This window comes from Ralstonia sp. 22086 (genome assembly GCF_052045975.1).
GTDB classification, from domain to species: Bacteria; Pseudomonadota; Gammaproteobacteria; order Burkholderiales; family Burkholderiaceae; genus Ralstonia; species Ralstonia wenshanensis.
Genome location: NZ_JBQEPZ010000007.1, coordinates 55,415 through 109,811 on the forward strand (window position 1 = coordinate 55,415; position 54,397 = coordinate 109,811).

Annotated in this window: 50 protein-coding genes (1 of these 50 only partly in view); 19 read left to right on the plus strand and 31 right to left on the minus strand. The window is 63.3% G+C overall.

The features are described from left to right. On the plus strand, positions 1-1,367 hold the 3' portion of the coding sequence (locus ACTJK6_RS23965) for an ankyrin repeat domain-containing protein (protein WP_440840349.1). It extends 466 nt beyond the left edge of the window; 1,367 of the gene's 1,833 nt are visible here — the last part of the coding sequence; the start codon falls outside the window, past its left edge; it ends in the stop codon at positions 1,365-1,367. Between the two features lie 54 nt (positions 1,368-1,421). Here ACTJK6_RS23965 and ACTJK6_RS23970 read toward each other — a convergent pair whose 3' ends face one another. The 5 genes from ACTJK6_RS23970 to yddG all read right to left on the minus strand — a co-directional run bounded on the left by ACTJK6_RS23970 (position 1,422) and on the right by yddG (position 8,614). Next, the gene (locus ACTJK6_RS23970; RefSeq protein ID WP_440840325.1) at positions 1,422-4,517 is read right to left on the minus strand and encodes an efflux RND transporter permease subunit; all 3,096 of its coding nucleotides are present in this window, start codon (positions 4,515-4,517) and stop codon (positions 1,422-1,424) included. Then, on the minus strand, positions 4,514-5,662 hold the full coding sequence (locus ACTJK6_RS23975; protein WP_260804192.1) for an efflux RND transporter periplasmic adaptor subunit: 1,149 nt from the start codon (positions 5,660-5,662) through the stop codon (positions 4,514-4,516). The genes ACTJK6_RS23970 and ACTJK6_RS23975 overlap by 4 nt, the downstream gene beginning before the upstream one ends. Then, a complete protein-coding gene (locus tag ACTJK6_RS23980) occupies positions 5,659-7,218 on the minus strand; it encodes an efflux transporter outer membrane subunit (RefSeq protein ID WP_440840326.1) in 1,560 nt (519 codons plus the stop codon). Before ACTJK6_RS23980 ends, ACTJK6_RS23975 begins: the two co-directional genes overlap by 4 nt. A 145-nt stretch (positions 7,219-7,363) precedes the next feature. Continuing rightward, positions 7,364-7,519 (minus strand): DUF3309 family protein, encoded by a 156-nt coding sequence (locus tag ACTJK6_RS23985; RefSeq protein WP_004634893.1) that lies wholly within the window; start codon positions 7,517-7,519, stop codon positions 7,364-7,366. Positions 7,520-7,693: 174 nt separating this feature from the next. Continuing rightward, entirely contained in the window at positions 7,694-8,614 is a 921-nt protein-coding gene (gene yddG / locus ACTJK6_RS23990) for an aromatic amino acid DMT transporter YddG (protein ID WP_440840327.1), read from the minus strand. 179 nt (positions 8,615-8,793) lie between these two features. Between yddG and ACTJK6_RS23995 the strand changes: the two genes are divergently transcribed. Both ACTJK6_RS23995 and ACTJK6_RS24000 read left to right on the plus strand, forming a co-directional pair. Continuing rightward, on the plus strand, positions 8,794-9,675 hold the full coding sequence (locus tag ACTJK6_RS23995; protein WP_316881814.1) for a Rossmann-like and DUF2520 domain-containing protein: 882 nt from the start codon (positions 8,794-8,796) through the stop codon (positions 9,673-9,675). Positions 9,676-9,766: 91 nt separating this feature from the next. Continuing rightward, positions 9,767-10,993 (plus strand): CynX/NimT family MFS transporter, encoded by a 1,227-nt coding sequence (locus ACTJK6_RS24000; protein ID WP_440078027.1) that lies wholly within the window; start codon positions 9,767-9,769, stop codon positions 10,991-10,993. 22 nt (positions 10,994-11,015) lie between these two features. Here ACTJK6_RS24000 and ACTJK6_RS24005 read toward each other — a convergent pair whose 3' ends face one another. The 17 genes from ACTJK6_RS24005 to ACTJK6_RS24085 all read right to left on the minus strand — a co-directional run bounded on the left by ACTJK6_RS24005 (position 11,016) and on the right by ACTJK6_RS24085 (position 26,951). Next, positions 11,016-11,561 (minus strand): NADPH-dependent FMN reductase, encoded by a 546-nt coding sequence (locus tag ACTJK6_RS24005; RefSeq protein ID WP_232039270.1) that lies wholly within the window; start codon positions 11,559-11,561, stop codon positions 11,016-11,018. Between the two features lie 54 nt (positions 11,562-11,615). Next, positions 11,616-13,013: an amino acid permease gene (locus tag ACTJK6_RS24010; RefSeq protein WP_260800038.1), complete on the minus strand. Its 1,398-nt coding sequence runs from the start codon at positions 13,011-13,013 to the stop codon at positions 11,616-11,618. 84 nt (positions 13,014-13,097) lie between these two features. After that, the gene (kynU, locus tag ACTJK6_RS24015) at positions 13,098-14,336 is read right to left on the minus strand and encodes a kynureninase (protein WP_440840328.1); all 1,239 of its coding nucleotides are present in this window, start codon (positions 14,334-14,336) and stop codon (positions 13,098-13,100) included. Between the two features lie 46 nt (positions 14,337-14,382). Then, the gene (locus tag ACTJK6_RS24020) at positions 14,383-15,393 is read right to left on the minus strand and encodes an amidohydrolase family protein (protein ID WP_440840329.1); all 1,011 of its coding nucleotides are present in this window, start codon (positions 15,391-15,393) and stop codon (positions 14,383-14,385) included. 45 nt (positions 15,394-15,438) lie between these two features. Next, positions 15,439-15,963 carry a 3-hydroxyanthranilate 3,4-dioxygenase gene (locus tag ACTJK6_RS24025; RefSeq protein ID WP_260782154.1) on the minus strand — a complete coding sequence of 175 codons (525 nt, stop codon included), beginning with the start codon at positions 15,961-15,963 and terminating at the stop codon, positions 15,439-15,441. A 56-nt stretch (positions 15,964-16,019) separates the two neighbouring features. Then, positions 16,020-16,451, minus strand: coding sequence for a RidA family protein (locus ACTJK6_RS24030; RefSeq protein WP_440840330.1), 432 nt, complete (start codon positions 16,449-16,451; stop codon positions 16,020-16,022). A 39-nt stretch (positions 16,452-16,490) separates the two neighbouring features. Then, positions 16,491-17,255: a 2-keto-4-pentenoate hydratase gene (locus ACTJK6_RS24035; protein ID WP_440840331.1), complete on the minus strand. Its 765-nt coding sequence runs from the start codon at positions 17,253-17,255 to the stop codon at positions 16,491-16,493. Next, positions 17,252-18,319 carry a 4-hydroxy-2-oxovalerate aldolase gene (gene dmpG / locus ACTJK6_RS24040; protein WP_440477264.1) on the minus strand — a complete coding sequence of 356 codons (1,068 nt, stop codon included), beginning with the start codon at positions 18,317-18,319 and terminating at the stop codon, positions 17,252-17,254. Before dmpG ends, ACTJK6_RS24035 begins: the two co-directional genes overlap by 4 nt. Before the next feature lie 13 nt (positions 18,320-18,332). Beyond that, entirely contained in the window at positions 18,333-19,274 is a 942-nt protein-coding gene (locus ACTJK6_RS24045) for an acetaldehyde dehydrogenase (acetylating) (protein ID WP_414562484.1), read from the minus strand. Continuing rightward, a complete protein-coding gene (gene mhpD / locus ACTJK6_RS24050; RefSeq protein ID WP_414562486.1) occupies positions 19,271-20,092 on the minus strand; it encodes a 2-keto-4-pentenoate hydratase in 822 nt (273 codons plus the stop codon). The genes ACTJK6_RS24045 and mhpD overlap by 4 nt, the downstream gene beginning before the upstream one ends. Next, entirely contained in the window at positions 20,089-21,579 is a 1,491-nt protein-coding gene (locus ACTJK6_RS24055) for a 2-hydroxymuconic semialdehyde dehydrogenase (RefSeq protein ID WP_440840332.1), read from the minus strand. Before ACTJK6_RS24055 ends, mhpD begins: the two co-directional genes overlap by 4 nt. A 127-nt stretch (positions 21,580-21,706) precedes the next feature. Then, complete coding sequence (locus tag ACTJK6_RS24060; protein ID WP_260804205.1) at positions 21,707-22,684, minus strand: LysR family transcriptional regulator; 978 nt, start codon at positions 22,682-22,684, stop codon at positions 21,707-21,709. Between the two features lie 72 nt (positions 22,685-22,756). Next, positions 22,757-23,608 carry an ABC transporter ATP-binding protein gene (locus ACTJK6_RS24065; protein ID WP_260804206.1) on the minus strand — a complete coding sequence of 284 codons (852 nt, stop codon included), beginning with the start codon at positions 23,606-23,608 and terminating at the stop codon, positions 22,757-22,759. Beyond that, positions 23,608-24,351: an ABC transporter permease gene (locus ACTJK6_RS24070; RefSeq protein WP_440840333.1), complete on the minus strand. Its 744-nt coding sequence runs from the start codon at positions 24,349-24,351 to the stop codon at positions 23,608-23,610. The genes ACTJK6_RS24065 and ACTJK6_RS24070 overlap by 1 nt, the downstream gene beginning before the upstream one ends. Further along, on the minus strand, positions 24,348-24,938 hold the full coding sequence (locus ACTJK6_RS24075) for a VOC family protein (protein WP_260804208.1): 591 nt from the start codon (positions 24,936-24,938) through the stop codon (positions 24,348-24,350). Before ACTJK6_RS24075 ends, ACTJK6_RS24070 begins: the two co-directional genes overlap by 4 nt. Positions 24,939-25,005: 67 nt before the next feature. Continuing rightward, a complete protein-coding gene (locus ACTJK6_RS24080; RefSeq protein WP_440840334.1) occupies positions 25,006-26,007 on the minus strand; it encodes an ABC transporter substrate-binding protein in 1,002 nt (333 codons plus the stop codon). Positions 26,008-26,060: 53 nt separating this feature from the next. Continuing rightward, on the minus strand, positions 26,061-26,951 hold the full coding sequence (locus tag ACTJK6_RS24085) for a fumarylacetoacetate hydrolase family protein (protein ID WP_440477257.1): 891 nt from the start codon (positions 26,949-26,951) through the stop codon (positions 26,061-26,063). A 278-nt stretch (positions 26,952-27,229) separates the two neighbouring features. Between ACTJK6_RS24085 and ACTJK6_RS24090 the strand changes: the two genes are divergently transcribed. Beyond that, positions 27,230-27,889, plus strand: a complete 660-nt coding sequence (locus tag ACTJK6_RS24090; RefSeq protein ID WP_260804211.1) for a GntR family transcriptional regulator — start codon at positions 27,230-27,232, stop codon at positions 27,887-27,889. Between the two features lie 17 nt (positions 27,890-27,906). Here ACTJK6_RS24090 and ACTJK6_RS24095 read toward each other — a convergent pair whose 3' ends face one another. Next, positions 27,907-28,830 (minus strand): dihydrodipicolinate synthase family protein, encoded by a 924-nt coding sequence (locus tag ACTJK6_RS24095; RefSeq protein WP_440840335.1) that lies wholly within the window; start codon positions 28,828-28,830, stop codon positions 27,907-27,909. A gap of 41 nt (positions 28,831-28,871) precedes the next feature. Further along, on the minus strand, positions 28,872-29,819 hold the full coding sequence (locus ACTJK6_RS24100; RefSeq protein ID WP_440840336.1) for an alpha/beta hydrolase: 948 nt from the start codon (positions 29,817-29,819) through the stop codon (positions 28,872-28,874). A 217-nt stretch (positions 29,820-30,036) separates the two neighbouring features. On the opposite strand from ACTJK6_RS24100, the gene ACTJK6_RS24105 reads away from it, so the two are divergent. The 6 genes from ACTJK6_RS24105 (at position 30,037) to ACTJK6_RS24130 (ending at position 35,999) form a co-directional block, all read left to right on the plus strand. After that, on the plus strand, positions 30,037-30,447 hold the full coding sequence (locus ACTJK6_RS24105; RefSeq protein ID WP_092971247.1) for a VOC family protein: 411 nt from the start codon (positions 30,037-30,039) through the stop codon (positions 30,445-30,447). Continuing rightward, positions 30,444-31,388: a 2-hydroxyacid dehydrogenase gene (locus ACTJK6_RS24110; protein ID WP_440840337.1), complete on the plus strand. Its 945-nt coding sequence runs from the start codon at positions 30,444-30,446 to the stop codon at positions 31,386-31,388. The genes ACTJK6_RS24105 and ACTJK6_RS24110 overlap by 4 nt, the downstream gene beginning before the upstream one ends. Before the next feature lie 68 nt (positions 31,389-31,456). Next, positions 31,457-32,476, plus strand: a complete 1,020-nt coding sequence (locus tag ACTJK6_RS24115) for a porin (RefSeq protein ID WP_260804215.1) — start codon at positions 31,457-31,459, stop codon at positions 32,474-32,476. Between the two features lie 239 nt (positions 32,477-32,715). Next, positions 32,716-33,756, plus strand: coding sequence for a porin (locus ACTJK6_RS24120; protein ID WP_253542424.1), 1,041 nt, complete (start codon positions 32,716-32,718; stop codon positions 33,754-33,756). Between the two features lie 27 nt (positions 33,757-33,783). Next, positions 33,784-35,598, plus strand: coding sequence for a hypothetical protein (locus tag ACTJK6_RS24125; protein ID WP_440840338.1), 1,815 nt, complete (start codon positions 33,784-33,786; stop codon positions 35,596-35,598). Positions 35,599-35,669: 71 nt separating this feature from the next. Then, positions 35,670-35,999 carry a c-type cytochrome gene (locus ACTJK6_RS24130; protein ID WP_414562503.1) on the plus strand — a complete coding sequence of 110 codons (330 nt, stop codon included), beginning with the start codon at positions 35,670-35,672 and terminating at the stop codon, positions 35,997-35,999. A 7-nt stretch (positions 36,000-36,006) separates the two neighbouring features. On the opposite strand, the gene ACTJK6_RS24135 is transcribed toward ACTJK6_RS24130, so the two are convergent. The 5 genes from ACTJK6_RS24135 to ACTJK6_RS24155 form a co-directional block, all read right to left on the minus strand. After that, the gene (locus tag ACTJK6_RS24135; protein ID WP_440840339.1) at positions 36,007-36,564 is read right to left on the minus strand and encodes a DNA-3-methyladenine glycosylase I; all 558 of its coding nucleotides are present in this window, start codon (positions 36,562-36,564) and stop codon (positions 36,007-36,009) included. A 10-nt stretch (positions 36,565-36,574) separates the two neighbouring features. Beyond that, positions 36,575-37,546, minus strand: a complete 972-nt coding sequence (locus ACTJK6_RS24140) for a magnesium and cobalt transport protein CorA (protein WP_232039268.1) — start codon at positions 37,544-37,546, stop codon at positions 36,575-36,577. Between the two features lie 29 nt (positions 37,547-37,575). Continuing rightward, on the minus strand, positions 37,576-38,073 hold the full coding sequence (locus ACTJK6_RS24145; protein ID WP_232039267.1) for a MarR family winged helix-turn-helix transcriptional regulator: 498 nt from the start codon (positions 38,071-38,073) through the stop codon (positions 37,576-37,578). A 58-nt stretch (positions 38,074-38,131) separates the two neighbouring features. After that, entirely contained in the window at positions 38,132-39,724 is a 1,593-nt protein-coding gene (locus ACTJK6_RS24150) for an MFS transporter (RefSeq protein ID WP_440840340.1), read from the minus strand. 187 nt (positions 39,725-39,911) lie between these two features. Beyond that, positions 39,912-40,826, minus strand: coding sequence for a LysR family transcriptional regulator (locus ACTJK6_RS24155; RefSeq protein ID WP_260804220.1), 915 nt, complete (start codon positions 40,824-40,826; stop codon positions 39,912-39,914). Between the two features lie 204 nt (positions 40,827-41,030). On the opposite strand from ACTJK6_RS24155, the gene ACTJK6_RS24160 reads away from it, so the two are divergent. The 3 genes from ACTJK6_RS24160 to ACTJK6_RS24170 all read left to right on the plus strand — a co-directional run bounded on the left by ACTJK6_RS24160 (position 41,031) and on the right by ACTJK6_RS24170 (position 44,884). Next, positions 41,031-41,987, plus strand: coding sequence for a dihydrodipicolinate synthase family protein (locus ACTJK6_RS24160; protein WP_440840341.1), 957 nt, complete (start codon positions 41,031-41,033; stop codon positions 41,985-41,987). Between the two features lie 195 nt (positions 41,988-42,182). Beyond that, positions 42,183-43,625 (plus strand): MFS transporter, encoded by a 1,443-nt coding sequence (locus ACTJK6_RS24165; protein WP_440840342.1) that lies wholly within the window; start codon positions 42,183-42,185, stop codon positions 43,623-43,625. A gap of 155 nt (positions 43,626-43,780) precedes the next feature. Further along, positions 43,781-44,884 (plus strand): porin, encoded by a 1,104-nt coding sequence (locus ACTJK6_RS24170; protein WP_440840343.1) that lies wholly within the window; start codon positions 43,781-43,783, stop codon positions 44,882-44,884. Positions 44,885-45,472: 588 nt separating this feature from the next. On the opposite strand, the gene ACTJK6_RS24175 is transcribed toward ACTJK6_RS24170, so the two are convergent. Both ACTJK6_RS24175 and ACTJK6_RS24180 read right to left on the minus strand, forming a co-directional pair. Next, positions 45,473-46,156: a YitT family protein gene (locus tag ACTJK6_RS24175; protein ID WP_440840344.1), complete on the minus strand. Its 684-nt coding sequence runs from the start codon at positions 46,154-46,156 to the stop codon at positions 45,473-45,475. Between the two features lie 244 nt (positions 46,157-46,400). Then, positions 46,401-47,285, minus strand: coding sequence for a LysR family transcriptional regulator (locus ACTJK6_RS24180; RefSeq protein WP_232040248.1), 885 nt, complete (start codon positions 47,283-47,285; stop codon positions 46,401-46,403). 99 nt (positions 47,286-47,384) lie between these two features. On the opposite strand from ACTJK6_RS24180, the gene ACTJK6_RS24185 reads away from it, so the two are divergent. From ACTJK6_RS24185 to ACTJK6_RS24210, 6 genes are all read left to right on the plus strand, one after another. Continuing rightward, the gene (locus ACTJK6_RS24185; protein ID WP_440840345.1) at positions 47,385-48,977 is read left to right on the plus strand and encodes an NADH-quinone oxidoreductase subunit L; all 1,593 of its coding nucleotides are present in this window, start codon (positions 47,385-47,387) and stop codon (positions 48,975-48,977) included. Positions 48,978-49,109: 132 nt separating this feature from the next. Beyond that, on the plus strand, positions 49,110-51,560 hold the full coding sequence (locus ACTJK6_RS24190; protein ID WP_440840350.1) for a YbcC family protein: 2,451 nt from the start codon (positions 49,110-49,112) through the stop codon (positions 51,558-51,560). Between the two features lie 298 nt (positions 51,561-51,858). Next, positions 51,859-52,824, plus strand: coding sequence for a MerR family transcriptional regulator (locus ACTJK6_RS24195; RefSeq protein WP_440840346.1), 966 nt, complete (start codon positions 51,859-51,861; stop codon positions 52,822-52,824). 113 nt (positions 52,825-52,937) lie between these two features. Beyond that, positions 52,938-53,690, plus strand: a complete 753-nt coding sequence (locus ACTJK6_RS24200) for an SDR family NAD(P)-dependent oxidoreductase (protein ID WP_440840347.1) — start codon at positions 52,938-52,940, stop codon at positions 53,688-53,690. Further along, positions 53,687-54,142: a DUF3429 domain-containing protein gene (locus ACTJK6_RS24205; protein WP_440840348.1), complete on the plus strand. Its 456-nt coding sequence runs from the start codon at positions 53,687-53,689 to the stop codon at positions 54,140-54,142. Before ACTJK6_RS24200 ends, ACTJK6_RS24205 begins: the two co-directional genes overlap by 4 nt. An 87-nt stretch (positions 54,143-54,229) precedes the next feature. Continuing rightward, positions 54,230-54,397, plus strand: a 168-nt coding sequence (locus ACTJK6_RS24210; RefSeq protein ID WP_440840351.1) for a succinate dehydrogenase, cytochrome b556 subunit, incomplete at its 3' end; no start/stop codon positions are given.

Genomic DNA, 54,397 nt, shown 5'->3' on the forward strand with positions numbered 1-54,397 from the left:
GAGCAGGCCGCACGTTCGCGCGCGTGTTGACGATGCGATTTGGCGGATCGCCGGACACCATCCCCAAGACGGGCGTGGCGGCAAAGGCGTTTCTGGAACTTGCCAAACGCGAGACGTGGATCGGCAACCTTCGTGACCGAAAGTCACTGCCCTCCGACGCAGCAACGGCCAATACGCGACGCTCAGGGCTGCCCGCGAATCCGTTGGCTGAGTTGCGGGTGGCGCCCGACGTCCAGGTGCCGCCAGCGACAGCGCGCGCGGCCAAGCCAGCAATCAACAATCTGAAATCGGGGCACAAGATCAACCTCGTCCACGACGCGCTACGCACGTTCGACGAATTGCCAGACCGGGACGCCAGTGCGCTTTCTGAGGCATTGGGATTCGGTGCCCTGTCGTCGGAAGACGCGAACGTGCGCGGACAGCAGCGGGACGCCATACGCGAAACGTTTTCGAAATTTGCCAAGGAAATCGGCGGCGACTTCCGCAACTACGGTCTTTCAGCGATAGAACATCCCGCCTTATCCGGCGCCCTGACGGAGGCTGAACACGCTGAACTAGTCAGCGCCATGCGAGTCGCTCACATCAGCCTCGCACTGGAACCTGCGCGTGCCGATGGAGCCGACGGGCCGCAGCGTGTGCGCATGTTCTTCGGCGGCACACAGAACTTCCGGGATGTGCGCCAGGACATCAGCAGCGCCTTCGGCCGGATTGGCGATGTCGACCGCGCGACCAAGCGGGCCGGTGAATTGTTCGCGAAGATTCTGTCCCGGCCCAACCATGTCGAACTGGATTTCATTTCTGGCGCTTCTATGGGCGGAGCCATGGCGCAGAGCTTTCGCGCGACGGTTGAGAGCCGTATTCTGCTGCCAAGGCAGCCGTCCATGATCTTGCTGGACCCGCAACTCCTGAACAATAACCAGGGCCGCCGCGCCACCCGGGGCGGCCCGCTCGATGTCGATTACGGCAAGCCCCGCGGCGTTGCGGTCACCCTCGACTATGCCCGCGCGCCACATCGCGGGCTGATGGGGATCATGAAGGGCCCGGGCGGTTACCGGTACCCGGGGCTTGTACAGCTCAAGCTCGGCTTGACCGACACCGACGGGTACAACGGCAAACGCCCGCAAACCAGCGGCCCGCCCGGACTGGGCTATCACGCCGACGCACATCAGTTTGCGGCCGCACTCTCACGCTTTTCGGTTGACCACGAGGATGCGGTCATGGACAACCCCGCATTTGACGCAGTGCGCGCGCCGCGTTGGGCGCGACAACAAGGCCCAGTGCTGACTTCCTCGACGCTGCCCGCCGTCGCGCGTCGGGGCCGCCACCCCATGGAATCGATTGCCGAAGACGGAGACGCTTCCCTGTAGCGGCCCAGTGGCCGTCGCTTCGGCCGCCTCCGTGAAACATGGGCGGCGCTGCCGTTACCGCTGCTCCTGCTGCGGTACAGGCTCAGCGCTGCGCCCGTGATGGCGCACGCCACGGAACTTACGCAGCGCCCACTCCCTGAAGTCATCCACCTTCTCGAACACCACAGGCACCACCAGCAGGCTCAGCAGCGTAGAAGTCAGCAGACCGCCGATCACCGCCACCGCCATCGGCGCGCGGAAGCCGGCATCGCCCTCCAGGCCAAGCGCCATCGGCACCATGCCGGCTGTCATGGCCACCGTGGTCATGACGATGGGGCGGGCACGCTTGTGGCAGGCGTCGATGATCGCCTCGGTGCGCGACATGCCGAGATCACGCCGCGCAACGATGGCGTATTCGACCAGCAGGATCGAGTTCTTGGTCACGATGCCCATCAGCATCAGCAAGCCGATCAACGCCGGCAGCGACAAGCTGAAGCCGAACAGCGCCAACAGCCCGAACGCACCGCCCACCGACAGCGGCAGCGCCGCCAGGATCGTCACCGGCTGGGTGAAGTCGTGGAAGAGCAGCACCAGCACCGCATACACGCACAGCACACCCGCAAACATGGCGAGGAAGAAGCTGCTGAACAGCTCCTGCATGCCCTCCACATCGCCCGAGGCAATGCGGCGCACGCCCGGCGGCAGGTTCTTGATGGACGGCAGCGCCTCCACTGCCATGTTGGTATCGCCCAGCGCGCGCCCCTCCAGCCCGACGCTGATGGTGACGTTGCGGCTGCGGTCATACCGGTCGATCTGCGCGGGGCCGCTGCCGATGGAAATATCGGCGATGTTCTCCAGCGGCACCGCGCCGTTGCGGCCCGGCACGCGCAACTGGCGGATCGTGTCGATCTGATTGCGCGCCTTCGGGTCGAGTTCAACGCGGATGTACACCTGCCGCTCGGGCAGGTTCAGCTTCGGCAGGTTGACGTCGTAGTCACCGGCGGTGGCCACACGCACGGCCTGGCCGATGGCGGCGGCTGTCACCCCTTGCTGCGCCGCGCGCGCAAAGTCCGGGCGGATGACGATTTCGGGCCGCAGCAGACTCGCGGACGAGGTCACCGCACCGAGCCCCGGCACGGTCCGCAGATCGCGCATCACATCGCGTGCGGCCTGCTGGAGCGTGGCGGGGTCGTCGCCGGTCAGCACCACCTGGAGTTGCTCGCCGGAGCCCACCGCGCCGAACGAGATGCGTACGCCCGGCACGCCTTCCAGCATTTCGCGCAACTGGCGTTGGACATCCTGCTGCTTGATGTGCCGATCATGCCGGTCGGTGAGTGAAATCGTGAGTGTGCCTGTGCGCACCTCGCCGCCGCTGGAGCCCGGCACACCGGCCATCACGCCCGAGCCGATGGCCGTATAGACGTGACGGACTTCCTTGTGCTGCATCACGATCTTGCGCACGCGCTCGGTGTTGTCGCGCGTCTGGGCGATCGTGCTGCCCGGCGGGCTTTCCACCGTCATCTGGAGTTGCGCCCAGTCTTCGGGCGGCAGGAACGTTGCCGGAATCAGGCCGATGATGGCGACCGACACGACGAAGAACGCCGCCGCCATGCCCCCCGTCTTCCACGGATGCACAAGACACCAGCGTGCGGCCTGCAGGTAGCGCGTCATGATCCAGCCGTCGCAGTTGGGCTCGTCCTGCGGCTTGAGCATGTAGGCCGCCATCATTGGCGTGAGCAGCCGCGCCACCAGCAGCGAGGCCAGCACCGCCAGCGAAGCCGTCCACCCGAACTGCTTGAAGAACTTGCCCGAGATACCTCCCATGAAGGCCGTCGGCAGAAACACCGCCACCAGCGTGAGCGATGTCGCCACCACAGCCAGGCCAATCTCCTGCGCCGCCTCCATGGCAGCCTCCAGCGGCTTCTTGCCGTTGCGCAGGTGGCGCACGATGTTCTCCACCTCCACGATGGCATCGTCGACCAGAATCCCGACCACCAGCGTGAGCGCCAGCAGCGTGATGCCGTTGAGCGTGAAGTCCAGCAACTGCATCGCCGCGAAGGTCGGGATGATCGACAGCGGCAACGCCACGGCCGACACGAACGTGGCCCGCCAATCGCGCAGGAACAGCCACACCACGATCACCGCCAGGATGGCGCCTTCGTACAGCGCGTGCATCGACGCGGTGTACGCATCCGACACCGGCTTGACCATGTTGTAGACCTCGGTCACATGCACGTTGGGCCGTTCGGCCTGCAACGCGGCCAGTGCTTCGCGCACGCCCTTGGCCACCGAGATTTCGCTTGCACCGCGCGAGCGGAACACCTGGAAGCTCACGACAGCTTTGCCGTCGAACAGCGCCATCTGGCGTGGTTCAGCCGCGGTATCGCGCACGTCGGCCACATCCGACAGGCGGATGCGCCGGCCGTCGGACAATGGGATGTCCATCTGCGCCAGTTCGCGCGCGCTCTTCACGGTGCCGAGCGTGCGCACCGCCTGCTCCTGCCCGCCGATGTTGCCGCGCCCACCCGGCGCTTCCTGCTGCATGCCCCGCACTTGCGCGCTGATATCCGCCGCCGAGACGTTCAATGCCTGCAGACGCACGGGGTCAAGCTGCACGCGCACTTCGCGGTCCACACCGCCCTGGCGCGTCACCTTGGCCACGCCATGCACCGACAGCAGCCGCTTGTTGACCGTGTTGTCGACGAACCAGGACAGATCCTCCGCATCCATGTCAGACGCTTCCACGGCGTACGTCAGCACCGGCATGCTCGCGAACGTCACGCGGGAGATGACCGGCTCCTGCACGTCGGACGGCAATTGCGCGCGGATACGGCTGACCGCATCGCGCACGTCGTTTACGGCTTCCTGCACATCCTTCTCAAGCTGGAACTCGACCATCGTGGTCGAGCTGCCGTCGTTGATGGTGGACGTGATGTGCTTGATCGCGCCGATGCTGGCAATGCTGTCTTCGATCTTGCGCGTGACCTCGGTTTCCATCTGCGTGGGCGTGGCGCCCGGCAGGCTGGCCGTCACAGAAACTGCAGGAAAGTCGATGTCCGGAAAGTTCTGGATCGACAGCATCTTGAACGACACCAACCCCGCCACCGTGATCAGGATGAACAGCAGGATCGACGGAATCGGCTTGCGGATCGCCCAGGCGGAAAAGTTCATGGCTTGGCTCCGGCTGCGGGCGACGATGCGGCGGGCGCGGCGGCTGCACCGGCGGCGGCCACACGCACCACATCGCCATCGCTCAGGAATGCTGCCCCTGCGGCGACCACGCCGTCATTCGCGCCGATGCCTTGCACGATTTCAACTTTCCCGTCCTGGCGGCGGCCAACCGTCACCTTGGTCTGACGCACGCGGCCTTGCTGGCCGATCACCATCACGTAGTCGTAGCCATCGCGCGAGAACACGGCGGTCTCCGGCAATGTCGCGGCGGGCGCATCGCCCAGCAGCACATCGCCCGAGAGATACATGCCCGCTTTTACGCCCGAGGCTGCCGCTTCCGGCGGCAGATCGACATAGACGAGACCATTGCGCGTGTTGGCGTCGACCGTGGGGGCGATCTGGCGCACGCGGCCGTTCACCACGCCGCCATCCATGCGGCGCACGCGCGCGGCCTGGCCTGGCTGGATGCGCGGCAGGATGTCGCCATGCATTTCGGCGCGCCATTCCAGGCGGTTCTTCCGGATGAGCTTGAAGAGTTCGGTGCCGGACGACACCACAGCGCCCACGGTAGCGGTGCGTGCGCTGATCACACCGTCATCCGGCGCGACCACACGCGTGTAGCGCAAGCGCAATTGCTGGCTCTCGAACTGCGCGCGTGCTGCGGCCAGCTTGGCAGCCGCCGTCTTGGCCTGCGTGTCGTACTGGATCAGATCCTGTTGGCTGATCGCACCGCTCTTGTCGAGTTCATGCGCGCGGTGGGCCTCGCCGGCCGCCTGCGCGGCCGAGGCCTCGGCTTCGGCCAGGCTGGCGCGTTGGGCGGCCACATCGGCGCGCACGGTCTCATCCGACAGTCGTGCAAGCAGTTGGCCTTGCTTGACCACATCGCCCACATTGACGAGCACTTCCGCCAGCTTCAACCCGTTCACCTCGGCGCCAATGCTGGCTTCCTGCCACGGCTGCACGGCACCGCTGGCCGTCGCAGCGCGGGGCCACAGGTGCTGTGCCAGATGCGCAACGTTGACGGCAAGCGCCGGCTTGGCAGGCGGCTGTTCCTTGTTCTTGCTCTCCGCAGATTTGCCGCACGCCGCCAGCGCGCCGGCCAGCACCACCGCCAGCGCGGCCATCCAAACTCGTTGTCCTGTCATGAAGCGCTTCCGGTATGCGCGCGGCCCTGTGCGGTCGGCGCAGTGGTCTTGTTATCGGGATGAGGATTGGGCGCATCGTCGCGCCAGCCGCCGCCGACGGCCTTGTACAGCGCCACCCAGGCCTGCGCGCGTTCGAGCTTGACGGCCGCCAGCGACTGCGACGCCTGCAACGCCGTGCGCCGCACGTCTTCCAACTGCAGCAGGCTGCCAGCCCCCAGACGATAGCGGGCGTTGGACGCTTCCAGCACCTTGGCATATTGGGCGTCGGCCATCGTGGCTGCGTCGACACGACGGTCCGACGCGTCCAGGCGCACCAGCGCGTCTTCCACTTCCTGCACCGCTTGGCGCACCTTGCTGCGATAGCTGGCCAGCGCCTGGTCATAACGGGCGCGCGCTGTTTCCACGCGCGCCGCACCCGAGCCGCCGTCAAAGATCGGCAGCGACACCGACGGCCCGAACGACCAGGACTTGGTCGTCAAAGATTGCCCGCCAAGGCGGTACGAATTGATGCCGATGGAACCCGCCAGCGTGATCGACGGCAACCGGCTCGCCACCGCCACACCGATATCGGCGCTTGCCCCCGCCACCGCGCGCTCGGCCGACGACACGTCCGGCCGTTGCGACAGCACCTGCGCCGGCACGTCGGGCACGCCGGCATCGGGCGGTGCCGGAATCTGCGCACTGGCCTTGGACAGCAGGCCGTTCAGCGCATCGTGGTCAATGCCGGTGAGCGTGACGAGCTTGTCGATGCCCTGCGCACATTGCACACGCTGGCCTTCCAGCGCATTGACGGCATCCCCCACCGTGGCTTGCGCTTGCGCAAAATCAGCCGGTGCGACGAAGCCCGCGCGGAATTTACGTTCGGTCAGTTGCAGCGTTTCCTGCCGGGATGACAGGGTTGCCGCGCCGATGTTGACCAGCGCCTCGCACTCGCGTTGCTGCAAGTACGCGTTGGCAACCTCGGCGGCGAGCGACACGCGCGCGTCATGCCAATCGGCTTCGCTGGCGGTCAGGCGCGCATCGGCACCTTCCAGGCTGCGGCGTTTGCCGCCAAAGAGATCGATCTCCCACGACGCGTCGGCCTGTGCCGCCAAGGTGGTGATCGTACCCAGGCCCAGCGTGGGGCTCAGCGCCCCGGCAGACAGCCCACCTGCACCGCCGGCAAACTGGCTGCCGCCAAACCCGCCCTGCCGAATGGCGGAGCCTGAGCCTTTCAGCTGCGGCAACAGCGCCGCCTGGCTTGTGGAAACGCTCGCACGCGCTTCGCGCACGCGGCCGACCGCCTGCGCGATCGTCGGGCTGCTCGCGTCTGCCTGCTCCACCAGTTGTGTCAGCACGGGGTCGTGAAACTGCTCCCACCAGTGCGCCAGCGCCATGCGGCTGCCGTGGTGCGGCAGCGTGGCGTGCCAGGCTTGCGGGGCTTCAGTGCCGCTCAGGGGCGGCATGTGGTAATCGGGCCCGACCGCGCAGCCGGCCAGCACCAGCGCCAGCATCAGCGAAGCGAATCGGGCGCGACCGCCGGGCGCGCGGCTAACGGCGTGTCGACCTGTCTTCATGGGAAGTGTCCTTCGGGAACGCAGCTGGGATTATGCCCAGTCAAGCGCCTGCAAGACACTCGCCCCGCTATGGTGCTCAGCCAACCCTCGGCAAGCGGTCAGGCGATGCTCAGAAGCATGCGCGCATCGGCATCGACGCGTGGCGTCAGATATAGCCCAGTAGCACAAGAATGACGACGATCACCACGATCAGCCCGAGCCCGCCCGTCGGCCCGTAGCCCCAACCTCGGCTGTACGGCCACGACGGCAGCGCGCCGATCAGCAGCAAGATGAGAACGATGATGAGGATGGTGCTCAACATGATGCCTCCTGTTTCTGTGTTGGTATGCCGCCGTTCCGTCTTGGCGCAGCGGCTTACCCGGCATCTAGCACGCCCCGTTCCCGTGCTGGCTCTATGTACGGTTTTCTCGAATTCCTGGCGGTTAATTGCGAATTTGCGGAAACGGCGGAGGTCCCCGTGTGCCCCGTTCTTACGTCAGGCGGAAGACTTGGACGAAGACAACGTCTTTGCGCGACCGCCGCGCGTAGCCAGCCAGCACAGGATCGACCCTGCAACCACCATCGATGCGCCCTTCCAGAATGCAAACGACAGCGGGGCATGCAACAGGGCCGCCGCCAGGGCAGCAGAAAACACGGGGATGAAATACGACGCGCCGGCCAGCACCGTGACATTGCCGTGCAGGATGCCGACGTTCCAGGCGGCGTAGCCGAAGCCCATTGCTGACGCGGCCAACGCAAGGTAGACCAGCGCCGACACGCTGAAGTGCATCGGCCCGCCGCCGGTGGCAAGAAACTTGATCCACAGGGCCAGCGCCGTCAGGATGAAAAACAGCGTTGCGCCGTTCTTGCCCTCGGCGATGCGGCTGGTGACCGTGCAATACGCCGCCCAGATCACCGCGCCCGTGAACGCCAATCCGTAACTGAGCGGGTTGTCCTTGACGTTCTCGGCCATGCCGGCGATATCGAGGCCTTGATCACCGCCAAGCACGAAGCAAATCCCGAGGATGGAAATCAGGACACCCGGCACGATCAGCGCATTCGCCCGCTGTTTGTTGAAGGCAATGGCCGACAGCATCGTGAACGTCGGCCACAGGTAATTGACCATTCCGACCTCGATCGCCTGCCGCCCGCTGTTGGCATAGCCGATCGATAGCGAGAGGCACAGCTCGTACGACACGAACAAGAGGCTGCCCCACAGCAGATACCGCCGCGGAAACGTCTTCAAGTTATTGAAGCCAACGGTCAATACCAACAGCACCGACGCGACGGTATAGATCATGGCAGCGCCACCTACGGCCCCCAGATGCTGGCTCACGCCCCGGATCAACCCGACGATCGAACTCCATAACAGCACCGCAATAAGCCCGATGAGGGTTGCCCGACTTTTGCTTTGCATAACGCCTGCCTGCACTGACATGTCCGCCTGAAGAAAACCGATTGTTCACGCCCGGCCCAACGCTGCCGGCAAAGGCGTGCAGTTTACCGGCCGTACCGCCCAACCGCCTGATTGGCGCAACGCGGATTACAGAAGTGGCTTCGCTATAAGATGCGGACCATGAAAAATCGAGGTTTGCCATGACGTCTTTTGCAATCGAAACGCCAGTCTCCGTGGGCTGGATCGGCGCAGGGCGGCTGGCGCGGGCATTGGCCACTCGGGCGCACAGGGCAGGTGTACGCACCGTGGCGGTTGCCAACCGCTCAAGCTCACCCGCCGCGTGGCTCGCGCAAGCCACCGGGGCCAAGGCGGTCGACCCGCAAGGCGTGGCGGATGCCGCCGATTGGGTGTTTGTGACCGTGCCGGATGACGCCATTCCGGGCGTGGTGGGCAACGTGCGCTGGCGACCCGGCCAACTCGTCATTCACTGCAGCGGCGCCGGCGAGCGCGACTTGCTGGATGCCGCCCGCCAAGCCGGCGCGGATACCGCCAGCTTCCACCCGCTGTTTCTGTTTGCCGGTTTGCCCGACGATGCCGAACGTCTGGGCGGCGCGTCCATCGCCATTGACGCCGATGCGCCACACGACGCGGCGCTCGCCAGCTTTGCACTGCGGCTCGGCTGCACGCCGTTGAAGGTGCGTGCCGGGCAACGTGCCCTGTATCACGCAGGTGCCAATTACGCCGCCAGCTTCCTGCTGTGCGCGCTGCAGGAAGCCGCCACGTTGTGGGAGGCCGCGGGCATCGACCGAGATGCGGCCGTGGCTGCCATGTGGCCGCTGGTGGACGGCACGCTGGCCGCGGCACGCGCACGTGGCCTGGCGGGCGCATTGGCGGGCCCGGTCTCGCGCGGAGACGGCGGCGTCATCGACAAACATCTGCAAGCGCTCGAAGCACTGGGCGCCGATCACGCCGCGCTGTACACCGCACTCACAAGGCGTGCACTGGCATTGGCAGCCGAGCGCGGCGCACCTTCCGCAGACGTGCTGGCCGATCTCGCTACGCGACTCACCGCTGCTGAATAGCGTCGTCGGCATCATTGGCATTGGAGTGCGCGCATGCACCAATCCGGCGCGCGCCCTACAATCGACAGCTTGCCCGCACGCCTGTTCTGCCATGTCCCAACGTCCACACGCCTCACCCTCTCCTGCCGCGCATGACGCAGCAGACCGCCGTTCGCCCGGCGCGCTGATCTTGCTCGTTGTCGGGCTGGTGCTGGTGGGCGTGAACCTGCGGCCTGCGCTATCGAGCCTGTCGCCGGTGCTGAAACAAGTGACAGCCGGCACGGGGCTGTCGGGCGCCACGGCAGGGTTACTGACGACGCTGCCCGTGCTGTGCCTGGGCCTGTTTGCGCCAGCAGCCGCGGTGTTGGCTCGGCGCTTTGGTGCAGAACGCGCCGTGGGCGGCCTGCTCATTGCGCTGGCGGCTGGCATTGCCTTGCGCAGCGCGGGCGGCGTTGCGCCACTGTTCATCGGGACGCTGGCGGCGGGCGCCTGCATTGGTGTGACGGGCATTCTGTTGCCGGGCATCGTCAAGCGTGACTTCGGCCGCCAGGCTGACCTGATGACCGGCGTCTACACCATGGCGCTGTGCTTTGGTGCCGCGGTGGCGGCAGGGGCAAGCGCGCCGCTTTCGGCGTGGCTGGGCGGCTGGCAGCCCGCGCTGGCGTTCTGGGCCCTGCCCGCGCTGCTGGCTTTTGTCGGCTGGTGGCCGCACATGCGGCATGCGCACGGCAAGGGCGCGGCTACTCGGCTGCAGCGTGTGTCGCTGTGGGACAAACCGATCGCCTGGCAGGTGACGTTCTACATGGGGCTGCAATCGTCGCTGGCGTATTGCGTGTTTGGCTGGCTGCCCGTGATCCTGCAAGACCGCGGGCTATCCGCCGTGCAGTCGGGCGTGGTGGTGGCGGTGTCGATTCTTGTGCAGCTCATCACTGCGCTGGGCGGGCCGTTCGTGGCGCGGCTCGGGCGCGATCAACGCCCCGCCGTGTTCCTGATGATGCTGATGTGCTGGGCCGGCCTGATCGGCTGCCTCTATGCACCGCTGTCAACGCTGTGGTGGTGGGCGGTGTTGCTGGGGCTTGGCCAGGGCGGCAACTTCAGCGTGGCGCTGTCGCTGATCGTGCTGCGCTCGGCCGATGCGCGCGTGGCGGCAAGCCTGTCAGCGATGACTCAGGGCATTGGCTACACCATGGCCGCTGCGGGGCCGTATCTCATGGGCGTGCTGCACGATCTGACAGGCAGCTGGGCCGTGATGGGCTGGCTGTTCAGCGCGATTGCGCTGGCCTCGCTTGTGGCAGGTTCCCTCGCCGGGCGCAACCGCACGCTGCACGCCGGCGAGTAACTCATCTACTGCAAGCCGTCTTTCAAGCCTTGTGCTTCAACGTCCAGTTGGCCAGCGCCTGCATCTGCTCGGTGATCAGGCCGGCGATGCGCTCGTCTGTGAGATCGCCATCAGCAGAGAAGCCGCCAGCAAACGCGTTGGCAAACACTTCCGGCTTGTTCAGCGGATGCAGGTCCAGATACACGCACACCTGACGCAGGTGGTACTGCGCGCGCGACGTGCCCATGCCGCCGCCCGCACCCAGGATCGCGACGGGCTTGCCTGCCAGCAGCGCATTGTTGGGCTCGCGCGAGGCCCAGTCCAGAATGTTCTTCAGCGCCGGCGCCAGCGAGTAGTTGTATTCAGGGCAGGCCAGCACCAGTGCATCGGCACGCCCGATCTGTTCGAGCACGCGCACCACCGAAGCGGGCTTGTCCGTGATGTCGGCGTTGTAGAACGGAATATCGGTCAGGTCGGCCAGGTCCATTTCAACGCCGGCGGGCAGACGGGCGGACGCGGCACGCAGCAGGCCTTGGTTGGTGGATTTGCGGCGCAGGCTGCCGGCAATGCCAAGAAAATTCAGCGACATGAAGAACGACTCCGTCAATGTTGGGACTGGCGAGAATAACGGACAATCGCCGGATCAAGAAGAGGTCACCGCCTGGGCAGCATGTGCCTGCCGGCGATACCACACGCCATACACCACCAACAGCGCGACCACGAACGGCACGCCGCAGAGCAGCGTCATCCGGAACTCGGGCGTGAAGTAGGTGGTAACCAGCGCCGCAGCCATCAGCCCCGCGCCCGCCAACGACGTCACCGGGAACCCCCACATGCGAAACGCCAACACCTGGCCGCGGTGCTGGCGGCGGAAGAACAGGTGCGTGATGAAGATCATCAGCCACGTCAACATCGCGCCGAACATCGACACCGACATCATCAGCAGGAAGGCGCTGTCCGGATACATCGCGTTGAGCACGGTGGCCACCGCAATACCAACTGCCGAAAGCAGCAGCGCCCCCGTCGGCACACCGCTCGCGTTCAAACGGCCGAGCGCCTTGGGTGCATAACCTGCGCGCGAGAGGCTGAACATCATCCGCGTGGTGATGTAGAGCTGGCTGTTCATGGCCGACAGCGCGGCCACCAGGATCACGAAGTTGAAGACGCCGGCAGCGCCAGGCACGGAGGTTGCGGCCATCACTTTCACGAACGGGCTTTCTTTGGCACCGGCCTCCGTCCACGGCACGATGGCAAGCATCAGCGCAAGCGTCAGCAGATAGAACACGACCAGCCGGATCATCGTAGCCCGGAAGGCGCTCGTGATGGCCTTGTGCGGATCGCGCGCCTCGCCGGCGGCCACGGCAATCATCTCGATGCTCAGGTAGCTGAAGATCGACACGATCACGGCGACCCATGTGCCCCACGCCCCCTTCGGAAAGAAGCCTCCCTGCACCCGGTAGTTCGCTAGGCCAATGCCCGACGCTGCCGGTGCGCTGAACACCACGTACGCCCCCAGCAGGATGAAACCGACGATGGCCGCGATCTTCAACATCGAGAACACGTACTCGACCGCGCCGAACATCTTCACGCTGGCCACGTTGACACCGATGAGCGCCGCCGAGAAGCCGACGATCCAATACCAGCCAGGCACCGCCGGAAACCAGTACTTCATGTACACAGCGATGGCCGTCACCTCCGCACCCACCGCCAGCACGATTGAAGACCAGTATGCATAGCGCACCAGAAACCCGGCCCACGGCGCGATGTAGTGCTCGGCATAGGCGCCGAACGAACCGGAGGTCGGATGAGCAACCGTCATTTCGGCCAGGCAGCCCATGAGCAGCAAGGTAATCAGCGCGCCGATCGCGTAGCTCACCAGAACGGCGGGCCCGGCAAAGCCGATGGCGAAACCGCTGCCCAGGAACAGGCCCGTGCCAATCGCACCACCAATCGCGATCATCGACAGTTGACCAGTGGACAGGCCTCGGTGCAGCCCCTTTTCGCGCTCGACGATCGCGTCGAATCCGTGTTGTTGCTTCACGGCGTGTCTCCTTGCTGCGGCCGGCACCACACCGGCGCGGCCGCTTGTTTTTCGTTGGATTGCCGACAGTGCCTGGCCTGTGGCTCAGGTCACCGACTTGCGGGCGAGGAATTCAGGTGCGTTCCACGCGCCGGTCGCGATGATGTCCTTGAGCACGGCGATCGTGTCCCAGATATCGACGTAGCGGACATAGAGCGGCGCGAAGCCGAAGCGCAGAATGTCGGGCGCCCGGAAGTCGCCGATCACGTTGCGAGCGATGAGCGCCTGCATGATGGCGTAGCCCGCTTCGTGCGAGAGCGAAACCTGGCTGCCGCGCTCATCCGCGTCACGCGGCGACGCCAGCCCGCAGCCGAGACCAGCGAGTTCCTGGTCGGCCAGCGCGATGAACAGGTTGCCCAGCGCAACGCTCTTAGCACGCAGCGTGTCGAGATCCACCCCATCGAATGCCTCGAGCGCGCTTTCCAGCGCGATCAGGCCGAGCTGCGGCGCGGTGCCCGTCAGCATGCGGTCGATGTCAGGATGGGGTGCGTAATCGTGCGTGAACGCAAACGGCTTGGCGTGGCCGTGCCAGCCCGTCAGCGGTTGGCGGACTGCCGGCAGGTGGCGCGACGCAACGAACACGAACGCCGGTGCGCCGGGGCCTCCATTCAGGTACTTGTAGCCGCAGCCAACGGCAAAATCCGCCCCGCACGCGTTCAGGTGCACGGGCATGGCACCAGCGGTATGGCACAAGTCCCAGACGATCAGCGCGCCGACTTGATGTGCGCGGCGGGTGACGGCTTCCATGTCGTACCGTTTGCCGGTCTTGTAGTTCACGTGCGTGAGCGACACGATGGCGACAGTCTCGTCGATGGCGCCCAGCACGTCGTCCGGATCGACACAGCGAAGCTCGCAACCGGTCATCTCAGCCACGCTGCTCGCGGTGTACACGTCGGTCGGGAAGTTCGTGCGCTCGGCCAGGATCACCCGGCGCCCCGGCTGCATGCGGGTGGCGGCCACGAGTACCTTGAACAGGTTCACCGACGTGGAGTCGGCCACGATCACCTCGCCCTGCCCTGCACCGATCAGCTTGGCGATCTTGTCGCCGGTGCGCTGCGGTGCGGGGTACCAGTCGGCATCGTTCCACGAACGGATCAGGCCGTGGGCCCACTCCTGCTCCAGCGCCTGTTTCATGCGCGCCGGCACATGGGCTGGCATGGCGCCTAGCGAGTTGCCGTCGAGGTAAATCGTGTCTGCAGGCAGGTTGAAGCGCGTGCGGCAATGGGCCAGGGTATCGGCGGCATCCAATGCGGCGCACGCGTCCCGAGAAATCGTGAAAGTCATGGTGTCTTGCTGTGTATTGAAAGGAGCGTGGTGCGGCCGTTCTCGCTCAGGCTGCATCGGGCAAATCGAAGAAGCGCGCGGCATTGCCGCCCAGGATCTTGGCCTTGGCGCCGTCGCTCAGGTCTGCATGGTTGGCCACGAGGTCGCCGATCTTTTGCTCGCCCAGCGGGAACGGGTAGTCGGAGCCAAGCAGGACGCGGTCTTCGCCTATGGTGTCGACAAGCAGGCTCAAGGCACGCGGGTCGAACACCGCGCTGTCCACGTGGAAGCGGTCGAGATACGAGGCGGGTGGATTCGGGCAGTCTTCACGCACGATGTCGCGCTGCTCCCATGCGTTCTGCACGCGACCAAGCAGGAAAGCGAAGCTGCCGCCGCCGTGCGCGAAACACAGCTTGAGCGACTTGGGAATCCGCTCGAACGCGCCGGAAAGGATGAGCGAGACCATGCTGAGTTGCGTCTCTGCCGGCATGGCAACCAGCCACGGCAGCATCCATTTCTTCATGCGGCCGTCGGTCATCATGTCCCACGGATGCACGAGCACGGGAATGCCGTCGTCAGCGCAGTGCGTGAGGAATGTGACTAGGTGGGCGTCGTCCAGATCGCGCGGCCCCAGGTGATTGCCGATCTGCACGCCGTGATGCCCTGAACGGTGCGCGCGCGTCGCCTCGCAGCATGCCAGGTCGATGTCTTGCAGCGGCACCTGCGCGAGTGCCTTCAGGCGCTTCGGCGCATACGCGCAAAGTTCGAGCGCGCGGTCATTCATGCGCATGGCCCAGTCATGTGCGGTAGCACCGTTGTAGCCGTACCCAAACATCACGGGCGTGGCACAAACCAGCTGCACATCCACGCCCACCGCGTCCATCTCTTCGATGCGCTTGGCGGGGTCCCATAGTGCGCGGTAAACGGGGCGAAATGGGCGGTCGCCCGCCATGATCATGCCGCGTTCGCCGCCTGCATCGATGCGCAGCCACGGGGCTTTCTCTGCATCAAGCCGCGCTGCCTCCTCCCGTGTGACAGGCGGGAAGAAGTGCGAATGCATGTCGATTCGAAGTGTCATCGTCGATTGCGATTTCTTGATTGCGTGTGATGGGGCGCCAGAGCGTCAGGCTGCCTTGCCTGGGTGGAGATGGCCGCATTGCGGGCAACGGCGCTTGTCTTCAGAGGCGTAGAACGCTTCAAACAGCGGCGGAAGATCACGCACGATGCTCTTGAGCTGCACCTCGACGCGGTGCACGAGATGACCACACGCATCGCAGTACCACTCGAAACCATCCAACGCGCCTTCCGGACGCTGCCGCTCGATGACAAGGCAGACGCTGCCCGCCTCCGGCCTTTGCGGCGAGTGCCGTACATGTGGGGGCAGCAGAAAGATGTCGCCTTCCTTCAAATTGAGGCGCTCGCGTTTGCCGTCAATCCAGAGGTTCAGGTACGCATTGCCGCGCATCTGGTAGAAAAATTCTTCGAACGGATCGTCGTGATAATCCGTGCGGTGGTTCGGCCCACCCACGACCGTCACGATGAAATCGGTGTCCTGCCAGACCTGCTGATTGCCGACAGGCGGCTTGAGCAGGTGCTCGTGTTCATCGATCCATCGCTGGAAGTTGAAAGGCTTTCCGTACGTCAACATATCTCGCTCCTTGCCGCCTGGCGTTGTCGCTATCGTTGTTCGCGGTGCTGCCTGCGTTATCGCTTGGGCGCGTATGCGATCGCCTTCATCTCGATCACCAGATGCGGATGCGGCAACTGGTGTACCGCCACCGTCGTACGTGTCGGGCCGGTCTCGTCAAAGTACTCGCCATACACCGCGTTGTAGCCGGCGAAGTCGTTCATATTGGCCAGGAAGGACGTGATCTCGACCAGGTTGGACAGGTCTGCGCCTTCGCTGCGCAGGATGTCCCGGATGTTTTCGATCACGACACGGGTCTGTTCGCGAATGTCGAGTTCGGTCGTGCCCAGCGCGTCGGCGGAGGCACCGGCAATCGTGTTGTCCGGACGGCGCGAGCTGGTGCCCGAGACGAACAGAAAATCGCCCGCGCGCGTAATGTGGGGGAAACGGCCACGCGGCTTGGCCTTGCCATCAACGAGGCGTCCTTGCGGATTGGTTTCAGTGGTCATAGCAATCTGGCGCGCTGTTGGCGCTCAATAGGTCAAGGCTCAATAGGTCGTGAATTCCGTGGCACCCAGTGCGCTGACCACGCACTGCACGTGCGCGCCTCGCGGCAGCGTGTGTGCGGCAGTCGCCGCGCCGGCCATGATGAGCGAGCCGGAGGGCAACACAAGGCCGCTCTGCGAGACCAGACGCGATGCCTGCACGACCGAGCGCAGCGGGTCACCCAGAATGGCTGCAGTGGAGCCAGCTTGCACGGCATGTCCGTCCACGCGCATGACCACGCCGGCATTACGCAGCGTGTCAAAGCGTCGGGACCACGGCCCGATAACGAGCCCCGCAGACGAGCAGTTGTCGGCTACCACGTCTTCCAGCGTGAACTTGAAGTTGCGGTAGCGGGAATCGATGATCTCCATGGCCGGCGCCACGGCTTCCAGATAGCCCGCGGCTTCCAAAAGCGTGAGCGGTCGGTCAATCTCTCGGCTGGTAAGGAAGCACACTTCCGGCTCCACACGCGGGTGAATGAAGCGATCGAGCGATACCCGCCCGCCGTCTTCTTCAAGCATGCTGTCGGTCAACCAGCCCCAGATCAGGCTATCGACGCCCATTTGCACCATCTTGGCCCGGCTGGTGAAGCCCAACTTGACGCCCACCATGCTTTCACCGCGATGGATGCGGCGCTCGATCGACGCGCGCTGGATCTCGTAGGCTTCGTCCAGCGAAAAGCCCGCGCCGTCGGTCAACTGCGCAATGGGCTCTGCATAGCGCGCCGCATCGTCAATACGTGCGGCAATGGCGTTGAGATCGGTCATACCGCCTCCTTGCCCGGCAACTTCAGCGCGGACTCGCGTGCCTTCAGCATGTCGAGAGCGACGTCGACGATCATGTCTTCCTGACCGCCCACCATGCGGCGGCGGCCCAACTCGACCATGATGTCGAACGCAGACAACCCGTACTTGGCCGCTGCTGTTTCGGTATGGCGCAGGAAGCTCGAATACACACCGGCGTAGCCCAGCGCCAGCGTTTCGCGATCGACGCGCACGGGGCGCTCCTGCAGCGGCCGCACGATGTCTTCTGCCGCGTCGATCAGCTTCTTCACATCGCAGCCGTGGTTCAGGCACATGCGGTCAACGGCAGCAACGAACACTTCCAGTGGCGCGTTGCCGGCGCCCGCTCCCATGCCCGTTAGCGAGGCGTCCACGCGGTCACAGCCATGTTCCAGCGCAACGATGGAGTTCGCCACACCCAGCGAGAGGTTGTGGTGCGCATGCATGCCCGTTTGCGTGGCGGGGTCCAATACCGTTTTTAGCGCGTCGAAGCGCTCGGCCACGTCGCGCATGCTGAGCGCGCCGCCGGAATCCACCACATAGACGCATTGCGCGCCGTAGCTTTCCATCAGCTTCGCCTGCACGCTCAACGCCTGCGGGGTGGTCATGTGCGACATCATCAGGAAGCCCACGGTATCCATGCCGAGCGAGCGGGCGTACTCGATGTGTTGCCTGGAGATGTCCGCCTCGGTACAGTGGGTCGCGATGCGCACGACGCGCGCACCGGCATCGTAAGCGGCGCGCAAGTCATGGACGGTGCCGATGCCGGGCAGCAGCAACGTTGCCACGCGGGCGCGTTTGACGGTGTCCGCAACGGCGGCGATCCATTCCAGGTCGGTATGTGCGCCAAAGCCGTAGTTGAAGCTCGAACCCGACAGTCCGTCGCCGTGCGCAACTTCGATGCTATCGACGCCCGCCTCATCCAGCGCGAGGGCAATGGCAACCGCCTGTTCGAGCGAATACTGATGGCGAATCGCGTGCATGCCATCGCGCAGCGTGACGTCCGAGACGTAGATTTTCTTGGCTTTAGTCTTGGTAATCGTGGTCATGGCCGGTCCTCCGTCAGGCTGCTGCGCGACTTGCCGCGATCTGCTCGGCAGCGGCAAGCGCTGCCGAGGTCATGATGTCCAGGTTGCCCGCGTACGACGGCAGGTAATGCGCGGCGCCTTCCACCTCCAGGAAGACACTCACCTTCAAACCTGCACGGCGGTCATTCGCGTGCAGTGCCAACGGACTGTCAGCGGTGTAGCGGTCAAACTGGACAGCCTGTTTGAGCCGATAGCCCGGTACGTAGCTGGCGACGGCCGCCACCATAGCTTCGATCGAATCTGCAATGGCGGCGGTGTCTGCATCTTCGTCGGTGAGGCAATAGACGGTGTCGCGCATCATCAACGGTGGCTCCGCCGGGTTCAACACGATGATGGCCTTGCCGCGTGCCGCACCGCCCACGGTTTCGATGGCCTTCGAAGTCGTCTCCGTGAACTCGTCGATATTGGCGCGCGTACCGGGGCCGGCAGAACGGCTCGCGATGGAAGCAACAATCTCCGCATAGTGCACAGGAGCAACCCGCGAGACCGCAGCCACGATGGGAATCGTCGCCTGGCCGCCGCACGTCACCATGTTCACATTGGGCGCTTCGACATGCTCGAACAAGTTCACCACCGGCACGACAAAGGGGCCGATAGCCGCGGGCGTCAAGTCGATTACCTGCACGCCATGCTGGCGCAGCACCTTTGCGTGGTGGGCGTGCGCACCGGCGGAGGTCGCATCAAACGCAATTCGGATATCGCCAAAGTTGGACATCGCGACCAGCCCCTCGATGCCGCCCGAGGTGGTGGGCACGCCAAGTCGAGCGGCGCGCGCCAGCCCGTCGGAATTGGGGTCGATGCCAACCATCGCGCCCATCTCCAGATGCTGACCGTGACGCAGCACCTTGATCATCAAATCGGTGCCGATATTGCCGGAGCCAATGATGGCGACGGCCTGCTTGGATTTGCCCTTCATTGCGCGGGAACCGGTTGGGTGGAAAAACAAGCGCTCACACTGCCGAGCCCTTCTATATGTGCGGTAAAGACGTCGCCGGGGGTGACAGCCACCATCGGCCCGAGTGCACCTGTGAGCACGATGTCGCCGGCCCGAAGCGGTGCACCCACACGGCTCATGGTGTCGGCCAGCCAGAGCGCGGCGTGCAGAGGGTTGCCCAGGCATGCTGCCCCTGCACCTACGCTCACTTGATCGCCGCGACGCTCCATCACCATGCCGCACTGGATGGCGTCGAACGCATCGAGCTTGACCGGGCGGTTGCCGACGACAAACAAACCGCTGGACGCGTTGTCGGCCACGGTGTCGGTCAGGCGGATGTCCCAGTTGGCGATACGGCTGCCGACGATCTCGATGGCGGGCAGCGCGTAGGCCGTCGCGCGAATCAGATCGACAATGGTGTGGCGCTCGTGCGGCAGATCGTGCTCCAGCACAAGCGCGATCTCGGCCTCCACTTTCGGTTGCAGCGTCCGAGACAAGGCAATCTCTTCGCCATCGGCAATCGCCATGTCGTCGAACAGCATGCCGAAGTCGGGTTGATCGACGCCCAGTTGAGCCTGCACCGCCTTGGATGTCAGTCCAATTTTGCGGCCGACCAAGCGCCGGCCACTGGCAAGCTTGCGCTCCGTGTTGACGCGCTGTACGGCATACGCCGCTTCCAGCGCATCGCCGCCAAGCGCGACAATCGCGTCACGCACGGGCGCGCGTGGGATGCGGTCCTGCTCGGCTTGCCACAGTTGATGCGCCAACGCGATAGCCGCGTTCATGTCGATGGTGCTCATGCGACCCTCACGCAGACGTTGGTCAACTCGGAGTAGAAATCGAGCGAATGCCGCCCGCCCTCACGGCCAATGCCGGAGAGCTTTGCGCCGCCGAACGGCGTACGTAGGTCGCGCACGAACCAGGCGTTGATCCACACGATGCCCGTTTCGATCTGCTTGGCGACGCGATGGCCGCGTGCGAGCTGAGTGGTCCATATGCTGGCGGCCAGGCCATAGGCGCTGTCGTTGACGCGGCGGATCACATCGTCCTCTGCGTCAAACGGGGCGATGTGGCACACCGGTCCGAAGATTTCCTCCTTCACGCTGCGAGCCGTGTCTGGCAGGCCGGTCCAGATGGTCGGCTGCACAAAGGCTCCGTCGTCTCGGGCGTCGCCAAACTGCGGTACGCCACCACCCGTGACGACCGTCGCACCCTCTTCCACAGCCAAGCGGAAGTAGGACAGCACCTTCTCCCGATGGCCGCGCGAGATGAGCGGCCCCATAGTGGTGGCCGGGTCGTCCGGTGCGCCGACACACAACTGCTCTGTACGCTCTTTCAGCGCTGCAACAAAGCGATCGAAGATCGGTCGTTCGACATACACGCGCTCGCTGCACAGGCACACCTGCCCAGCATTGGTGAAGCTCGATTTGACGACGCCCTCCACCGCGGCGTCGAAATCCGCATCGGCAAACACCACCGCGGCGTTCTTGCCGCCCAGCTCGAACGAGATCTCTTTCACACCGTCGGCGACGGTCTTCATGATCGTGCTCCCGGTGCGCGATTCACCGGTGAAGGTAATGGCGCTGATGTCCGGATGACGCGTGAGGAACTCCCCTGCGGCGTTCGGGCCATGACCATGGATCAGGTTGAACACGCCCGGCGGTAAGCCCACTTCGTGTATGACCTCCGCCAGCAGCGTGGCTGAACCCGGCGTCTCTTCCGACGGCTTGGCGACCACGCAGTTGCCCATGGCCAGCGCAGGCGCAACCTTCCACGTAAAGAGCAGCAGCGGCAGGTTCCACGGCGAGATAATGCCGATCACGCCCAGCGGCTTGCGTCGCACGTAGTTGATGTACTCGCTGCCGTCGGGCGTATGCGTCTCGAAGAACTCGCTATTGGCCGTGCGGATCAGGTCAGCAAACGTGCGAAAGTTGGCGATGCCGCGTGCCACGTCCAGCGTGCGAGCCTGCGTGAATGGGCGGCCGGTGTCGGCCACCTCCGCGGCAACAAATTCTTCGAAGCGCGCTTGGATGCCGTCGGCAATGCGGTGCAACCAACTGGCGCGCTGGGCGGGGGTGGTGTCGCGCCAGCCCGTGAGTTGAGCGGTGCGTGCGGCGCGCACGGCCCGGTCAACGGCAGCTGCATCGGCCTCGCACACCTGTGCGACCAGCGTGCCGTCGACAGGGCTGACATCGGCAAACGTGGTGGCGGTGGCCACGAACTCACCATCGATGTAGTGGCGTAAAAGCCGCGGTGCGCGCGCGGCGTCAGCCGGTTCCTGGTTCACAACGTCTCCTGCTCTTGTTGAAGTGTTGGCAGGAGTCTAGGGACGCGCGGCAAAGAAGAACAATGAAACATTCGGCGCTGAGTATCCCAAACCGGAATACCAGCGCACGCCTTGTCCCGCTTGGGCTTCAGGCAAATTTTCCGGCGTCGGGTGTGGTGGCTTGCGCGGCTTCCCGCAGACATTCGATAAAGACCCCGCACGCTGCGCTCTGCTCCTTGTTCGAGCGCACCGAGAATCCCACGGTGCCAAACGCGGCCGTTTCCGGCAGGTCAAGAATGCACACCAACCCCGCATCGGCAAACTGCCGGGCCGCCACTCGCGGCATCAGCGCAATGCGTGGCGTCTCCAGCAGCAGGCCGATGTTGGTCAACAGCGAGAGCGATTCGACGATATCGGTCGGCAGCGGCAGGCCCGCGGAGCGGAACAGATGCTCCGCCGCCAACCGCGCCGGGGAGTCTGGGGTCGGCAGAATCCAGGGCGAATCCGCAAGCTCCGACAGATGCGCTACGCGCTCCGGCAAAGCGCCATAGCCCTTGCCCACCACCGCGCACAGCGATTCATCGAACAGCGCTTCGTGCGTCAACGGAAACGCACTGGCGATCGGCAGTTCCCGCTCGGGCAAGCGGCCAACGACAATGTCCAGATCGCCTGTCGCCAAGGCCGGAAACAGATGCGCCGTCGTCCCTTCGCGCACGGTAACAAGCACGTTGGGCGTACGCGCCTTCACCATGGCAATGGCACGCGGCAGCAGCCGCGCCGATGCCGAGATCAACGTACCGACGATCACATGTCCGCTGGTGCCGAGCCGGAAATCATTCAGCTCATCGGTCATGTAGCGCAACTCGGCCATGAGCGACTTCACGCGCCGGCCGAGCATGAGCCCCAGCTCCGTTGGCACGACACCGCGGTTGGAGCGCGAGAACAACGCGCCGTCAAAGCACGATTCCAATTCGTGGATGACCTTCGTCACGGCGGGCTGCGTCAGCCGCATCTCGTTGGCGGCACGCACGACCGAGCGCGTCTCCAGCACGCGCTCGAAAATCATCAGTTGATTCAGTTTCAGCCGGCGGATCAGAGAGATCTCGCTGAGCGGATTGGCTTGCATGTCTGTTGTCATTCAGGGCGGGCGATGCACGATCGTAGCAGTCGCCCGCCCCGTTCAGAACCCACAATCAGGTCAGAACACTCCCATCATGCGAGACAGTTCCGAGACGTATTCGCCGTAGCGGGGGTCGCGCTTGATTTCGTCCGGTTGCCGCGGGCGAGGCAGGTCGATCTTCACGTCGTGCTGGACGCGACCGGGGCGTGGCGACATCACCAGCACGCGGTCGGACAGGAACACCGCCTCGTGAATGCTGTGCGTGACCAGCAGCACCGTCAGCGTGCTCTGCTGCCAGATGCGCAGCAGCTCAACGTTGAGCTTGTCGCGCGTGAGGGCATCCAACGCGCCGAACGGCTCGTCCATCAACATCACACGCGGTTCGAGCAACAAAATCTGGCCGATGGCCGCACGCTGACGCATGCCGCCCGACAGCTCGTGCGGGTAGCGATCGACAAACTGCGTGAGTCCCAGCGTATCGAGCAGGCCCGGCAGGCGCGCCTCGGTCTTCACGCTCGGGAGGTTGCGCAGCTTGGCGCCCAGACGGATGTTGTCGCCCACTGTGAGCCACGGCAGCATGTTGCTGGTCTGGAAGACCACACCGATCTCTGGGACTGGCGCTGCAATCGACTTGCCGTCGACGCGGATCTCACCCGCATCACAAGGCACCAGCCCCGACACCATGCGCAGCAGCGTGCTCTTGCCGCAGCCGCTGGGCCCCAGGATGGAGACGAACTCGCGCTGTCGCACCTGCATCGAGACGTCCTCAAGCGCATTGAATGCCGCGGCACCGCCGCGTGCCGCAAATCGCTTGCCCACGTTGTCGACATCGATCATCACCCGGGCCGTCATGTCCTGCGCTGCGGGGATGGCAGCGGCGATCACTGCGGTTTCGCGCGGCACTGCGCGCGACAGATTGACGATTGCCATCAGACCGTGACTCCTCTCCACCAGACAGCACGCGAGACCCAATCGACGGCGGCGTAGAACACCATCGCCAGCGCCGTCACCATCAGGATGGCCGCAAAGCACAGCGGCGTTTGCGCATTCGACGTTGCGAACACGATCAGATGCCCCAGCCCAGATTCCGAACCAATGAACTCGCCCACGATGGCGCCGATCACCGCCAACGGCATGGCGATCTTCAGACCGTCCATCAGCGCCGGCATGGCGGCAGGCAGACGCAAGTGCCAGAACGTCCGCGAGGCCGATGCGCCAAGCGCACGGAAGTGCTCGCCCAAATTCTGCGGCACGCCCGCCAGGCCGCCCATCGTGGCAACCACGATCGGGAAGAAGGCAAACAGCACCGCAGCGGCCAGCTTGGAGGCAAACCCATAGCCAAACCAGACGATCAACAGCGGCGCCAGCGCGATCTTCGGCATGCTCTGCAAAGCCGTCACGAGCGGAAACAGCGTGCGCCGGGCGATGGCCGAAGTGCTGGCCAGAAGCCCGAGCCCGAGCCCACTCACCAGCGCAAGCATGAAGCCCGCAAACACTTCGCCCGCAGTGGTAACGGTGTCGCTCAGCAACTGCGCGCGCATCTCCCAACCGGCCGAAAGCACGGACGACAACGACGGCCACACATACTCGGGCGCGCCGCTCCAGCGCACGCCAAATTCCCACACCAGCGCGACGACCATCCAGAACGCGGCGGTTTCCAGCGCACGCTTCATGACTTGTCTCCGGGGGCATCCGTGTCAACAGATTCGCCCTTGGGTGCGGCGGCGCCCGACTTCTGCGCCACGAGATGCGGCGGCGGCGGCACGACAAAGCGCTCGAAGCGGTACTGATCGAACGATTCGATGCTGCGCTCCCACACCTGGGCTTCGCGCGGGTCGCGTTCGCCAATCTGTTCCATGTTGCAGTAGACCTCCACGTTGTTGCCGTCCGGGTCTTTGAAGACGAGGAAATAGTTGTCGCCCGGACCGTGGCGGCCGATGCCGCGCACGATCTCCACGCCGTGCTCCTGCAGCACCTTGACCGAGCGTTCCATCTCCTCAACGCTGTCGATCAGGTAAGAGAAATGCTCCAGCCCGGGGCGCGAGTAGCGCGGCAAGTCGTTGAAGTCGGGCGAATCCTTCGGCAGCTGAGACAGCGCCAGGTCATGGTGGTCAGAACCCGCGCGCAGGAAGACCATCTGATCGCCAATCCAGTCCGACACCTTCAGGCCCAGCACTTCCGTATAGAACTTGGCCGAGCGCTGAATGTCCCGCACCATCAAAACCATGTGTCCGAGCCGCTTGGGACGCAAGCTGTTCATTTGTCTCACTCCAATGTGCCCGTACGTGGCGGGCGGGTTGGGCGGTAGCCCCGAATTCAATAGACGCTCAATCAACGAAGCGGTTGGTGTACAGGTCAGCTGGCTTGACCTTGCCACCCAGGTCAAACGCACGCGACAGGAAATCGACGGTCGTGTTGATGCGTTCGGGGCGCAGCCAGCCGAGTTTGTGCTTGTCTGGTTCGTCCGAGATCAGACTGTTGGTTTCGGCAATCTGCTGCTGCAGGATGGCGCGATCGAGCAGCGGCTGCTGCGCGACGATCGCCTCCACGGCAGCCTTGGGCTGGTCGCGCATGAACGCGTAGCCGCGGTACGTCGCTTCGACAAACCGCTTGACCACATCCGGATGCTGCGCGATGTAGCGTTCGGTCGTGACAATACCGCTGCCCATCATGTCGAGGCCGAAATCGCGGTAGAACACCTTGCCGAGCTTCTGCCCCGCGCGCTGCGCAAACGCCTGTTGCACAGCCAGGCTGGCGCCCTCCCAGCATTCAGACAGATCGATACGCTTTTGCAGCAGCGCGGTGTTGATCACCGCAGGATCCAGCCGCACCAGCTTGATGGCGTCGGGCGCCATGCCGTTCTGCTTCAGCCAGGCCGGCACGATGTTCTGCACCGCCGATGCCCCGCCCCCGCCCAGCGTCATGCCGGCCAGATCCTTGAGCGAGGTCACCTTGAAACCTGGCCGCTCCACGTAGCACATGGCGCCCGGCCACCGCGTGTTGATCGCGCCCACCATCACCGTGTTGCCGCCGTGGGCGCGGTTCAGGGTCACGCTCACGGGGTCGCCGTAACCGAACTCGAACAGCCCAGCGTCGACTTCGTTCACGGTGCGCTGGCCGCCATAGCCACGCATGACCGTCACGTCCAGACCTGCCGCCTTGTAATAGCCCTTGGCCTGCGCAACCAGGATGCCGCCCGTGCTGCCCTGCGGCAGCCACGCCAGATTGACGCGCACGGCATCTGCCGCATGCGCTACCGAGAACATCCCCGCCCCCAGGGCTGCCGCGCACAGCAGCCCGCGCGCCAGGGCACTCAACCGTTCCAGCATGTCTCCTCCGTCAAGATGGGTGTGACCGGACTGTGATCCGTGCGCGAAGTGCGTTATCCCTGCACCAGCGGATTCTCGATCGAACCGATCCCGTCGATAGAGGCCACCATCACATCGCCGGGCTTCAGGTAGATGCCGCGGCCCATGCCAACGCCCGTCGGTGTGCCGGTGGCGATTACATCGCCGGGCTGCAGCGTCAGGATCGACGACAGGTAATGGATCTGCTCGGCCACGCTGAAGATCATCTCCGACGTGTTGCCGTCCTGCATGGTCTCGCCATTGACCGTCAGCCGCATGCGCAGGTTCTGCGGCTCAGCAATACACGAACGGGGCACAAGCCATGGCCCCAGCGGCCCGAAGGTATCGAAACTCTTGCCGCGAAACCAGTCGTGTTTGAACGGATAGTCCGTACGGCGGTTCAGATCGCGCGCGCTCACGTCGTTCAGCACGGTGTAGCCGGCTACGTAGTCCAGGGCGTCTTCAATGGCAATCTGGCGACCCGGCTTGCCGATCACCACGGCCAGTTCCACCTCCCAGTCAACCCGCTCCGCCTGCGGCGGGATGCGCACCTCGGCAAGCGTCGGCACCACGCTGGTCTCGGCCTTCATGAACATGTAGGGCGTGCTTTCCTCGCGCGGGGCCAGCTCGGTGCCCATCTCGCGGGCATGCTCGTAATAGTTGGAGGCGGCGGCGAAGATGCGGCGCGGTGTGAACGGCACGCGCAGCCGGTAGCCGGTGAGCGGCTTGGCGGCAATGGTGCCCTCGGCAATAGCGCGCGCCGCCGCCTCGAACTGCTGCAACGCAGTTGCGCCGCTCCTGTCCCAGTCCCGGACGAGGACATCGACGTCGATGGGCGTTGTGTCTCCCGTGGCCTCCTTCAACACGGTCTGCATGTCATACAGCGCGTCGCCCACGCTCAACCCAGCAGCAACGCGGCCATTCATTTCATAGCTTGCAATCCCAAAACTGATCACTTGTGTCCTCACTGTCGTGATGAGTGAATTTTCTGTGTATACCTATACCAATCTATGTATCCACCATGTAACTAGCGTATACTCCCATTCCAGAAAAACCGGCGGACCATGGAGTTCTCCCGTGGCCAGTCGGCACTGCAAATACAGCGTGCGATGCGTCGCATCGGGTTGCCCTGGGGGGCGGCTGGCGCATAATGCGACGCACGTCTGCGTAGACCACCGTTGCGCCCAACCCCACCGCTGACACGATGACGACGCTCTCTTCCAAAATCTATCGACTGCTGTGTGACGAGATCATCGACGGCACGCTCGAACCCGGTCAGAAGCTCGAAGAAGCGGCGCTGGCCGAGCGCTTCAATGCGTCGCGCACGCCCATCCGCGAGGCTCTGCGCGAGCTGGCCGTCCGTGGGCTGGTCGAACTCACACCGCGCAAGGGCGTGGTGGTCGCGCAATTCAGCATCGAAGAACTTGCCGACATGCTCGAAGCCATGTGCGAGCTGGAAGCCCTGTGCTGCCGCCTGAGCGCCCAGCGCATGAGCGTGGTTGAGAAGAAGCAGCTCGAAGTGCTGGAGAGCGACATGAACGAGGCCATCGCGCGCGGCGATGAAGCGCTCTACTTCGAACTCAACCGTGAATTCCACGAGCTGATCTGCAAGGGTGCGCAGAGCAAATCGCTGGCGTCGATCGTTGCGGTGCAGCGCCAGCGGCTGGCTGGTTTCCGCGCGGCGCAACCGGCATCGCCCACACGTTTTGAAGCTGCCACCGACGAGCACCGCGAGATCGTCTCCGCCATCCTCAGCGCCGATCCGGAGCGCGCCTACAACGCAATGCGAGACCACACTGCGCGGCTGTCGATCGTTGTGCTCGGCCGCCTGAAGAAGCAGCACGGCAACCGCGCGAGCGCCTAAGGCGGCATCCAACTGGCTCATGCCGTCACCGGCTCGACCAGCGGCATCGAGAACCCCTGCTCATCGAGCTGCGCCAGCAGCACCCTCGCCTGATCTGCGCTGAACGCCGTCAAGGGCGGGCGCACGCGGCTCCAGTCTTCGTGTTGCATGTGATGGGCCACCACGGCCTTGAGCGCCGGGATCATCGGCAGCGCCTGCACAATGGTGCGCAATGCTGTCACCTTCGCTTCCCAGGTCGCTTGCTCTTCGGCCGTCGTAGCAGCAAGCAGGCGGGCGATCGCATGCGGCTGCAGGTTGGCCGTGGCCGAAATGCAACCGGCCGCGCCCAGCGGCAGCGCCTTGCCGAGCAGCGCTTCGGACGCCGGAAATACGGCAAATCCGGGAAAGCACTTGAGCATCGCCTCGGTATTCGCCCAATCACCTGAGCTGTCCTTGATGCCGACCACCGTGTTCGGATAGGCGGCAACCAACCGCTCGATCAGCGCGTGCGAAATCGGCACGCCCGTGAACTGCGGGATGTGATACAGCAGCACGCGCAACGCGTCCGAGCCAACGGCCTGAATGACCTCGGAGTAATACGCGAACAGACCGTCGTCGCTTACGCCTTGGTAGTAGAACGGCGGCAGCATCAGCACGCCGGCGCAATGACCAGCCACTGCATGACGTGTTAACTCGATTGCTTCCGTCAATGCGCAGGCGCCGGTACCGGGCAGAAGTTGCGCCGGGTCGATGTCGGCGGCAAACACAGCGTCGAGCATGGCGCGGCGCTCGGCCAAGCTCAGGGAATTCGCCTCGCTATTGGTGCCGAACACAGCGAGCCCTGCACCCTGCGAGACCAGCCAGCGGCAAAACGCGACAAAGCGCGGCGTGTCGACCCCAAGGTCTGTGCGGAACGGCGTGACAACGGGCACGAACACGCGTGGCTTGCCAAATGCGGACATGCAGATCTCCTAAGGGGATGAACGAAGCGGAACGGCAGCCGTCAGGCGCGGAAGAAATCGAGCATCGCGTTGCCGAGCAGCGTCTCGCCGGAATCGAAATGCGCGACCACCGAGGTGTGGTTGTGCCGCAGCATCTGCACAAAGCGCGGCGCCGGCACAGGGCGGCCGGTGCGTTGGCGTGCCTGTGCTACGCGCTCGAAGAACGCCGCCCCATAGGCATCGAGATACGGGTTCTCGAATTCGGCCACGACCACCATCAGCGGTACGTCGACGTGGTGTGCATGGGTGAGCGGTGAGCGCTGTGCGTACAGCGAGGTGTCATGCCCGAAGTACGCGCGTACGCCGGCGGCGTTCGGGTTGTCGGGCAGTACGTCAGCAGCCACCCGGGCGCTGATCAGCACCGCGCCTGCCACGGGCGTTGTGCGCCGCGCGGCCAATGCCGGATCGGCGAGATATGTGGCGACATGCGCGCCACCGGCCGAATGGCCCACCAGAAACACGCGCTCCGAATTGCCGCCGAGTTCTGCGACATGCGTTCGCACCCAGTCGAGCGCGGCAGCCACGTCCTCCGCCCCGGCGGGGTACGGCGCGTCTGGCGCAAGTCGGTATTCCACGTTGACGGCCACGCACCCTTGCCGCGCAAACCAGCGCAATACGTTGTCGTAAATCAGCCCATTGAAGCTCTTGCTGCCGCGCAGGAACGCACCGCCGTGCACGAACACCACCACATCGGCGTGGCCAGCCAAACGCGTTGCGGTATGAACAAACACATCGAGACGCTGCCGCTCATGCGGGCCGTACGGCACATCACGCCGGACTTCACGTCCATCGGCCGCGTCATTGGCGGCGGCGGCCACCAGCGGCGTGTATGCGTTGATCACCAGATCGCGATGCGCATTGATGTCGCGCCCCCAAACCGCGCCAATCTGCGCGAAGCGCTGCCTCAGCTCGGCGGAAAGATTACCCAGCGGTTCCTGCAAAACCTGCATCCACAGCCTCCGGCATAACACTCGAAAACCAGGTTCGAGACGAAGCGCACTGGCGCCAACCCCATCGGGTGGCGACTGGAAGCTATTCTGGTATATAAATTCGTTTTTGTGTATACACAACTAGTAAGTAGTATACCTAGTGAAGAATGCGGAGAACTTAAGTCACAGTCGAGCCACCTTCCATCACGGCGCACGCCGCCAAGCTTTGAGGACGTTCATGGACAAACTCCGCCACATCGCGCTTTCGGTTGAAGACCCGGAAGCCGCTGCCCAGTTTTTTGAGAAGGCCTTCGGTATGCGCCGTGCCGGCAACGCCATGCGCGGCATCTACATGACGGACGGCACGATGAATGTCGCGTTGCTCAACTTCAAAGACGAAACCGTGCCCGGTTACGCTGGGCTGAAAGACGTGCGCGGCGTGATCCACTTCGGCATGTGGGTCGACAGCGTGGAAGACACTGCCGCGCGCGTGGTCGCGGCAGGCGGCACTTACCTGACGGGCCGCCACGAAAAAGACCCGAACGTGTTCTATGAGGTGAAGTACCGCATGCCGGACGGAACAGTCTTCGACATCACGGAAAACGGCTGGAAAGGCGCGGTAAAGGAAGTGGCGCCCTCGCAGTCATGAGCGCCCTGGCGCCGCCCGCGGTGCTTGCGTTGATTGCATTGCCGGAATCGACCGTCGATGCGCTGCGCAGCCAGTACGCGTTGCACTACTGCCCAGACGGCATGCCGCCCGATGCGCCGTGTACCGAGACGATCCGGGCTATTGTCACCAATGGCTCGACGGGGTTGTCTGATGCCCAGATGGCGCAGTTGCCTGCGTTGGAAATCATCTGCGCTTTCGGCGCAGGTTACGAGAGCGTTGACGTTGCGGCTGCTGCGCGGCGCGGCATTGTCGTGACGCATGCACCGGGCACCAATGCAGAAACGGTTGCCGATCACGCTTTCGGCATGTTGCTGGCATTGGCGCGCGGCTATGCGCCGCTCACCGCTGCCGTACTCCACGGGCGGTGGCAGCAGTCTCGCCAAGCTCGGCCTACGTTGACGGGAGCCTCGCTCGGCATTGTCGGCATGGGCCGCATCGGCCGGTTGATTGCCGGTCGCGCACAGGGCTTTGCGATGAAGATCGGCTATCACGGCCGCCACGCGCAAGCCGACGCGCCGGGCCGCTATTACACCAGCCCTGCCGCTTTGGCCGCCGCAAGCGATTTCCTTGTCGTCGCATGCAATGGCGGCCCCGAGACATGGCACCTGATCGATCGCCCGGTCTTGCAGGCGCTCGGCAGCTCGGGCTATGTCGTCAACGTATCGCGCGGCTCGGTGCTCGACACGCGGGCGCTGCTCGACGCGCTGGATGCGGGCGAGATTGCCGGCGCGGGGCTCGACGTCATCGAGAACGAGCCCGACGTGCCGACCGAGCTGTTCCGCCATCGCGATGTCCTGATCACGCCGCATATGGCTGGACGCTCGCCCGCATCCTGGCTCGCACAGCGGGATGCGTTGCTCACCAGCCTGTCGCAGCACTTCGCGCGCACGCGCGTGCAACTGGCGGTGCCCACCGCCTGACCCCGCGGCGCGGCCAGCGCAAGTTGCCCCCGCCTTCCTGCCCACTCCCAAACTTCTGGGGGATCTACATGCACGTTCGCTCATTGCCGGCGCTGGCCCTTTGCATGGCCGGCCTGTCGGTCTCTCACTGCGCCTGGGCGCAGACCTCTGTGACGCTGTACGGCCTGGTTGGACTCGACATGGCGAGTTCCAAACGCAGCGGGGGGCCACCCGCAACGCTCATGCAGCAAGCCCCCGGTCTTACCGCGCCCTACTGGGGCATCAAGACCACTGAAGACCTGGGCGGGGGCACCCGTGCCATCGCCGTGCTGGAGAGCTTTTTCCAGCCCGACACCGGCGGCATGGGCCGCACCTCAGCCGACCCGTTCTGGGGCCGCAACAGCTACGTCGGTCTGGAAGGCAGTTTCGGCAAGCTGACGTTCGGGCGGCACACCAATCTGATGTATCTCGGTGAGCAAACCCTCAACCCGTTCCAGGCGTCGATCTTGTTCTCGCCGCTGGTGATGCAAACGTTCGTCGCCTCATATGGCGGAGCCATCGCAGGCGACACGGTCTGGAACGACGGCATCCAGTACAGCAGCCCCAACCTGAATGGCCTCAAGGCTACGGCCGTGTATGCATTGGGCGGAAAACCTGGCGCGCCGGGCATTTACAACACTGCTGCATCGCTGCACTACACGTCGGGGGCGTTCACCGCCGTCGCGACCGTGCAACGCAACCGGATCGTTGCAGGAGCCGCCGCCCCGAGCCAGGATGCCTACCTGGCCGGTGCCGCCTACGACTTCACCTGGTTGAAGGTGTACGGCGCCATCCAGGGCACGCGCACGAACGCCACGGACATCGGTTCGCATACCTGTGAAGTCGGTGCTTCCGTGCCGCTGACCGCGCAGTTGTCGCTGTTGGGCGAATGGGCAAACACACGCCGCACGGCGCCACGCGGCGTAGCCACGACGCGCAACACGGCGGCAGCGGGGCTCGATTACGCCTTCTCCAAGCGCACCGATGTCTATGCCGTCAGCGTCTACGACCGGCAAAGCGGCGGCGCAACGGCCATGACCTATGCCATCGGCATCCGGCATCTGTTCTGACGCGCACTGGCTATCCGGGTCTACCCGCTATAACCAAATCAGCGTTTTGTATAAAAAAATAAAGCTCTAAATCCAAATGATTCCGTACGTATAATTTTTTTAGTCTGTGTATACATGAAAGCATCAACACAGACAGGAAGGGCGTTAGAGCCGGCTACGCAAGCGACGAGCAGACAAAGCGATCTGCCGCTGCGCAAGCCGCCCTCCCTGCAGCAAACACACAAAAACTCGGAGACCCAATGAAAAGGAACCTCATCGCCGCCGGCGCCCTGCTGTGCGTTTGTGCCACCGCGCAGGCAGACTCGCGCGTCTGGCTGTCCGGATACGTCGATCTGAACATCTCGCACCTGATTTCTTCGGGCAACGGCACCACCACGCGCATGTCGAGTGGCGGCTTGAACAACTCGCGCTTCAACATCAGCGGGGTTGAGGATCTGGGGGACGGCAATCGAGCCGTGTTCACGATCGAGCCGATGTTCTCGGCCGATGACGGCAAGCAGGCGACGCAGTTTCGCCAATCCTTTGTGGGTCTGAAGAGCGACAAACTGGGCGAGATCACGCTGGGCCGCCAGTTCACGCCGTCGTACTGGATTGCCGGCTATGCCGACCCGAGCTGGGCGGCCGATTTCAGCATGGTCAACAACATGGAGTTCTTCTACGCGTCGTACCGCGTAGACAATGCCATCCAGTACAAGACGCCGAGCTTCTTTGGTTTCACGGGCCGCGCGATGTACGCCACGGGCCTGGAAGACACTACCCGCGCAGGGCGCTTCCTGAGTACAAGCCTGGAATACCGCAGCGGCCCCCTGTTCCTGGGTGCCGTGAGCGAGCTGCAATACACGCGCGACATCTTCAACAGCAGCCGCATCAACTCGTCGCGCGACAACTATTTCTCTGCGGTTTACAAGATCGGCGGCTTCGAGCCCACGGCCATCTTCCACACGTACAACGGTTATTACGCCTACCCGCCGTACGTTGCGTTCAACTCGCGCGGGTGGGACGCGCAACTCGGCGCGCGCTGGAACATCGACGGCCGCAGCCGCGTCTATGCAAGCGCTGTCTACCGCCACGACGACAACAACACGAAAGTCTCCAACGCCGTGGGCTTCGTGGCGGGCTACATCTACGGGCTATCCAAGCGGACCGACCTGTATGCAACCGTCGCGCACATCAAGCTGAAGAACAACGTGTCGGTCCCGTACCCGGTGACGTGGCAGGCCTACCCGAACGCCGGCCAAAGTCCCACCGGCTTCCAGATCGGCATCCGCCACGCATTCTGATTCGTCTTCATTCCAAGGAGAAACCCCATGCTTCGATCGCGACATCCGCGTCTGAAAGCAGCCCTGACACAGGGCGCAACGCTCGCGTTCATTCTGGCCACGGCATCATCGCAAGTGATGGCGTCGGGCGCCGCGCCTACGGCCGAGGCAGCACCCAGCCAGGCAGCGGCCGCAGCACCTTCGGGCACGCCTGGCACGCCCGACGTGAAAGACCTATTCCTGGCCGGCTGGCTGCGCCTGACGCCAGACCGCAAACCTTCACCGCTCAAGGCGGGTGTCGACTACGGCATGGACCCGGCGACCGGCAAGTTCATCTGGCCGAAGGCCACGCCGGAAGTCCATGAAGGCAAGCACTTCCCTGGCGAGATGACCTCGTGGGACAAGAAGAGCTACGCCAAGAACGTCAAGGTTTTGGCGTTCTATCCGGGTGTCGGCTCGCCCTTTCATGCGTGGAACAACATCGTCGACTTTCAGGGCAAGCGTTACCTGTACATCCACGACCGCGACTACCTGCGCATCATGGACGTGACGGATCCGGCCAACGGCAAGGTCGTTTTCTCCAAGGGTGGCGTGTGGGGTCCGAAGGGTTCGAGCGAGAAATACGACCCGAACACCGTGCAGGACTACCTGGGCGGCGCCACTATCGCGTGGAGCAAGAAGCTCGGCAAGCCGGTGCTCGTCGCGTCCTTCGAGATCGGCCGCTATGGCCTCATGACGGAAAAGATCGACCAGCCGGAGAAAGTGGCTGCACAGCGCAATTACAACTCGCTCAAGGGCTTCAAGGTATTCGAGATGGACGGGCCGCTGCCGGACCAATGGAAGCTGATCGCGACCCGGACGACCGACTACCAGCATCCCAGCGCACCGATCGGCCAGCAGCAGGGCTCCGGTTCGCTGGACGCACCTGAATACTATGGCGGCAAATACATGATCCTGTCGTCCGCGCCGGACGACAGCTATGCGCTGACCGAGTACCCGAACTATCTGTACTCGCCGGGCTACCAGGTGTGGGACATGTCCGACCCGGCGGACCCGAAGTTCGTCTCGCAAATTGCGGTGCCGGGCCAAATCCTCGGCAATCCTGAACACGAACAGGCGTATCTGATGAATCCGCGCGCCGGCAACCGCACGTCATGGATGGGTTCACGGAACCCGATCTTCCTGCCCAAGCCATTGGAAGCGGGCGGCAAAATCGGCTTTGGCGCGATGGGCGGCCTCGGGCTGTATTCGTTCGATTTGTCCGACCCGGCCAATCCGAAGATGCTCAGCAACGTGAACACACCGCCCAGTTTTGCCGGCACGGAGTACGACAACGCCGACGTGAGCCAGTACGCGCGCACGGGCTACGTGTTCACCAATGGCTATCCGATGAACCGCGATTGCTATGAACCGTACAAAGACATCTTCGTGGTCGATGCGCGCGACCCGAAGCACCTGAAGATCGCGACCAAGCTGCCCGAGCCCGAGATTCCGCCGGGCGCGCCATTCACGAGCTTCTGCCAGCGCGGAGGCAACTATGGCCCGAAGCGTGCCAATGCCATCGGCCAGCCCGGCGGTTGGAAGCAAGGCATCGTTCCGTACTCGTTCTACAACGCGGGCGTGCAGATCTATGACGTGAAAGACCCGGCACATCCGTCCATCGCAGGCTACTTCATCCCCGCGCTTGCGGATCAGACACAGCTCCCTTCGTACACGCTGGGCAAGGGTGTTTTCGCGATCTACACCGAGTACGACCGCAACATCATCTGGGCTTTTACGGAGGATGGCGCCTACGCACTGTCGACACCACTGCTGGGCGAGCCTGTGATGGGTGCTCCTGCCAAGCCGTGGCCGCATCGCTAGTTGGCCTGTCGCCCCAGGCGCCCGCCTGCACGGTATCGCAGCGGGCGCCAGCACCAGAACAAGCAGAACCCATGACATTGAAGAAATCGGCAGTGCTTTCCATGTTTGCGGCGTTGTCCGGCATGCTGGTTGTGCCCGGGCACGCCGCGCCTTCTTCCAGCGAAGAGACGTGCCGCGCGTGCCACACGATGGACACGACCAAAATCGGCCCGCCCTTTCGATCGATTGCAGAGCGCTACAAAAACGATCCGGAAGCGGTTGCCAAACTGCAGAAGAGCATGCTGGAAGGCAGCAGCGGCAAATGGGGCGCCGGCACCATGCCGCCGAACGCGATCACGCCGGAAGAGGCTGACCGGTTCGCGCATTGGATCATGCAGCTCAAGCCGCTTGCCGCAAGGTAATTGGCAGCTAGACCTTCCCAGCGCGAAAGCACCCGGCTTCGTGGTCATCGACCATGCCGGTGGCCTGCATGAAGGCGTAGCAGATGGTCGGGCCGACAAACTTGAAACCGAGCTTGACCAGCGCCTTGCTCATCGCCTTGGAAGCGTCGGTTGCGGCGGGGGCATCACGGTAGCTGTCCCAACGGTTGACGATGGTCTTGCCATCGACAAACGACCACAGGAATGCATCGAGCGAACCCATTTCTTCCTGAAGCTCCAGCACCTTGCGCGCGTTGATGACGGCGCCTTCAACCTTGGCGCGATTGCGCACGATGCCCGGATCAGCGAGCAACTTTTCGATGCGCGCCGGCGTGAAGCGCGCCACACGTGCGGCATCAAACCCCTCGAACACTTCCTGGTAGCGCGCCCGCTTGCGCAGGATGGTTTGCCATGACAGCCCCGCCTGCGCCCCTTCCAGGATCAGCATCTCGTAAAGGTGGCGATCATCGTGCGAGGGCACGCCCCACTCGGTGTCGTGGTACGCGATCATCTGCGGGTCTTCGCCCGCCCAGCAGCAGCGCGCCATCTCTTGTCTCCTAGATCCAGCCCGATTTGCGCAGCTTGCGATACAGCCACACGCAAGCGGTGGCCGTGCACGCCAGCACGATGGGATACCCCGCCGGATGCTCCAGCTCCGGCATGCCCTTGAAGTTCATGCCGTAGTTGCTGAACACCACGGTCGGAATTGCCAGAATAGCGCCCCACCCCGCCAGGCGCTTCACAATGTCGTTCTGCGTGACTGACACCAGCGCCACGTTCACGGAGATGGCCGTGGTCAGCATTTCGCGAATCACATCGAGTGCGCCGACCGCGCGGTGCGCATGATCGGCTATATCGCGAAAATACGCGCGCAGCTCTTTGGGCACCACGTCTTCGTGCAGGCGCACGAGCTGACCGGCGATGTCTTCCACCGGCAGCGCAGCATTGCGCAGGCGCAGAAGCTGGCGCTTGAGCGTATAGAGCCGCTCGATGGCTGCGCGGTCGAACGTGTCGCCAAAGATCTGGCTTTCGATGTGCTCGAACTCTTCCTGCAGGCGTTCCAGCACGGGCTGATAGTTGTCGACCACAAAGTCCATCACCGCATACAGCGCAAACGGTGCGCCTTTGGCCAGCAGTTGTGGCGTGCGCTCGCAGCGCTCGCGCACCGGCGAGTACGACGCTGACGGCCCATGCCGCACCGAAACAAGAAAGTCCCGACCGACAAAGAGGTGCGTCTCACCAAAGACGACGTTGCCGTTTTCCATCTGCGCGGTGTTCAGTACGATGAAGAGCACGTCGCCGTAGACCTCCAACTTGGGCCGCTGGTGCGCGTTGCGGGCGTCTTCAATGGCGAGATCGTGCAGACCGAACTCCTCCTGCACGAGGTCGAGCATCGCGTTGTCGGGCTCATGCAGGCCCAGCCAGACAAACGAGCCCGGCGTGTGCAGCACGTCGCTGATGGCCTCGACGGACAGGTCACGCTCGCGCTTGCCGTTTCGATACAGCGCGCTGTTGATCACCATGGACATGGTTGTCTCCGGAACACATTCGGCGCGCATTAACGGTCTGCGGGGCGATCTGCGGTCTTGATATCGGATGCGGTGGAGGCCGCGGCGGCCAGCGCCGGCACTTCGGCCAGGCGCGTTTCGATTTGCGCCAGCGCTTCGGACAGCGCGTGAACGAGATCGTCCGGCAGCCCGTCGAGCGTGGCATTGATGAAGGCGATGCGGCGCGGCATGCATTCGAGCACGATGGCCAAGCCGGCGTCTGACAGCGACACGTTGGTCAGGCGGTTGTCGCGCGCATCGGTGGTGCGTTCAATCCAGCCGAGCTGCTCCAGCACCTTGAGCTGGCGGGTGAGCGCGCCGGGGTCCATCTGCAGGCGCTCGGCCAGCTGCTTCTGGGCCATGCCGCCGCCGGTGTTGTCGTGCAGCGCCAGCAGGATGCGCCAGCGCGGCATCGGCTGGCCGACATGCGCCTCGAAGGCGGCCATGAACGCACGATAGGTGCGGCCGAACTGGTGCATGACGGCGAAGCGTTCGCGTTCAGAGGTCATCGATCAGGGCTGAGATTGCTGGGGAACCGCGCATCCTAACCGCTCCGGCGTGTCTCGCCTATTCCGTATGTTGCACGGGCTCGACATGATGCAGCACCACGGGCGGCACGCGGCGCACATACCAGAGGCCAACCAGCGCCACCACCGTCGCCACGATCAGGCCGATATGGATGGCACTCACCAGCACATGTCGCGCGGCTTCGAGCAGCGCCGCCCCATCGTGGCCGGCGGCATGCAACTGCGAGAGCAAGGCGGCTTGCGCGTCATGATCGATGAGAATTTCGGGATCGGCAAGCTGGCGCAGCCACTGCATCGCGCTGTCAGCGCTCAGTGCATTGGCTACGCCCGAGGCATAGCGCTCGCTCACCAACGTGCCAACTAGCGCCGTGCCCACCATGCCGCCCACCATGCGCAGCGATTGCAACAGCGCGGTGGCAATGCCCAGATGCGCACGGCCGGCCGTCTGCTGCGCAAACACGGTCAGATTGGGCAGCACGAAACCGAGGCCCAGACCGGCCAGCAGCATCAGCAAGGTGAGCACCGTATGTGGCATGCCCCGGGATGACACCGACATGCCCGCCACCGCCACGGTCAGCAGCGCAAAGCCGGCATACAGCATGGCGTTGGGCTTGGGAATGCGCGTGACAATGCGCCCGTTGATGATGCTGCCCAGCGTGATGCACACCACGAGCGGCGTGACCACCAGGCCGGCTTGCTGCGGCGACATGCCAAACCCGCCCTGGAACAGCAACGGCGCATAGAACAGCACCGCAAACATCGAAAAGCCCGACAGCAACGCCAGCATGAAGAGCGCAGCCAGCGCCGGATTGCGCAGCATGTCGAACGGCAGCAGCGGTTGTTCGGCACGCTGCTCCCACCACCACAGCGCCACGAACGCCGCAGCCGACAGCACCAGCCAACCGAAGAGCGGCAGCGATAGGCCATGCCGCGGCAGCCATTCCACGAACAACTGCAGGGCCCCAAGTGCCACCGTGATCAGCACCGCGCCCTGCCAGTCCAGCCGGATACGCCCGGTGTGCACGTTCTGGCGAAGATGCGGCAGGAAGCGCCAGGCAAACCACAGCCCCAGCACGCCGAATGGAATGTTCACGTAAAACACCGACCGCCAGCCGAACGCCTGCGTCATCCACCCGCCCAGCGTCGGGCCGATGGCGTTGGCAATACCAAACGACGCGCTCAGCATCACCTGCCAGCGCAAACGTACACGCGCATCGGGAAAGAGATCGGGAATGCACGCGTAAGCCGTGCCGACCAGCATGCCGCCGCCAATGCCCTGCAGCGCCCGCGACCACACCAGGAACGTCATGCTGCCCGCCATGCCGCACATGACCGACGCCAGCGTGAACACCACGATGGAGGCAATCACGAACGGCTTGCGGCCGTAGAAATCTCCCAGGCGCCCAAAGATCGGCACCGTCACAACGGAGGTCAGGAGATACGACGTCGCCACCCACGCGTACAGCTCAAAGCCCTTGAGTTCGGCCACCACGGTTGGCAACGCGGTGCCGACCACGGTCTGATCGAAGGCGACCAGAACGACGACGAAGCAGATGCCGATCATCGCCAAGAGCGATTCCTTGAACGGCAGAACCTGGGTATGGGAGTGGGGAAGCGCGGTGTGAACGGCCATGGCGAAGGAGCAGCAATACAAATGATACATCAACGATTGATGTGTCAACGATATTGTAGCGGGATCCGGGATGGCTTGCTGGATGGCTGATCGGAAAAAATAAAGCCTGTCGGATATAAATTAAGTCCGTCGAGGTCGCTTGTGGTTCGCATAGGCGCAGGCGCGCCAAGGCGGCTCTCCTTTTTCCTTACTGGCCATGCTCGGAGACCGCTGTACCCGTTTGTGCGATCTCCTTGGTGAGTTGCATCACCGTGCGGCTTGCAAGCGTCAGATCGCCATGACGCGACATCGCCAGCGCGATGTATCGATAGACCGTCGGGTCCACAACCTTGGCGGCTTGCAGCCGGCCTTCGCGCACGGCGTTGGCGATGGCGTAGGGCCCCAGCAGCGCGTACATGCCGCCGTCCTCGACGATGCGCGTCTGCAGGCTGAGGGAATCCGCTTCCACCACGACGTTCAGAGAGATGCCGCGTTGGGTCGCGAGGTGGTCGAGCCAATCGCGCCAACTGCTGGGCCGACAGAACGAAACCAACGGTAGACCGTTCACCGCCGCAAACGGCACGGTGGGCTCGGCCAGAAGCGGATCGCCGGGTCTGCCAACCAGGTATGTCGCGGCTTCGGTCAGATAGATGTCGCCGTGCTTGGGTGTCGGGCTGTGCCGGAACAACAGGGCAAGATCAACGCTGCCGTCTTCCAGCCATGTTTCCAACTGCGCGCCTTGACCTTCTCGCACGCTGAGTTGCACGAGCGGATAGCGCTCGCGCAAGCGGTAATACAGCGTGCTGACCAGAGGATGCGCCGTAGAGGGAATGATGCCCAGGCGTACGGTCCCGATCGGTTTGCCGGCGGAGCTTTGAATGTCATTGGCCAACTGCTCCGTGCCCGCCAGCCATGCCCGCACCTTCGGTGCGATGCGCTGACCCAGTTCCGTCAGCACAACGCCCCGGCCCGTCCGCTGAAACAACCGGCCGCCGGCTGCCTGCTCCAGCTCTGCAATCTGACGGCTGATATGGGGCTGCGTCGTGCCGTGCGCCAATGCCACCTTGCTGAGGCTGCCAAGCTCGGCGGCCTCGATGAACAGTTTCCAGCCCGCGTAATCCACGGTGTCCCCACGTTCTTGATATGTCAATTCAGTATATCTGAAATGCCGGAATTCACACTTCCGGCATGTCTTGTGTCTCCCTAGACTGCATCGCAAGCACGTTGACCACCCAGGCGTTCCAAGGCTTCGCCGGCGACGAGCGCTCCCCGGGCACAGGCATGACGCCCCCGGGAAGACCTATCGATCCACTCGTGAGGAGACTCCATGAAAGACATTGATCTGCGCGGCCTCGTACCCGCCCCCGTCACCCCGTTCACCCGCGATGGCGCTGTCGACCACGCGGCCATCCAGCGGCTAGGCAAGTGGCTCGGCAGCTTTGACGGCGTGAAGGGCCTGGTCGTGCTCGGACACGCCGGCGAAGGCACCTTCCTTTCACAGGATGAACAAATCGCCGTGATTGAAAGTTTCGTGAAGTCGGTCGACGGCAAGCTTCCCGTCATCGCCGGCATCACGCTCGAAGGTACGCAGGTGGCCGCGGCCGAGGCCAAACGCGCCGTCAAGGCCGGAGCCTCGGCTGGTCTGGTCTATCCGTCGCACGGCTGGCTGCGCTTCGGTTACCAAAAAGGTGCACCGCAGGACCGCTATCGCGCCATCTATGAGGAAAGTGGCCTACCGCTGATCCTCTTCCAGTATCCGGACGTGACCAAGGCAACGTACAACCTGGAAACACAGCTCGAGATTGCCGCGCAACCGGGCGTGTTCGCCATGAAGAACGGCGTACGCAACATGCGCCGCTGGGATACCGAAATTCCCGTGATCCGCCGCGAGAACCCCGATCTTCAGATCCTGACCTGTCACGATGAATACCTGCTGCACACCATGTTCGATGTAGACGGCGCACTGGTGGGATACGGCAACATCGCGCCCGAACTGCTGATCGAACTGATCGCAGCCGGCAAGGCCAAGGACTACCCTCGCGCGCGCGCCCTGCATGACAAGCTGTTGCCGATCACGAAGAACGTCTATCACCGTGGCTCGCACATGGAGGGCACCGTCGCGCTCAAGCACGCGCTCGTCGCACGGGGCATCCTTGAGCACGCCACTGTGCGCCCTCCGCTGCTGCCGCTGGAACCCGGCGCGGAGATCGACATTGCCAACGCGATGCGCTCGGCCGGGCTGACTGGCCCGGGTGCCGGTGTGGTGCAGCCTCTTGCCGCATAAGGCAAGCAGGCTGCCGGCAACGCCTTAAGGGCGTGCGCACACCATAAGCGGTACCTGTCCGGGCGTGATACAAGCGCTATCAAAGCGCCACGCCCGGCGCCACAGCCGACCAACGGCTGCCACCAGAACAACAAGATCATCGATGCAGGGCGCAACCAGCGGCCTCGCATCAGAACAATGACATCTGGAGACAACATGACCATCACCACGCCCGCCCTGGCACACCACGGCGTGCAGGAGAGCGCGCGCACAGCGTCGGCCGATTCCGGCTCGCGCGCCGCACAGCTTCTCTTTCGTATCGAGAACGTCCCCTTCAGTCGCTGGCACACGAAGGCCCGCATCATCATGGGCAGCGCCACGCTGTTCGACGCCTTTGACGCGCTATCGCTGGCCTTCGTCATGCCGGTGCTTGTGGGACTGTGGCACCTCTCACCGGGCGAGATCGGCGTGTTGATCGCCGCCGGTTATCTTGGCCAGGTGATCGGCGCGCTGGTGTTCGGCTGGCTGGCTGAGCGTCTGGGCCGAGTGCGAAGCGCCACCATCACGGTCGGGCTGATGTCGGTCATGAGTGTGGTGTGCGCGTTTGCCGGTAACTTTCAGATGCTGTTTCTGTGCCGGTTCCTGCAGGGCATCGGCGTTGGGGGTGAAGTGCCGGTGGCAGCGACTTACATCAACGAGCTGTCGCAAGCGCACGGGCGCGGACGCTTCTTCATCCTGTACGAACTGATCTTTCCGCTGGGGCTGCTGGCGGCGGCCCAGGTTGGCGCGTTCCTTGTGCCGCGCTTTGGCTGGGAATACATGTTTCTGGTCGGGGGCATCCCGGGCATTCTCGTGGCGCTGCTGATCATGCGCTTGCCGGAGTCGCCGCGCTGGCTGATCGGCAAGGGCCGCTTTGACGAAGCAGAACACGTGATCCGGGACATTGAAGCCAGTACGCCCCGCCGCAATCTCGACCCGCAACGCGACAGCACCGAAATCGATACGCGAGTCGCCACGCTGCTCGAGGGCATTCGCACACGTCGCAAGGGCTCATGGAAGGAACTGTTCTCGCCACTGTACCGTGGCCGGACCCTCGTCGTGTGGGTGCTGTGGGCCAGTTCCTACTTTGTTGCCAACGGCATCAATAATTGGCTTCCGAGCCTGTACAAGACTGTGTACCACCTGCCGCTGCAGGAATCTCTGCATATGGCGTCAGTCTCCAACGTCCTGAGCACCTGTGCAGTGCTGGTGTGCGCCCTCCTGGTGGATCGCGTCGGCCGTCGGCGCTGGGCCATGGCGTGCTTCCTGATCAGTGGTGCCTTGCTGGCAGCATTGGCGGCGATCGGTGCCGGCAGTGCGCTGTCCGTGATGATCCTGGCGTCTTCTGCCTACGCTGTGATGGGCACGACCACCGTACTGCTGTATCTCTACACGCCTGAAATCTATCCAACCCGCATGCGTGCTATCGGCACCGGGCTGGCGACGTCATGGTTGCGTGCCGCGTCGGCTGCTGCGCCGGCCATCGTCGGAGTGGTTCTCGCCGGCTACGGCATCGCGTCGGTGTTTGTCATGTTTGCGCTGGTGAACGTTATCGGCCTGCTGGCGGCCATGCGCATGATCGAGACCACCAACCGGGCGCTCGAAGACATCTCGCCCTAGGTATCGAGGCGCCGCCGCGCGCCATCCCCCTACCTTCCTGTATTGCCCCAAGAGGGTCGCCATGTGCGACCGCCTCTTGGCGGAGCGCACCCAAAAAACCATACAAAACCCCGTCGCGGTGCCACGCACGGGTACAACACAGAGGAGACCTCACCATGAAAACCACGTCCTGGCTGATCGGCATGAGCATCGGTGCAGCCACCCCGATGATGGCCGCCGCACAGTCCGTCACGCTCTACGGCCTGGTGGATACCGGCGTTGAATACGTCAATAACGTTGGGGCTGCGAAAAGCGGGCTGGTGCGCATGCCGAACCTCACAGGCACCGTGCCGTCGCGGTGGGGGGTGCGCGGCAAAGAAGACCTGGGCGGCGGTCTGCATGCCGTCTTCACGCTTGAATCGGGCTTCGCGCCGGACTCCGGCATCTCGAATCAGGGCGGACGGCTATTCGGCCGGCAAGCAAACGTGGGGCTCAGCGGGCCGTGGGGCGAGGTGACGTTTGGCCGACAGAACACCATGTTGTTCTGGGCGATTCTCGACTCGGACATCCTTGGACCCAACGTCTATGGCGGTAACGCATTGGACAGCTACCGCCCGAATGCGCGTGTCGACAATGCCATCGCTTACAAGGGCAAGTTCGGCGGCCTCACCGTGGGCGCCACGTATAGCTTCGGCCGGGATACGGTCAATGCCGGTGCCAACCCAGCCGGCACCAACTGTGCCGGCGAACTGGCATCGGACAGCCGCGCGTGCCGCGAGTGGTCCGCCTTGGTGATGTACGAAACCGGCACCTGGGGCATCTCAACCGCGTACGACTCGCTGCGAGGTGGCCCCGGCGCAGCGGCTGGCCTCACCAGTAGCAAACTGAAGGACGATCGTCTGCTCCTCGGGGCTTACGCGTTATTCGACAAAACAAAGGTGGGCATCGGCGCTTCGTTCCGCAACAACGAAGGTAGTACGCCATCACACAGCCAGTTGTACTACGCAGGTGCGTCCTACGACATCACACCCGCCTTCAACCTTGCAGGGCAGGTCTACTACTTGCACTTCAACAACAGTGCCAACAAGGCGTGGCTGGGCGCGATCCGGGGCACCTACGCATTCTCAAAGCGGACGTCGGTGTATCTCACCGGCGGGTACATCGATAACGGTGGGCAGTCGAATCTTTCAGTGAGCGCCGGCGGCAGTGGAGGGACGAGTAACCCCGCGCCTGGCGGCAATCAGCTCGGGGTGATGGCCGGCGTGAAGCATTCGTTTTAGCAGCCGCTGTTTAGTCGCCTTCACGCTATCCACAATCCGCAGGGGCGACAGGCCTTCACCGGTCGGCTGTGAGTGCCGCCCTACAAATTGAAGGCCCCTGCGCGCTTTGGTTTACCGTTCTTCTACTGGCTACAGTTGCTCCGGGTGTCGATCACCTTGCCGCTGCCTGGATCGTCTTCGAGAACGGTCAACGCACGATAGCTTCAACTGCCATCAAAGTCGGCGTTGGCTCGTACGGTCCCCGCTAGCCTCGCGCCAGCACGCTAAAGCCGGTCTTGCCCCAATGAAGAGAAACGGACCGGGTCGCGGGTGCTGAGTCGATTCGCTACGATCCACCCTATCGCGGCCGATACCGACACACTGCGTTCTCATGCTGAGTCCGCGCAGCATGCACGTAAGGAACCCGCTGCCATGCTGGGCTTTCCGGCCCATCACCAGCGCGTACGGTAGGTTTTTCATCCCCAAACGCTTCGGCATCTCGGTGATGCTGACGGCTCGGTCAACACTGCGCTGCTGCATCGCCGTCTACATGCGGTGCGTGCAGGTGACGTAGGCCGTCTATGCCCGCCGCAACGCGCCGCAGCCTTGTTAAGCCATTGAGGACCCCGGCGAGCCGTTGCTACCGACATGTCCAGCGGCAGTGCTGGCAGTCTGCGTGGCCAGGTAGCGACCGGGCCGATGGTTCAGGGCAATGCTGAGGTTGAGCGCGACCGCCCCGACCAGCGAGGCCGCCAGTGCCATCGGGCTGACCACGACCAGCGAGGCCAGCACGATGCCCACATCCACCGCCATCTGCAGCTTGCCAGCGCGAATGCCGTACTTGTCTTGCAGATACAGCGCGACGATGTTGACGCCGCCCAAGCTGGCCTGGTGCCGAAACAGGACGATGAAGCCCACGCCCATCAACGTGCCGCCAATGACACCCGCATACAGCGGATTGAGCGACCCCAGTTGTACGAAATGCGCGTGCACCTCGCTCAGCCACGACACCAGCGCCACTGCACAGAACGTCTTGAGCGTGAAGCGCCATCCCATGTGCCGCACCGCCAGGTAATAGAACGGCAGATTGATGGTGAAGAACACCACCCCAAAGGGCAGCAATGTGGCGTAGTGGATCAGAAAGGCCACGCCGGCCGTGCCGCCAGACAGCAGACCGCCCTGCTTGAAGAGCGTGATGCCGAGCGACACGAAGAGCGTACCGGTGACGATGGCGAGCACGTCCTCAAGCAGGCTATGCCGGGTGACGCTGGGGACATTGTCGGGAGCATTCATGGGGGGCTCCTTACGGATACCGTGGACATGGCGCCGACTATGCCGCCGGTGCGTCCGTCGGTTCTTTGATCCAAGCCAACCGTGCTTGAATCAGCCTACCCCTGAGATGCAGGCGTTGTGTGCTCGCCGCAGTCGTCCCGCAGCAGCCGGCAATGGCCTGGATCGCCGCACGGCTCGACAAGCTCTCCATCCATGTGCGGGAACCTCATACGACTACGGTTTGGAGGCTATGTCCAGCGTCTGCCTAGACCGGCTGAGACAGCAATCGCTCTAGCGCTTCAAGCCTGTGTCTGCGTATTGTGGTGATGGCGTAGAAGCGTTCCTGCAATTGCGTCGACTGCCCTACAGTCACCAGGATTCCCGTTCGCAACTCATCTTGAACGACAACTTCGGGCAACACGGCCAACCAGCCGCTGTCACGAGCGATCAGACGCAGCATAGCCATGTCGTCTATCTCGGCCCGCAATCGGGGGACCACACCCATTGACGCGCACAGGGCGTCGAACTGAGTTCTAAGCGCGTGGCGCGGCCCAGGTAACGCAATCTCAAGCCCATCAAGATCTTCTGGGATGTGCAGGGTTCGGCCTTTCCAGACTGATGCTGGCCCTACCAGGGAAATGGATTGGCTACCAAGATACTGACAGTGGAGAGGGCGATCCGGATTGGTGGGCACGCTTTCATTGGCGAGCACCACGTCAAGTTGATGTTCGACCAGCCGGCCGAGCAAGTCTTCGAGAACCCCGGATTCGAGCGTGAGTAGCACTTCGGGGTCAGCCAAGAGCGGCTTGATCCAGTTCTCCTGATAGTTTCTCGAGAGGGTCGCCACGCTTCCAACACGAAGTCGCGTCATTCCCTCGCTTCGGCCAACCAATCTTCCGAGCATCTCCTGGCCGAGTCCGAAAATGTCTTCGGCGTACGACAGCACGACCTGGCCGGTCTCGGTCAGCACCAGGCTGCGTCCTTCCCGGCTGAATAGAGCGTCGCCAAGTCTTTCTTCCAACTGGCGGATCTGAGCGGAAAGCGCCGACTGGGAGGTGTGCAGCTCACGGGCGGCGCGCGTGAGGTGTCCCAACTTGGCCACGCGCCAAAAGTAGAACAAGTGATGGAAGTTCAGCTGCTCCAGCCTGATCATTCTGTTTTATATATCAAATCGTTCTGATCATTGAATTTTACAGAATGATTTCCAAAGGAGAAGATGCGGGCACATGAATTTTCGCCAGCGCTTCCCATGGATATCGTTCACGTTCTTACGGCTGTTTCGACACTCCTGCCGGCAGGTTTGATGGGGGTGGCCGCCCTCCTTCCCCGGTCGGCTCGCGCAAGTACGCCGACACTTTGGCACGGCTTTATCGCACTGTCGGCAATCGCCTTGTGTGCTGCCATATTCTCTTTGGCCTGGGCGGCTTGGAGTTCCGGCGAGCCTCTTGGCACCTCCGTCCTCTCGCCTTGGCTGCACCTGTCTCTGATTGGCGGTTGGATGGCCGTGCTTGTCCAACTGCTGGGCACCTGCATCGGCGCGTTCTCTGCGCGGTACCTGCAAGGCGAGCCTGGGCAACGCAGCTATCTCGGCGCGCTTGCCGGGGTGTTGGCATCTGTGCACGTGCTCCTGCTTGCAGACCATTGGGTGGTGTTGATCGCGGCCTGGGCGACGATCGGCGTCGCGTTGCAGCGTTTGCTGTGCTTTTATCCCGACCGACCATTCGCAATGCTTGCCGCGCACAAAAAGCGCTTGGCAGACCGGTTGGCAGATGTCTTCCTGGTTACGGCAGCCGCGTTTGCCTGGCACGAGGTAGGCAGCGGTTCGCTGTCGCAGTTATGGCTTCACATTGCGCGCGAAGGGGTATCCGCCAGCCTTCAGGTCAGCGCGGTCTGCGTCGCCGTCAGTGTGATCTTGAGAACAGCTTTGCTGCCCGTGCACGGATGGCTCATCCAGGTCATGGAGGCTCCGACGCCGGTATCGGCCTTGCTGCATGCGGGTGTGGTGAACCTGGGCGGCTATGTGCTGATCCGATTTGCCCCTCTGCTCAGCCAGAGCGCCCCGGCTCGCTGGCTGCTGATTACGATCGGGCTCGCCACGGCAGTCATGGGGGGTTTGATCATGCTCACCCGCATCAGCATTAAGGTCCGGCTGGCCTGGTCCACGGTGGCGCAGATGGGGTTCATGGTGATGGAGTGTGGATTGGGCCTGTACACACTGGCGGCGCTTCACCTCCTCGGCCATTCGCTTTACAAGGCGCACGCATTTCTCTCCGCGTCCTCGGTGGTCGATCGGCTTCGCGTGGAACAGCTCCTTGGCCATGAAAAGCGGTCTCGCTTGAGCTTGTACGCAGCCCCCGTCATCGCAATCGGCATCGCCGTCCTTCTTCATGCGCTGGTAAATCAGGTTCCCTGGCCTTGGTGGTGGAGCGGCATTCTCGCGCTTGCTTGGGCACCACTGCTCTGGCTGCCATCCGTCGAGGAAGGCTCGACCACTGCAATGCTGCTGGCCCGAATTGCCGCAAGCCTGATCAGTATTGGGGGTCTCATGGGCGCAGCAATCGTCCTCCACCTCTTGCCAACCGGCATAGCGGACCACGCCGACACAGGTGGCGGCATTGCAGCGTTGCTCGGTATGGCTGCCATGCATTGCGTCCTGGTGGCGTTGCAGACATCTCCCCATGCTTTGGCTTCTGTGCGCCGTGCCTGTTATGCGGGCCTTTACTTGGATGAGTTCTATACCCGCTTGGCTTTGCGCTCGTGGCCGACCAACTGGACGCCGAGTCGCTCGGATGTCTTCCCCCTCGCAGTAGCCCGGGCCGCCAAGGCAAATGCACACCAGTAAATGCTGCTCAAAGAGGTTCACATGAACAACGGTATTGCCTCCTCCACCGATCCCAGCGCGACGTCGGAACTTAACGCAGCATGCGTCAACCTTGAGGCGGAAAAGTACACGGACGCTGCGCGGCTGGCGCAGATGGAAGCCGCCTGCAATCAAGCATGCGCAGCGATCGCACCGGCATGGCCGTTAGATCGGGCAATTGCAGTCAATCCTCATTGGGGCCGGGTGAGCAGGCCTGTTCGCCAAGTGGCAGCTCGGATGGCAGTGCTTGGCGGCATCCAGGTGTTTCCGAGCCGTCCAAGCCTGCGCCAGGCATGGCAATCCGGCCGCATTACCAAAGACGACGTCGAATATGCGCTTGCTGCCTTGCCCGCCGCCAAAGTGTCCGGCCTGACGGTTTCCCAATGCCTGAAGGCCATCAACACCGATTGGTCAGCGCCACGTTTGCCGTTGCTGATCGACATACTTGATACCGATCCATTGCGCCATACAAGGCTTTCCTGGCGCGAGGCAATCACGCACCAGGTCAGCCAAAGCTGCGCCGCCTATTTCGACGAGAATCAGTCGGACTGGGCGATCCAGAAAAACGATGGGCTGTATGCCTTCTGGCGCGACACGTTACGGCACGATCGCGGCATTGGCTTGCTGATGGGCATTCCGAATCTTGATCAGCATCTGGCGGAGTTGCCGCCCACGTTCCGGGACGCGGAACACTGGGCGCTGGAGCAACTGGATCTGTCCAGCGATGTCTGGCCAGACTATCTGGAAGCCGTATTGCTCACGGTGAATGGCTGGGCATCTTGGTGCGCCTACCTTGGGTGGCAAGCTCGTCAGGACGGGAAGGAAGACCCCAACCTGCGTGAGTTGCTTGCCATCCGGCTTGCCTGGGGCGCCGTTCTGCAGAAGTGCCACGACGACTACAGCACGAAGACCGCCATCTCCACTCTTCGCAACGCCTGGCGCCGCGCATCTTCAACGCTTGCAGAGGCCGAGGAGGCTTTGCTGATCGACGAGGCTTGGCAGTACGCCCTGGAAGCCGGTTACCAGCGCCAACTGGCGCAGCGTGTAGGGGCGTCCTGCGTGGCGCCTGAGCCCTCCGATATTGAAGTACAAGCAGCGTTTTGCATTGACGTCCGCAGCGAACCCTTTCGCCGTTCCTTGGAGGCGGTCTGGCCGGCCATCCAGACGGTGGGCTTTGCGGGATTCTTCGGCATACCCGTTGCCTATACGCCGCTCGGAACAGGGGCACGGCGCCCGCAACTACCCGGCTTACTGTCGCCCTCAATGGAGGTAACAGACAGTGTCCACCTCAATACAGGCCAAGACGGACCCTCTGCTGACGGTACGGTCACACGCGCACGGCGCACCCGTCTCGGGGTTGCCGCACAGTTGAATCAATCCAGTCGCTGGCCCAGTGGTGCATTCTCGTTTGTCGAGGTTGCAGGTGTTGGCTACGCCGGCGCGCTGTGGCGGTGGGTCCGTCCGTCGACGCAGCGGCGCGTGCGTGCAGACTTGGCAGGATTGCCCTCCCGGTACAAGAAGGTGTGCAGGCCTACACTGCTATCGCAGTCTCCACGTGAAAAAGCTGACCTGGCGGCGCGCGTGCTCCGCGCCATGGGGCTCGCTCACAATCTGGCCCCGCTCGTGGTGCTGGTCGGTCATGGCAGCCAGTCGAACAACAACGCGCATTCGGCATCGTTGGATTGCGGCGCATGCTGTGGCCAAAGCGGTGAGGTCAATGCCCGCACCTTGGCCCTGCTCCTCAATGACCCGAAGGTGCGCGCCGAGCTAATCAACTTGGGCGTCGACGTTCCCGCACGGGTGCAATTTGTGGCGGCGCTGCATAACACGACAACCGACGAGATCGAAGGCTTCGACCTTGATCTGTTGCCCGAATCCGCGCTTGAGCGCTGGGCACGCTTTGAAGACGCAATGAAACACGCTTGCGATCAGGTCAGACGCGAGCGTGCGCCCAAGCTGGGTATCGATGCACGTTTGCCGCATGATCAACTCTTGACCAAGCTCCTGCGGCGCGCCAACGACGGCGCACAGACGCGACCGGAATGGGGGCTGGCCGGCAATGCAGCATTCGTGATCGCTCCGCGTTATCGGACCCAGGGTGCGGTGCTCGACGGACGCGTGTTCTTACATGATTACGACCACCGCACCGATCCCGACGGTAGCCTGCTCGATCAATTGCTGACGGCACCCATGCTCGTGACCCACTGGATCAACTGGCAATACCACGCGTCAACATGTGATCCAAAACATCTGGGGAGCGGCAACAAACTCCTGCATAACGTCGTCGGCAGCTCAATCGGGGTATTTGAAGGCAATGGAGGCGATTTGCGAATCGGCCTATCCCGGCAGTCGCTTCATGACGGAGAGCGATGGGTCCACGAGCCGCTTCGGCTGACCGTCCTGGTGGATGCGCCACAGGAGGCCATTGACCGGGTGATTGAAAACCAGATCGTCGTCCGGCAACTTGTCAGAAACGGTTGGCTTCACCTCTGGCGGTTCGGACACAACGAGCTTCAGCGCTACACCGATGGCGAGTGGCTGCCGACCAGGCTGAGTGCGGCGTGACACCACAAAGCCAGACCGCCAAAGGGACTTCCTTCTGGTTGCTCTGGCCAAGGTCGTCTCTACACAGTGCAGCCACATCGCATGAGCGCCTGAATCAGTATCCTGATTCATGAAAGAGGAAGCGCAATCGCAATCAGCAGGTTGAATGTTCGAGTAGTTCTTCTCAGAGCGCGACGACGGGAGCATGGATATTTGATGCATTTCCGACTCATCAACGGGCATTGTGGTTTGCCGTAGAGAAATGCGCTGTTCTCCGTTGTAACGGGGCATTACCCTACAAGGGTGATGAGGAGGACTCGTGAAAAGGCTCTACAAGTCATTAGCCCCCAGGCATTACCGAAGCGGCGAAGCAGCAAAACTGGCCCGGATGCCGGCATCCACGCTGCGCATTTGGGAGCGCAGATACGCTGTAGTCTCGCCGCCGAAGAGCGCTTCGGGCCAACGCCTCTATACAGAGGACGACATAGAACGCCTGCGCCTGATCAGAGACCTTGTTGACCGTGGGCACCCCATCAGTGCAGTGGCGAGCTTGAATGCGGAATCTCTGAAGGCGCTGGTGGAATCGACTGGCTTTGTTCAGACGGCCAATGTTGAGCCCATTTCGCTTCTGATCGTAGGCCCTGTGTCATTTGACATCGCTCATTGCGCTTGCGCCCACATGCGTGTCTGCGGACGCCCTAGATCGCTTGAAGAAGCAATTCGAAGTGCACGCACGGGTACGAGGGCGGATGCACTGCTGGCCTCTGTCCCTTCGCTTCAGGAAGAAACGATCTCACGCATTGCGGCACTGGCCGAAGCGTTACACGCGAAAGCGGTGAGCGTGATCTGCTCTGAGGCGTCAGCGCACGCGACGGAGCGCGCGGGCCTGGGCGGTATACGCGTAATCCGACAAGCCGACGCTGAAGCCAAACCTGAACCGCTCGTCGCCGAGCTTGTCGATTGGGCTACGGCGCTCCGCCAGGCAGACATCTTGAATGCCGACACTCGCAGGCGCTCGGCCCGCCGCTTCGACGACAAGGCACTCGCCTCTCTAGCCGGTCACGCCTCAGCGATTCAATGCGAATGCCCGCGGCATTTGGCTGAACTCGTGATCCAGCTCAGCGCGTTCCAACGCTACAGCGATGAGTGCATATACCGCTCGGCGCAAGACGCCCTGTTGCACCGCCGGCTCGGGAACGTCGCAAACCGAGCGGTACAACTGCTTGAGACCGCGCTTGCCGAAATCGTCCGTCAAGAAGATTTGCTCAACGGGGCTAAGCTCTAAACCACCCCCGGCGCGCCACGCGACGGTTGCCATGAGCAGCTTCAAGCGATATTTCCGAAGACCCCTGCCCCTGCGCCTTTGCTGTTCAGTTGGGCACACGTCAGGAAGTCATCATGGGATTTGTTTGGATTACTGGAGCTAGCGGCGCTGTAGGCGCTGCCCTCGCTCGACGATTGAACAGGGCAGACATTCCGCTTGTGCTGAGTGCACGAGACGGGAGCAAGCTCGAAGAGCTTGCTGACTCGCTCAAGTCGGGCCCGACACTGATATGTCCAGCCGATGTTACGGATCGGAATAGCGCTCAGCTTGCAGTCGAGGCCGGTGTCGCTCAGTTTGGCGCGCCGGAAGGCCTCGCGCACTGCGTCGGTTCGATCATCATCAAGCCACTGCACCTGACTTCGGAGGACGAACTCAAGCAGGCATTCGACGCCAATTTTTTCTCGGCGTGGAATGTGTTGCGTCTGTTTGTACAGCAGGCTGTTCGCCACAGAGGGCACGCAAGCGCGGTCTTGATCGGCTCGGTTGCCGCCACTGCCGGCTTCCCGAACCATGAAGCAATTGCCAGCGCGAAAGCTGCCGTCGGAGCGCTTGCACAGTCGGCGGCCGCAACGTATGCGGATCGCAATATCCGCGTCAATTGCATTCATCCGGGGCTGACCACGTCAGCAATGTCTTCTCGCCTGACAAGTGCTCCAGCAGTTGCGGAGCGACTCGCAAAGATGAACCCCATGGGCCGGCTCGGGCAAGGAGAGGACACCGCGGCACTTGCGGAATTCCTGCTCAGTCCTGCAGCCTCCTGGATCACCGGCCAGCAGATCGGCGTGGATGGAGGCCAAGGGCGATTACTCGTACCTCCCAAGTCATGAGTACGCAGCCGAAAAACTTGCGCGGCCTGGCTGTCCTGCTCGGCATCGGCGGTCTCATCCCATTTATCGCGTTGGCGTGGCTTGGCCTTTGGGACACCTCGGGGAGCAGCGAATACCAGCATTCGCTGGTGGTGTACGCGGCGTCCATTACATCCTTTGTAGGTGCGGTGCACTGGGGGCGCGTACTCAACGAGGCAAACACCACGCGCAGGCATGTCTTGCAGCTTGCCTGGAGCGTTGTGCCATCGCTCGCAGCGTGGGGCGCAACCATGAGTGGCGAGCCGCGTACTGCGCTCATCAGGATGGCGATGGTGCTGGCAGCCTGCTGGCTGACGGATGCCGTTTTTCTACGTTGGGGGGCACTACCAGCCTGGTATTTCCGGTTGCGCAGTCTATTGACCTTCGTAGCAGTGGCGTCGCTCATGCTTACCGGTCTTGCAAGCCCGGGGTGAGCACCGAAGATCGTTACCCCACAAAGACGAGCTTTGCGTCAAGTTCATCAACTTCATCTGTGTCTGGAGTTCTGTTCGGAGGGCCACGTGGCAATCAATTCAGAGAATGGCACCGCCATCTACAGGAACATCGGTTTGGGCGACATCGCCCGTTACCGCTTGCCCTGGGCCGGTAAGGTGTCCATCTTGCACCGTGCCAGCGGTGCGTTGATGTTCCTTCTTCTTCCGTTCGTGCTGTACTTGTTCGAGCAAAGT

Bases quoted from the DNA above. Each gene is read 5' to 3' on its own strand.
- ACTJK6_RS24200 (WP_440840347.1), top strand. From the start codon at position 52,938: ATGGGATTTGTTTGGATTACTGGAGCTAGCGGCGCTGTAGGCGCTGCC.
- ACTJK6_RS24170 (WP_440840343.1), top strand. From the start codon at position 43,781: ATGAAAACCACGTCCTGGCTGATCGGCATGAGCATCGGTGCAGCCACC.
- ACTJK6_RS24145 (WP_232039267.1), bottom strand. From the start codon at position 38,073: ATGACCTCTGAACGCGAACGCTTCGCCGTCATGCACCAGTTCGGCCGC.
- ACTJK6_RS23985 (WP_004634893.1), bottom strand. From the start codon at position 7,519: ATGTTGAGCACCATCCTCATCATCGTTCTCATCTTGCTGCTGATCGGC.
- ACTJK6_RS23995 (WP_316881814.1), top strand. From the start codon at position 8,794: ATGACGTCTTTTGCAATCGAAACGCCAGTCTCCGTGGGCTGGATCGGC.
- ACTJK6_RS24085 (WP_440477257.1), bottom strand. From the start codon at position 26,951: ATGAATGGCCGCGTTGCTGCTGGGTTGAGCGTGGGCGACGCGCTGTAT.
- ACTJK6_RS24075 (WP_260804208.1), bottom strand. From the start codon at position 24,938: ATGAACAGCTTGCGTCCCAAGCGGCTCGGACACATGGTTTTGATGGTG.
- ACTJK6_RS24120 (WP_253542424.1), top strand. From the start codon at position 32,716: ATGAAAAGGAACCTCATCGCCGCCGGCGCCCTGCTGTGCGTTTGTGCC.
- ACTJK6_RS24135 (WP_440840339.1), bottom strand. From the start codon at position 36,564: ATGGCGCGCTGCTGCTGGGCGGGCGAAGACCCGCAGATGATCGCGTAC.
- ACTJK6_RS24090 (WP_260804211.1), top strand. From the start codon at position 27,230: ATGACGACGCTCTCTTCCAAAATCTATCGACTGCTGTGTGACGAGATC.
- ACTJK6_RS24095 (WP_440840335.1), bottom strand. From the start codon at position 28,830: ATGTCCGCATTTGGCAAGCCACGCGTGTTCGTGCCCGTTGTCACGCCG.
- dmpG (WP_440477264.1), bottom strand. From the start codon at position 18,319: ATGACCACGATTACCAAGACTAAAGCCAAGAAAATCTACGTCTCGGAC.
- ACTJK6_RS24045 (WP_414562484.1), bottom strand. From the start codon at position 19,274: ATGAAGGGCAAATCCAAGCAGGCCGTCGCCATCATTGGCTCCGGCAAT.
- ACTJK6_RS24130 (WP_414562503.1), top strand. From the start codon at position 35,670: ATGACATTGAAGAAATCGGCAGTGCTTTCCATGTTTGCGGCGTTGTCC.
- ACTJK6_RS24125 (WP_440840338.1), top strand. From the start codon at position 33,784: ATGCTTCGATCGCGACATCCGCGTCTGAAAGCAGCCCTGACACAGGGC.
- ACTJK6_RS23970 (WP_440840325.1), bottom strand. From the start codon at position 4,517: ATGAACTTTTCCGCCTGGGCGATCCGCAAGCCGATTCCGTCGATCCTG.
- ACTJK6_RS24080 (WP_440840334.1), bottom strand. From the start codon at position 26,007: ATGCTGGAACGGTTGAGTGCCCTGGCGCGCGGGCTGCTGTGCGCGGCA.
- ACTJK6_RS24115 (WP_260804215.1), top strand. From the start codon at position 31,457: ATGCACGTTCGCTCATTGCCGGCGCTGGCCCTTTGCATGGCCGGCCTG.
- ACTJK6_RS24065 (WP_260804206.1), bottom strand. From the start codon at position 23,608: ATGGCAATCGTCAATCTGTCGCGCGCAGTGCCGCGCGAAACCGCAGTG.
- ACTJK6_RS24185 (WP_440840345.1), top strand. From the start codon at position 47,385: ATGGATATCGTTCACGTTCTTACGGCTGTTTCGACACTCCTGCCGGCA.
- yddG (WP_440840327.1), bottom strand. From the start codon at position 8,614: ATGCAAAGCAAAAGTCGGGCAACCCTCATCGGGCTTATTGCGGTGCTG.
- ACTJK6_RS24005 (WP_232039270.1), bottom strand. From the start codon at position 11,561: ATGTCGCTGAATTTTCTTGGCATTGCCGGCAGCCTGCGCCGCAAATCC.
- ACTJK6_RS24025 (WP_260782154.1), bottom strand. From the start codon at position 15,963: ATGTTGACGTACGGAAAGCCTTTCAACTTCCAGCGATGGATCGATGAA.
- ACTJK6_RS24165 (WP_440840342.1), top strand. From the start codon at position 42,183: ATGACCATCACCACGCCCGCCCTGGCACACCACGGCGTGCAGGAGAGC.
- ACTJK6_RS24000 (WP_440078027.1), top strand. From the start codon at position 9,767: ATGTCCCAACGTCCACACGCCTCACCCTCTCCTGCCGCGCATGACGCA.
- ACTJK6_RS24100 (WP_440840336.1), bottom strand. From the start codon at position 29,819: ATGCAGGTTTTGCAGGAACCGCTGGGTAATCTTTCCGCCGAGCTGAGG.
- ACTJK6_RS24205 (WP_440840348.1), top strand. From the start codon at position 53,687: ATGAGTACGCAGCCGAAAAACTTGCGCGGCCTGGCTGTCCTGCTCGGC.
- ACTJK6_RS24175 (WP_440840344.1), bottom strand. From the start codon at position 46,156: ATGAATGCTCCCGACAATGTCCCCAGCGTCACCCGGCATAGCCTGCTT.
- ACTJK6_RS24020 (WP_440840329.1), bottom strand. From the start codon at position 15,393: ATGACACTTCGAATCGACATGCATTCGCACTTCTTCCCGCCTGTCACA.
- ACTJK6_RS24150 (WP_440840340.1), bottom strand. From the start codon at position 39,724: ATGGCCGTTCACACCGCGCTTCCCCACTCCCATACCCAGGTTCTGCCG.
- ACTJK6_RS24110 (WP_440840337.1), top strand. From the start codon at position 30,444: ATGAGCGCCCTGGCGCCGCCCGCGGTGCTTGCGTTGATTGCATTGCCG.
- ACTJK6_RS24070 (WP_440840333.1), bottom strand. From the start codon at position 24,351: ATGAAGCGTGCGCTGGAAACCGCCGCGTTCTGGATGGTCGTCGCGCTG.
- ACTJK6_RS24140 (WP_232039268.1), bottom strand. From the start codon at position 37,546: ATGTCCATGGTGATCAACAGCGCGCTGTATCGAAACGGCAAGCGCGAG.
- ACTJK6_RS23975 (WP_260804192.1), bottom strand. From the start codon at position 5,662: ATGACAGGACAACGAGTTTGGATGGCCGCGCTGGCGGTGGTGCTGGCC.
- ACTJK6_RS24030 (WP_440840330.1), bottom strand. From the start codon at position 16,451: ATGACCACTGAAACCAATCCGCAAGGACGCCTCGTTGATGGCAAGGCC.
- ACTJK6_RS24060 (WP_260804205.1), bottom strand. From the start codon at position 22,684: ATGCAAGCCAATCCGCTCAGCGAGATCTCTCTGATCCGCCGGCTGAAA.
- mhpD (WP_414562486.1), bottom strand. From the start codon at position 20,092: ATGAGCACCATCGACATGAACGCGGCTATCGCGTTGGCGCATCAACTG.
- ACTJK6_RS23980 (WP_440840326.1), bottom strand. From the start codon at position 7,218: ATGAAGACAGGTCGACACGCCGTTAGCCGCGCGCCCGGCGGTCGCGCC.
- ACTJK6_RS24190 (WP_440840350.1), top strand. From the start codon at position 49,110: ATGGAAGCCGCCTGCAATCAAGCATGCGCAGCGATCGCACCGGCATGG.
- ACTJK6_RS24035 (WP_440840331.1), bottom strand. From the start codon at position 17,255: ATGACCGATCTCAACGCCATTGCCGCACGTATTGACGATGCGGCGCGC.
- ACTJK6_RS24105 (WP_092971247.1), top strand. From the start codon at position 30,037: ATGGACAAACTCCGCCACATCGCGCTTTCGGTTGAAGACCCGGAAGCC.
- kynU (WP_440840328.1), bottom strand. From the start codon at position 14,336: ATGACTTTCACGATTTCTCGGGACGCGTGCGCCGCATTGGATGCCGCC.
- ACTJK6_RS24160 (WP_440840341.1), top strand. From the start codon at position 41,031: ATGAAAGACATTGATCTGCGCGGCCTCGTACCCGCCCCCGTCACCCCG.